General features: G+C 61.5%; 66 protein-coding genes and 1 pseudogene. 56 read left to right on the forward strand and 11 right to left on the reverse strand.

Features of this window, described 5'->3' with window-relative positions; translation table 11 throughout:
* The 28 genes from NKI39_RS18670 to rplQ all read left to right on the forward strand — a co-directional run.
* On the forward strand, positions 1-86 hold an 86-nt coding region (locus tag NKI39_RS18670; protein ID WP_502898581.1), incomplete at its 5' end, for an EF-Tu C-terminal domain-related protein.
* A 63-nt stretch (positions 87-149) separates the two neighbouring features.
* On the forward strand, positions 150-458 hold the full coding sequence (gene rpsJ / locus NKI39_RS18675) for a 30S ribosomal protein S10 (protein ID WP_006205468.1): 309 nt from the start codon (positions 150-152) through the stop codon (positions 456-458).
* A gap of 96 nt (positions 459-554) precedes the next feature.
* Positions 555-1,283 (forward strand): 50S ribosomal protein L3, encoded by a 729-nt coding sequence (gene rplC, locus NKI39_RS18680; RefSeq protein WP_352833506.1) that lies wholly within the window; start codon positions 555-557, stop codon positions 1,281-1,283.
* The gene (rplD, locus tag NKI39_RS18685; protein ID WP_023675140.1) at positions 1,283-1,903 is read left to right on the forward strand and encodes a 50S ribosomal protein L4; all 621 of its coding nucleotides are present in this window, start codon (positions 1,283-1,285) and stop codon (positions 1,901-1,903) included. Before rplC ends, rplD begins: the two co-directional genes overlap by 1 nt.
* On the forward strand, positions 1,900-2,193 hold the full coding sequence (locus NKI39_RS18690) for a 50S ribosomal protein L23 (RefSeq protein WP_023675139.1): 294 nt from the start codon (positions 1,900-1,902) through the stop codon (positions 2,191-2,193). Before rplD ends, NKI39_RS18690 begins: the two co-directional genes overlap by 4 nt.
* Positions 2,194-2,215: 22 nt before the next feature.
* Positions 2,216-3,049, forward strand: coding sequence for a 50S ribosomal protein L2 (rplB, locus tag NKI39_RS18695; protein WP_023675138.1), 834 nt, complete (start codon positions 2,216-2,218; stop codon positions 3,047-3,049).
* Between the two features lie 16 nt (positions 3,050-3,065).
* A complete protein-coding gene (gene rpsS, locus NKI39_RS18700; RefSeq protein ID WP_006205463.1) occupies positions 3,066-3,344 on the forward strand; it encodes a 30S ribosomal protein S19 in 279 nt (92 codons plus the stop codon).
* A gap of 2 nt (positions 3,345-3,346) precedes the next feature.
* On the forward strand, positions 3,347-3,736 hold the full coding sequence (gene rplV, locus NKI39_RS18705) for a 50S ribosomal protein L22 (protein WP_006205462.1): 390 nt from the start codon (positions 3,347-3,349) through the stop codon (positions 3,734-3,736).
* Complete coding sequence (gene rpsC / locus NKI39_RS18710; protein WP_023675137.1) at positions 3,736-4,461, forward strand: 30S ribosomal protein S3; 726 nt, start codon at positions 3,736-3,738, stop codon at positions 4,459-4,461. The genes rplV and rpsC overlap by 1 nt, the downstream gene beginning before the upstream one ends.
* Before the next feature lie 27 nt (positions 4,462-4,488).
* A complete protein-coding gene (gene rplP / locus NKI39_RS18715; protein WP_006205460.1) occupies positions 4,489-4,902 on the forward strand; it encodes a 50S ribosomal protein L16 in 414 nt (137 codons plus the stop codon).
* A 13-nt stretch (positions 4,903-4,915) separates the two neighbouring features.
* Positions 4,916-5,116 carry a 50S ribosomal protein L29 gene (gene rpmC / locus NKI39_RS18720; RefSeq protein ID WP_006205459.1) on the forward strand — a complete coding sequence of 67 codons (201 nt, stop codon included), beginning with the start codon at positions 4,916-4,918 and terminating at the stop codon, positions 5,114-5,116.
* Positions 5,117-5,127: 11 nt separating this feature from the next.
* Positions 5,128-5,367 (forward strand): 30S ribosomal protein S17, encoded by a 240-nt coding sequence (gene rpsQ / locus NKI39_RS18725; RefSeq protein ID WP_023675136.1) that lies wholly within the window; start codon positions 5,128-5,130, stop codon positions 5,365-5,367.
* Between the two features lie 82 nt (positions 5,368-5,449).
* Positions 5,450-5,818 carry a 50S ribosomal protein L14 gene (rplN, locus tag NKI39_RS18730; RefSeq protein WP_006205457.1) on the forward strand — a complete coding sequence of 123 codons (369 nt, stop codon included), beginning with the start codon at positions 5,450-5,452 and terminating at the stop codon, positions 5,816-5,818.
* A gap of 12 nt (positions 5,819-5,830) precedes the next feature.
* Positions 5,831-6,145 (forward strand): 50S ribosomal protein L24, encoded by a 315-nt coding sequence (rplX, locus tag NKI39_RS18735; RefSeq protein ID WP_254817150.1) that lies wholly within the window; start codon positions 5,831-5,833, stop codon positions 6,143-6,145.
* On the forward strand, positions 6,138-6,716 hold the full coding sequence (gene rplE, locus NKI39_RS18740) for a 50S ribosomal protein L5 (protein WP_008875670.1): 579 nt from the start codon (positions 6,138-6,140) through the stop codon (positions 6,714-6,716). The genes rplX and rplE overlap by 8 nt, the downstream gene beginning before the upstream one ends.
* 27 nt (positions 6,717-6,743) lie before the next feature.
* On the forward strand, positions 6,744-7,049 hold the full coding sequence (gene rpsN / locus NKI39_RS18745; protein WP_352451046.1) for a 30S ribosomal protein S14: 306 nt from the start codon (positions 6,744-6,746) through the stop codon (positions 7,047-7,049).
* 12 nt (positions 7,050-7,061) lie between these two features.
* The gene (gene rpsH / locus NKI39_RS18750) at positions 7,062-7,460 is read left to right on the forward strand and encodes a 30S ribosomal protein S8 (protein WP_006205453.1); all 399 of its coding nucleotides are present in this window, start codon (positions 7,062-7,064) and stop codon (positions 7,458-7,460) included.
* 89 nt (positions 7,461-7,549) lie between these two features.
* Positions 7,550-8,083: a 50S ribosomal protein L6 gene (gene rplF / locus NKI39_RS18755; RefSeq protein WP_023675133.1), complete on the forward strand. Its 534-nt coding sequence runs from the start codon at positions 7,550-7,552 to the stop codon at positions 8,081-8,083.
* A gap of 85 nt (positions 8,084-8,168) precedes the next feature.
* Entirely contained in the window at positions 8,169-8,528 is a 360-nt protein-coding gene (gene rplR / locus NKI39_RS18760) for a 50S ribosomal protein L18 (protein WP_023675132.1), read from the forward strand.
* Positions 8,529-8,611: 83 nt separating this feature from the next.
* Positions 8,612-9,175, forward strand: coding sequence for a 30S ribosomal protein S5 (rpsE, locus tag NKI39_RS18765; protein ID WP_006333394.1), 564 nt, complete (start codon positions 8,612-8,614; stop codon positions 9,173-9,175).
* A 24-nt stretch (positions 9,176-9,199) separates the two neighbouring features.
* Entirely contained in the window at positions 9,200-9,397 is a 198-nt protein-coding gene (rpmD, locus tag NKI39_RS18770) for a 50S ribosomal protein L30 (protein ID WP_006205449.1), read from the forward strand.
* 22 nt (positions 9,398-9,419) lie between these two features.
* Positions 9,420-9,893 (forward strand): 50S ribosomal protein L15, encoded by a 474-nt coding sequence (gene rplO, locus NKI39_RS18775; RefSeq protein ID WP_292660428.1) that lies wholly within the window; start codon positions 9,420-9,422, stop codon positions 9,891-9,893.
* Positions 9,894-10,084: 191 nt separating this feature from the next.
* Positions 10,085-11,425 carry a preprotein translocase subunit SecY gene (gene secY / locus NKI39_RS18780; RefSeq protein ID WP_352471807.1) on the forward strand — a complete coding sequence of 447 codons (1,341 nt, stop codon included), beginning with the start codon at positions 10,085-10,087 and terminating at the stop codon, positions 11,423-11,425.
* On the forward strand, positions 11,422-12,033 hold the full coding sequence (locus tag NKI39_RS18785; protein WP_352833509.1) for an adenylate kinase: 612 nt from the start codon (positions 11,422-11,424) through the stop codon (positions 12,031-12,033). The genes secY and NKI39_RS18785 overlap by 4 nt, the downstream gene beginning before the upstream one ends.
* 198 nt (positions 12,034-12,231) lie before the next feature.
* Positions 12,232-12,600, forward strand: coding sequence for a 30S ribosomal protein S13 (gene rpsM, locus NKI39_RS18790; RefSeq protein WP_006205445.1), 369 nt, complete (start codon positions 12,232-12,234; stop codon positions 12,598-12,600).
* A 139-nt stretch (positions 12,601-12,739) separates the two neighbouring features.
* On the forward strand, positions 12,740-13,129 hold the full coding sequence (rpsK, locus tag NKI39_RS18795; protein ID WP_006205444.1) for a 30S ribosomal protein S11: 390 nt from the start codon (positions 12,740-12,742) through the stop codon (positions 13,127-13,129).
* A 104-nt stretch (positions 13,130-13,233) separates the two neighbouring features.
* The gene (locus NKI39_RS18800; RefSeq protein WP_352833512.1) at positions 13,234-14,244 is read left to right on the forward strand and encodes a DNA-directed RNA polymerase subunit alpha; all 1,011 of its coding nucleotides are present in this window, start codon (positions 13,234-13,236) and stop codon (positions 14,242-14,244) included.
* A gap of 116 nt (positions 14,245-14,360) precedes the next feature.
* Positions 14,361-14,792, forward strand: a complete 432-nt coding sequence (gene rplQ / locus NKI39_RS18805) for a 50S ribosomal protein L17 (RefSeq protein WP_023675127.1) — start codon at positions 14,361-14,363, stop codon at positions 14,790-14,792.
* A gap of 66 nt (positions 14,793-14,858) precedes the next feature.
* On the opposite strand, the gene NKI39_RS18810 is transcribed toward rplQ, so the two are convergent.
* Entirely contained in the window at positions 14,859-15,497 is a 639-nt protein-coding gene (locus NKI39_RS18810; RefSeq protein WP_352833515.1) for a hypothetical protein, read from the reverse strand.
* A 122-nt stretch (positions 15,498-15,619) separates the two neighbouring features.
* On the opposite strand from NKI39_RS18810, the gene NKI39_RS18815 reads away from it, so the two are divergent.
* From NKI39_RS18815 to NKI39_RS18860, 10 genes are all read left to right on the forward strand, one after another.
* On the forward strand, positions 15,620-17,107 hold the full coding sequence (locus tag NKI39_RS18815) for a DegQ family serine endoprotease (RefSeq protein WP_352833517.1): 1,488 nt from the start codon (positions 15,620-15,622) through the stop codon (positions 17,105-17,107).
* A 43-nt stretch (positions 17,108-17,150) separates the two neighbouring features.
* Positions 17,151-18,461: a replication-associated recombination protein A gene (locus NKI39_RS18820; protein WP_352502953.1), complete on the forward strand. Its 1,311-nt coding sequence runs from the start codon at positions 17,151-17,153 to the stop codon at positions 18,459-18,461.
* A 136-nt stretch (positions 18,462-18,597) separates the two neighbouring features.
* Positions 18,598-19,428 carry an aspartyl/asparaginyl beta-hydroxylase domain-containing protein gene (locus NKI39_RS18825; RefSeq protein ID WP_352702295.1) on the forward strand — a complete coding sequence of 277 codons (831 nt, stop codon included), beginning with the start codon at positions 18,598-18,600 and terminating at the stop codon, positions 19,426-19,428.
* Between the two features lie 31 nt (positions 19,429-19,459).
* Positions 19,460-19,846, forward strand: coding sequence for a fluoride efflux transporter CrcB (gene crcB / locus NKI39_RS18830; protein ID WP_352833520.1), 387 nt, complete (start codon positions 19,460-19,462; stop codon positions 19,844-19,846).
* A complete protein-coding gene (gene crcB / locus NKI39_RS18835; RefSeq protein ID WP_502898580.1) occupies positions 19,843-20,343 on the forward strand; it encodes a fluoride efflux transporter CrcB in 501 nt (166 codons plus the stop codon). Before crcB (NKI39_RS18830) ends, crcB (NKI39_RS18835) begins: the two co-directional genes overlap by 4 nt.
* Complete coding sequence (locus NKI39_RS18840; RefSeq protein WP_352451038.1) at positions 20,340-20,678, forward strand: DUF190 domain-containing protein; 339 nt, start codon at positions 20,340-20,342, stop codon at positions 20,676-20,678. Before crcB (NKI39_RS18835) ends, NKI39_RS18840 begins: the two co-directional genes overlap by 4 nt.
* A 62-nt stretch (positions 20,679-20,740) precedes the next feature.
* A complete protein-coding gene (locus tag NKI39_RS18845) occupies positions 20,741-21,721 on the forward strand; it encodes an RluA family pseudouridine synthase (RefSeq protein ID WP_352833522.1) in 981 nt (326 codons plus the stop codon).
* Between the two features lie 68 nt (positions 21,722-21,789).
* Positions 21,790-22,647, forward strand: a complete 858-nt coding sequence (locus NKI39_RS18850; RefSeq protein ID WP_502898582.1) for a DMT family transporter — start codon at positions 21,790-21,792, stop codon at positions 22,645-22,647.
* A 2-nt stretch (positions 22,648-22,649) separates the two neighbouring features.
* Positions 22,650-23,441 carry an ATP12 family chaperone protein gene (locus NKI39_RS18855; protein ID WP_352833525.1) on the forward strand — a complete coding sequence of 264 codons (792 nt, stop codon included), beginning with the start codon at positions 22,650-22,652 and terminating at the stop codon, positions 23,439-23,441.
* A gap of 187 nt (positions 23,442-23,628) precedes the next feature.
* A complete protein-coding gene (locus tag NKI39_RS18860) occupies positions 23,629-25,515 on the forward strand; it encodes an MFS transporter (protein WP_352833527.1) in 1,887 nt (628 codons plus the stop codon).
* A gap of 85 nt (positions 25,516-25,600) precedes the next feature.
* Here NKI39_RS18860 and NKI39_RS18865 read toward each other — a convergent pair whose 3' ends face one another.
* Positions 25,601-25,795, reverse strand: coding sequence for a DUF2735 domain-containing protein (locus NKI39_RS18865; RefSeq protein ID WP_352451032.1), 195 nt, complete (start codon positions 25,793-25,795; stop codon positions 25,601-25,603).
* Between the two features lie 319 nt (positions 25,796-26,114).
* Between NKI39_RS18865 and NKI39_RS18870 the strand changes: the two genes are divergently transcribed.
* A complete protein-coding gene (locus tag NKI39_RS18870; protein WP_023717535.1) occupies positions 26,115-27,155 on the forward strand; it encodes a glutamine synthetase beta-grasp domain-containing protein in 1,041 nt (346 codons plus the stop codon).
* Positions 27,156-27,271: 116 nt separating this feature from the next.
* On the opposite strand, the gene glnA is transcribed toward NKI39_RS18870, so the two are convergent.
* Both glnA and NKI39_RS18880 read right to left on the reverse strand, forming a co-directional pair.
* Positions 27,272-28,681: a type I glutamate--ammonia ligase gene (gene glnA / locus NKI39_RS18875; RefSeq protein ID WP_023675115.1), complete on the reverse strand. Its 1,410-nt coding sequence runs from the start codon at positions 28,679-28,681 to the stop codon at positions 27,272-27,274.
* Positions 28,682-28,735: 54 nt separating this feature from the next.
* The gene (locus NKI39_RS18880; protein ID WP_019857988.1) at positions 28,736-29,074 is read right to left on the reverse strand and encodes a P-II family nitrogen regulator; all 339 of its coding nucleotides are present in this window, start codon (positions 29,072-29,074) and stop codon (positions 28,736-28,738) included.
* A gap of 357 nt (positions 29,075-29,431) precedes the next feature.
* Between NKI39_RS18880 and NKI39_RS18885 the strand changes: the two genes are divergently transcribed.
* Both NKI39_RS18885 and NKI39_RS18890 read left to right on the forward strand, forming a co-directional pair.
* On the forward strand, positions 29,432-30,961 hold the full coding sequence (locus NKI39_RS18885; protein ID WP_352833529.1) for an NAD(P)H-hydrate dehydratase: 1,530 nt from the start codon (positions 29,432-29,434) through the stop codon (positions 30,959-30,961).
* Complete coding sequence (locus NKI39_RS18890) at positions 30,958-32,961, forward strand: hypothetical protein (RefSeq protein WP_352833532.1); 2,004 nt, start codon at positions 30,958-30,960, stop codon at positions 32,959-32,961. Before NKI39_RS18885 ends, NKI39_RS18890 begins: the two co-directional genes overlap by 4 nt.
* A gap of 43 nt (positions 32,962-33,004) precedes the next feature.
* Here the strand turns inward: NKI39_RS18890 and NKI39_RS18895 are convergent, their stop codons facing one another.
* Positions 33,005-34,075 (reverse strand): M48 family metallopeptidase, encoded by a 1,071-nt coding sequence (locus NKI39_RS18895; protein WP_352833534.1) that lies wholly within the window; start codon positions 34,073-34,075, stop codon positions 33,005-33,007.
* Positions 34,076-34,082: 7 nt separating this feature from the next.
* Positions 34,083-35,615 carry an acyl-CoA carboxylase subunit beta gene (locus NKI39_RS18900; protein WP_352833537.1) on the reverse strand — a complete coding sequence of 511 codons (1,533 nt, stop codon included), beginning with the start codon at positions 35,613-35,615 and terminating at the stop codon, positions 34,083-34,085.
* A 387-nt stretch (positions 35,616-36,002) separates the two neighbouring features.
* Here NKI39_RS18900 and NKI39_RS18905 point away from each other — a divergent pair, with 387 nt between their 5' ends.
* Complete coding sequence (locus NKI39_RS18905; RefSeq protein WP_352833540.1) at positions 36,003-37,421, forward strand: DEAD/DEAH box helicase; 1,419 nt, start codon at positions 36,003-36,005, stop codon at positions 37,419-37,421.
* A gap of 101 nt (positions 37,422-37,522) precedes the next feature.
* Here NKI39_RS18905 and NKI39_RS18910 read toward each other — a convergent pair.
* Positions 37,523-37,675 (reverse strand): annotated as a pseudogene (locus NKI39_RS18910) (alpha/beta hydrolase); the annotation flags it as partial.
* Between the two features lie 28 nt (positions 37,676-37,703).
* Positions 37,704-38,525: an SDR family oxidoreductase gene (locus NKI39_RS18915; protein WP_352502944.1), complete on the reverse strand. Its 822-nt coding sequence runs from the start codon at positions 38,523-38,525 to the stop codon at positions 37,704-37,706.
* Positions 38,526-38,740: 215 nt separating this feature from the next.
* Between NKI39_RS18915 and NKI39_RS18920 the strand changes: the two genes are divergently transcribed.
* The 6 genes from NKI39_RS18920 (at position 38,741) to NKI39_RS18945 (ending at position 43,476) form a co-directional block, all read left to right on the forward strand.
* On the forward strand, positions 38,741-39,775 hold the full coding sequence (locus tag NKI39_RS18920) for a cysteine synthase A (protein WP_352457507.1): 1,035 nt from the start codon (positions 38,741-38,743) through the stop codon (positions 39,773-39,775).
* Positions 39,775-40,518 (forward strand): alanyl-tRNA editing protein, encoded by a 744-nt coding sequence (locus NKI39_RS18925; protein WP_352613571.1) that lies wholly within the window; start codon positions 39,775-39,777, stop codon positions 40,516-40,518. Before NKI39_RS18920 ends, NKI39_RS18925 begins: the two co-directional genes overlap by 1 nt.
* Positions 40,519-40,553: 35 nt before the next feature.
* Positions 40,554-41,405: a 3-mercaptopyruvate sulfurtransferase gene (gene sseA / locus NKI39_RS18930; RefSeq protein WP_352833542.1), complete on the forward strand. Its 852-nt coding sequence runs from the start codon at positions 40,554-40,556 to the stop codon at positions 41,403-41,405.
* Positions 41,406-41,410: 5 nt separating this feature from the next.
* Complete coding sequence (locus tag NKI39_RS18935; RefSeq protein ID WP_352448953.1) at positions 41,411-41,974, forward strand: GNAT family N-acetyltransferase; 564 nt, start codon at positions 41,411-41,413, stop codon at positions 41,972-41,974.
* 150 nt (positions 41,975-42,124) lie between these two features.
* Entirely contained in the window at positions 42,125-42,931 is an 807-nt protein-coding gene (gene dapB, locus NKI39_RS18940; protein ID WP_352448952.1) for a 4-hydroxy-tetrahydrodipicolinate reductase, read from the forward strand.
* A gap of 77 nt (positions 42,932-43,008) precedes the next feature.
* Entirely contained in the window at positions 43,009-43,476 is a 468-nt protein-coding gene (locus tag NKI39_RS18945) for a DUF1203 domain-containing protein (RefSeq protein ID WP_352471826.1), read from the forward strand.
* 244 nt (positions 43,477-43,720) lie between these two features.
* Here the strand turns inward: NKI39_RS18945 and ald are convergent, their stop codons facing one another.
* Positions 43,721-44,836, reverse strand: a complete 1,116-nt coding sequence (gene ald / locus NKI39_RS18950; RefSeq protein WP_352833545.1) for an alanine dehydrogenase — start codon at positions 44,834-44,836, stop codon at positions 43,721-43,723.
* 157 nt (positions 44,837-44,993) lie between these two features.
* On the opposite strand from ald, the gene NKI39_RS18955 reads away from it, so the two are divergent.
* Positions 44,994-45,467 (forward strand): Lrp/AsnC family transcriptional regulator, encoded by a 474-nt coding sequence (locus tag NKI39_RS18955; RefSeq protein ID WP_023675099.1) that lies wholly within the window; start codon positions 44,994-44,996, stop codon positions 45,465-45,467.
* 13 nt (positions 45,468-45,480) lie between these two features.
* On the opposite strand, the gene NKI39_RS18960 is transcribed toward NKI39_RS18955, so the two are convergent.
* Positions 45,481-46,137, reverse strand: coding sequence for a 5-formyltetrahydrofolate cyclo-ligase (locus NKI39_RS18960; protein WP_352471829.1), 657 nt, complete (start codon positions 46,135-46,137; stop codon positions 45,481-45,483).
* A 180-nt stretch (positions 46,138-46,317) separates the two neighbouring features.
* Between NKI39_RS18960 and NKI39_RS18965 the strand changes: the two genes are divergently transcribed.
* The 7 genes from NKI39_RS18965 (at position 46,318) to NKI39_RS18995 (ending at position 53,120) form a co-directional block, all read left to right on the forward strand.
* Complete coding sequence (locus NKI39_RS18965) at positions 46,318-47,583, forward strand: NAD(P)/FAD-dependent oxidoreductase (protein ID WP_352833548.1); 1,266 nt, start codon at positions 46,318-46,320, stop codon at positions 47,581-47,583.
* Between the two features lie 131 nt (positions 47,584-47,714).
* Positions 47,715-49,694 carry a bifunctional 2',3'-cyclic-nucleotide 2'-phosphodiesterase/3'-nucleotidase gene (locus NKI39_RS18970; RefSeq protein ID WP_352833551.1) on the forward strand — a complete coding sequence of 660 codons (1,980 nt, stop codon included), beginning with the start codon at positions 47,715-47,717 and terminating at the stop codon, positions 49,692-49,694.
* Positions 49,695-50,065: 371 nt separating this feature from the next.
* Entirely contained in the window at positions 50,066-50,200 is a 135-nt protein-coding gene (locus tag NKI39_RS18975; protein WP_292655342.1) for a hypothetical protein, read from the forward strand.
* A gap of 103 nt (positions 50,201-50,303) precedes the next feature.
* Positions 50,304-50,591: a Dabb family protein gene (locus tag NKI39_RS18980; protein ID WP_254817185.1), complete on the forward strand. Its 288-nt coding sequence runs from the start codon at positions 50,304-50,306 to the stop codon at positions 50,589-50,591.
* A gap of 306 nt (positions 50,592-50,897) precedes the next feature.
* The gene (locus NKI39_RS18985; RefSeq protein WP_352833554.1) at positions 50,898-51,785 is read left to right on the forward strand and encodes a VOC family protein; all 888 of its coding nucleotides are present in this window, start codon (positions 50,898-50,900) and stop codon (positions 51,783-51,785) included.
* Positions 51,782-52,633, forward strand: coding sequence for a 3-deoxy-8-phosphooctulonate synthase (gene kdsA / locus NKI39_RS18990; protein ID WP_352833556.1), 852 nt, complete (start codon positions 51,782-51,784; stop codon positions 52,631-52,633). Before NKI39_RS18985 ends, kdsA begins: the two co-directional genes overlap by 4 nt.
* Positions 52,634-52,754: 121 nt before the next feature.
* Positions 52,755-53,120 carry a PRC-barrel domain-containing protein gene (locus NKI39_RS18995; protein WP_352833559.1) on the forward strand — a complete coding sequence of 122 codons (366 nt, stop codon included), beginning with the start codon at positions 52,755-52,757 and terminating at the stop codon, positions 53,118-53,120.
* A gap of 77 nt (positions 53,121-53,197) precedes the next feature.
* Here the strand turns inward: NKI39_RS18995 and NKI39_RS19000 are convergent, their stop codons facing one another.
* Positions 53,198-53,320 carry a hypothetical protein gene (locus NKI39_RS19000; RefSeq protein WP_084642452.1) on the reverse strand — a complete coding sequence of 41 codons (123 nt, stop codon included), beginning with the start codon at positions 53,318-53,320 and terminating at the stop codon, positions 53,198-53,200.
* Positions 53,321-53,355 lie beyond the last annotated feature (35 nt).

Raw genomic sequence — 53,355 nt, forward strand, 5'->3', positions numbered from 1 at the left:
TCGCCATGGAAGAGAAGCTGCGCTTCGCCATCCGTGAAGGCGGCCGCACCGTCGGTGCCGGCATCGTCGTCACCATCACAGAGTAATTTGGACTTAAACCGATCTGTCGCGGGCGCTGCCCGCGCCGCGCCAGAACAAGGAAGTGACGCATGAACGGACAGAATATCCGCATCCGCCTGAAGGCGTTTGATCACCGGGTGCTCGACGCCTCGACACGGGAAATCGTGTCGACCGCCAAGCGCACCGGCGCCAACGTCCGCGGCCCCATTCCGCTGCCGACGCGGATCGAAAAGTTCACGGTCAACCGGTCGCCTCACGTCGACAAGAAGAGCCGCGAGCAGTTCGAGATGCGCACGCACAAGCGTCTGCTCGACATCGTCGACCCGACCCCGCAGACGGTCGATGCTTTGATGAAGCTCGACCTGGCCGCCGGTGTCGACGTCGAGATCAAGCTCTAAGGAACCAGAGGTCAGCGGGGCGACCCGGAACTCTGAAGGAACAAGAGGCGTGGAGGGGCGACAGCCCCGACAGGGAACTCTAAAGGAATTGAACCGATGCGTTCAGGTGTGATTGCAAAGAAGGTGGGAATGACCCGCATCTACAACGATGCCGGGGAACATGTTCCCGTCACTGTTCTCCAGATGGAGAACTGCCAGGTCGTGGCGCAGCGCACGCAGGAGAAGAACGGCTATACCGCCGTCCAGCTCGGCGTTGGCCTTGCCAAGGTGAAGAACACGTCGAAGGCGATGCGCGGCCATTTCGCGACCGCTTCCGTCGAGCCCAAGGCCAAGGTTGCCGAGTTTCGCGTCTCTGCCGACAACATGATCGATGTTGGCGCCGAGATCACCGTCGAGCACTTCGTCGTCGGCCAGAAGGTCGATGTGACGGGCACCACGATCGGCAAGGGCTTCCAGGGCGTCATCAAGCGGCACCACATGGGTGGCGGCCGCGCAACGCACGGCAACTCGGTGTCGCACCGTACACACGGCTCGACCGGCCAGCGCCAGGATCCGGGCAAGGTGTTCAAGGGCAAGCATATGGCCGGCCACATGGGCGACACCCGCGTCACCACGCAGAATGTCGAGGTCGTCTCGACCGACGCCGATCGCGGCCTGATCCTGATCCGCGGTGCGGTCCCGGGTTCGAAGGGTGCATGGATCCTGGTCCGCGACGCGGCCAAGGTAGCGCTTCCGGCCAATGCGCCGAAGCCCGCCGCGATCCGCGCCCTTGCGACTGACGGTGCCACCACGAACGAGGCCCCGGCCACAGAGGGAGCGGAATAATGGACCTCAAGATTACAACGCTTGGCGGCAAGGACGCCGGCAAGCTGAAGCTCTCCGAAGAGATTTTCGGCCTCGATCCGCGTGAGGACATCCTGCAGCGCGTCGTGCGCTGGCAGCTTGCCAAGAAGCAGCAGGGCACGCACAAGGCCAAGGGTCGCGCGGAAATCGCCCGCACCGGCGCCAAGATGTACAAGCAGAAGGGTACGGGCCGCGCCCGTCACCATTCGGCTCGCGCTCCGCAGTTCCGCGGCGGCGGCAAGGCCCACGGCCCGGTCGTGCGCAGCCACGAGCACGATCTGCCTAAGAAGGTGCGTGCGCTCGGCCTGAAGCATGCCCTTTCGGCCAAGGCCAAGAGCGCGTCGATCATCATCATCGACGAGCTGAAGCTGACCGAGGCCAAGACCAAGGCACTGATCGCGAATTTCGCGACGCTGGGCCTGAGCAACGCCCTGGTGATCGGCGGCGCCGAGCTTGACAAGAACTTCAAGCTGGCGGCGACCAACATCCCGAACATCGACGTGCTGCCCATCCAGGGCATCAACGTCTACGACATTCTGCGCCGCGGCACGCTGGTCCTTTCCAAGGCCGCCGTCGAGGCTCTCGAGGAGCGCTTCAAATGACCGACCTTCGTCATTACGACGTGATCGTCTCGCCGGCGATCACTGAAAAGTCGACCATGGCTTCCGAGCAGAACCAGGTCGTCTTCAATGTCGCCAAGAAGGCGTCGAAGCCGGAAATCAAGGCCGCCGTCGAAGCGCTGTTCGGCGTCAAGGTGATGGCCGTGAACACGCTTGTCCGCAAGGGCAAGATCAAGCGCTTCCGCGGCACGATCGGCCGCCAGAGCGACGTCAAGAAGGCGGTTGTGACGCTGGCCGAAGGCCAGTCGATCGACGTCGCGACGGGTCTCTGAGCAAGGTCGCGAGGACAGAACAATGGCACTGAAAAAATTCAACCCGGTAACGCCGAGCACCCGTCAGCTGGTCATCGTCGATCGCTCGGGCCTCTACAAGGGCAAGCCCGTCAAGGGTCTGACCGAAGGCCTGACCAAGTCGGGCGGCCGCAACAATTACGGCCGCATCACAGCCCGCTTCATCGGCGGCGGTCACAAGCGCACCTACCGCATCATCGACTTCAAGCGCCGCAAGTTCGACGTCGTCGGCACGGTCGAGCGTATCGAGTACGATCCGAACCGCACCGCCTTCATCGCGCTGATCAAGTATGACGATGGCGAGCTGTCCTACATCATCGCCCCGCAGCGTCTGGCTCCCGGCGACAAGATCGTGGCCGGTGAATCGGTCGACGTGAAGCCGGGCAACGCGATGCCGCTGGCCTCGATGCCGGTCGGCACGATCGTCCACAATATCGAGCTGAAGCCCGGCAAGGGCGCTCAGGTCGCCCGTTCGGCCGGCGGTTATGGCCAGCTCGTCGGCCGCGACCAGGGCATGGCGATCCTGCGCCTCAATTCGGGCGAGCAGCGTGTCGTCCACGGCTCCTGCATGGCCACTGTCGGCGCCGTGTCCAACCCGGACCACGGCAACATCAATGACGGCAAGGCAGGCCGCACCGTGTGGCGCGGCAAACGTCCGCACAATCGCGGCGTGACCATGAACCCGGTCGACCATCCGCATGGCGGCGGCGAAGGCCGCACCTCGGGTGGCCGCCATCCGGTTTCGCCCTGGGGCAAGCCGACCAAGGGCAAGAAGACGCGGTCCAACAAGGCGACCGACAAGTTCATCCTGCGCTCGCGCCATCAGCGCAAGAGCTAAGAAGAGGTAACGCCAAGTGACTCGTTCGATTTGGAAAGGCCCCTTCATCGACGGCTACCTTCTGAAGAAGGTGGACAAGGTTCGTGAAGGTGGTCGCAATGAGGTGATCAAGATGTGGAGCCGCCGCTCCACCATCCTGCCGCAGTTCGTCGGCTTCACCTTCGGTGTCTACAACGGCCAGAAGCACGTTCCCGTCTCGGTGAACGAGGACATGGTCGGTCACAAGTTCGGTGAATTCGCTCCGACCCGGACCTATTACGGTCACGGCGCGGATAAGAAGGCGAAGAGGAAATAATCATGGGCAAGGCCAAAGCTCCGCGCAGGCTTGCTGACAACGAAGCGCGCGCCGTGTTGCGCACGATCCGTATCAGCCCGCAGAAGCTGAACCTGGTTGCCGCGCTGATCCGCGGCAAGAAGGTCGCGACAGCGCTTTCCGACCTCGAATTCTCGGCCAAGCGGATTTCCGGCACGGTCAAGAAGACGCTGGAATCGGCGATCGCCAACGCGGAAAACAACCACGACCTCGACGTCGATGCGCTGATCGTGGCGGAAGCCTATGTCGGCAAGTCGATCGTCATGAAGCGGTTCCATGCCCGTGGCCGTGGGCGCGCCAGCCGTATCGAGAAGCCGTTCTCGCACCTCACGATCGTCGTTCGTGAAGTCGAAGAAAAAGGGGAGGCCGCATAATGGGCCAGAAAGTCAATCCGATCGGTCTGCGTCTCGGCATCAACCGCACCTGGGATTCGCGCTGGTTCGCGAACACCGGCGAGTACGGCAAGCTGCTGCACGAGGACATCAAGATCCGCAAATATCTTGAGAAGGAACTCAAGCAGGCTGCGATCTCGAAAGTCGTGATCGAGCGTCCGCACAAGAAGTGCCGCGTCACCATCCATGCGGCGCGTCCGGGCCTGATCATCGGCAAGAAGGGCGCCGACATCGAGAAGCTTCGCAAGAAGCTCATGGAGATGACCAAGTCCGAGACGCATCTGAACATCGTCGAAGTGCGCAAGCCGGAGATCGACGCGACCTTGGTCGCCCAGTCGATCGCCCAGCAGCTCGAGCGCCGCATCGCGTTCCGCCGCGCCATGAAGCGTGCCGTGCAGTCGGCGATGCGCCTCGGTGCCGAAGGCATCCGCATCAACTGCGCCGGCCGTCTCGGCGGCGCCGAGATCGCGCGCATGGAATGGTATCGCGAAGGCCGCGTGCCGCTGCATACGCTGCGTGCCGACGTCGACTACGGCACGGCCGAGGCGAATACGGCCTACGGCATCTGCGGCGTCAAGGTCTGGGTGTTCAAGGGCGAAATCCTCGAGCACGACCCGATGGCTTCGGAGCGCCGCGCCACCGAGGGCGATCATGCGCATGGCGGTGGTGGTGAGCGCGAACGCGGTCGCCGTCGCGAAAACGCGTAAGACATTTAGGAATTTGGAGTTAGAACGATGCTGCAGCCAAAGCGCACAAAGTTCCGCAAGCAGTTCAAGGGCCGCATCCACGGTACCGCCAAGGGCGGCACCAACCTGGATTTCGGTGGTTTCGGACTGAAGGCGCTTGAGCCGAACCGCGTCACCGCGCGTGAGATCGAGGCGGCCCGCCGCGCGATCACCCGCGAGATGAAGCGTGCCGGCCGCGTGTGGATCCGTATCTTCCCGGACGTGCCGGTGACGTCGAAGCCGACCGAAGTCCGTATGGGTAAGGGCAAGGGCGCGGTCGACTACTGGGCGGCACGCGTCAAGCCGGGCCGCATCATGTTCGAGATCGACGGCGTCAACGAGGAAACCGCCCGTGAGGCGCTGCGTCTCGGCGCGGCCAAGCTCTCGGTCAGGACGCGCTTCGTACAGCGCATCGCAGAATAAGGACGGGCTGATCATGAAAGCCGAAGACATCCGGACCAAGACCCAGGACCAGCTGACCGACGACCTGGCCAGCCTGAAGAAGGAGCAGTTCAACCTGCGCTTTCAGAAGGCCACCGGCCAGCTTGAGAAGACCGCGCGCGTGAGGCAGGTCCGCAAGGACATTGCGCGTATCAAGACCATCGCTGCGGAAAAGTCCGCGGCCAAGAAGGCTTAAGGACGAAAACCATGCCAAAGCGCATTCTGCAGGGCACCGTCGTCAGCGACAAGAACGAGAAGACGGTTGTCGTCAAGGTCGAACGGCGCTTCACGCATCCCGTGATGAAGAAGACCGTGCGCATGACCAAGAAGTACAAGGCGCACGACGAGAACAACGCCCACAAGGTCGGCGATCAGGTGTTCATCCAGGAATCGAAGCCGATTTCCAAGGACAAGCGCTGGGTCGTGGTGTCTTCGGACCAGGCCTGATCAGGGCCAACGAAACGAATTTTGGACAGACCGGGGAGGGGTGAGAAACCCGTCCCGTTAGAAAAGAAGAAGGCGGCCAGTCATGATTCAGATGCAAACAAACCTCGACGTCGCGGATAATTCCGGCGCCCGTCGTGTCATGTGCATCAAGGTGCTGGGCGGCTCGAAGCGGAAATACGCTTCCGTGGGCGACATCATCGTGGTGTCGATCAAGGAAGCCATCCCGCGCGGCCGCGTCAAGAAGGGCGATGTGATGAAGGCGGTCGTGGTTCGCACGGCCAAGGACATCCGCCGCCCGGACGGCAGCGTGATCCGTTTCGACAAGAACGCAGCCGTTCTCGTCGACAACAAGAAAGAGCCGATCGGCACGCGTATCTTCGGACCGGTTCCGCGCGAACTCCGCGCCAAGAACCACATGAAGATCATCTCGCTCGCGCCTGAAGTGCTGTAAGGAGCCGGACCAATGCAGAAGATTAGAAAAGGCGACAAGGTCGTCGTGCTGGCCGGCAAGGACAAGGGCCGTTCGGGCGAAGTCCTCTCGGTACAGCCGAAGGACGACACCGCGCTGGTGCGCGGCGTCAACCTGATCCGTCGTCACCAGAAGCAGTCCCAGTCCCAAGAGGGCGGGATCATCACCAAGGAAGCGCCGATCCAGCTGTCGAACATCGCGCTGGCCGACCCCAAGGATGGCAAGCCGACCCGCGTCGGCTTCATCTTCCAGAAGGACGGCAAGAAGGTGCGCGTCGCCAAGCGCTCGGGAGAAGTCATCAATGGCTAAGGCTCAAACCAAGCAGGCAACTGCCCAGAACACGCCGCGCCTCAAGCAGGTCTACAACGAGACCATCCGCAAGGCGCTGCAGGAGCAGTTCGGCTACGAGAACGAGATGCAGGTTCCGCGCATCGACAAGATCGTGCTGAACATGGGCGTCGGCGAGGCGACCGGCGATTCGAAGAAGCCTTCGATCGCGGCGGAAGACCTTGCGATGATCGCCGGCCAGAAGGCCGTCGTCACCCGCGCCCGCAACTCGATCGCCGGCTTCAAGGTCCGCGAGAAGATGCCGATCGGCGCCAAGGTCACGCTGCGCAAGGAACGCATGTACGAGTTCCTCGACCGCCTCGTGAACATCGCACTCCCGCGCGTCCGCGACTTCCGCGGACTTAATCCGAAGAGCTTCGATGGCCGTGGCAACTATGCCATGGGCATCAAGGAACACATCGTGTTTCCGGAGATCAACTACGACAAGGTTGATCAGATCTGGGGCATGGACGTCATCGTTTGTACGACTGCGAAGACGGACGACGAAGCCAGGGCATTGCTCAAGGCCTTCAACTTCCCCTTCCGCCAGTAACGGCAGCGAGAAAAGGAAAAATCTGAAATGGCAAAGACCAGCTCAGTCGAGAAGAACAACAGGCGCCGCAAGCTTGCGGACCAGTTCGCTGCCAAGCGCGAGGTGCTCAAGGCGATCATCATGGATCAGTCCAAGCCGATGGAAGAGCGCTTCCGCGCCCAGCTGAAGCTTTCGGCGCTGCCGCGCAACTCGGCCAAGACCCGCATCCGCAACCGCTGCGAAGTCACCGGACGTCCGCGTGCCTATTATCGCAAGCTCAAAGTATCGCGTATCGCGCTTCGTGATCTCGGCAATAACGGCCAGATCCCGGGCCTGGTCAAGTCGAGCTGGTAAGGAGGACATAACATGTCATTGAGCGATCCTCTCGGCGATATGCTGACCCGCATCCGCAACGCGTATGGCCGCAAGAAGTCGAGCGTTTCGACGCCGGCCTCGCGCCTGCGTACCCGCGTCCTCGACGTGCTGAAGGCGGAAGGCTATATCCGCGACTACAGCCAGACCGACTTCGACAACGGCAAGTCCGAAATCGAGATCGAGCTGAAGTATTTCGATGGTGCGCCGGTGGTGCGCGAAATCGCTCGGGTCTCGAAGCCCGGCCGCCGCGTCTACGTTTCGGCCAAGTCGATACCGCACGTCGCCAACGGCCTCGGCATCGCCATCCTTTCGACGCCGAAGGGCGTGATGGCCGACCACGAAGCGCGTGAACAGAATGTCGGCGGGGAAATCCTCTGCCAGATCTTCTGATCTGGTATGTGACCCGGTTGGAAACAGGTTTTCGAGATCTAGTCCCGAAAGCCGAGACCTGAAACAAGAGAAGTGACGAGGACAACAAAATGTCTCGTATTGGAAAGAAACCCGTTTCGCTGCCGCAGGGCGTGACCGCGACCGTCAACGGCCAGACCGTGACGGCGAAGGGTCCGAAGGGCGAGCTGAAGTTCGTGGTGAACGACGAAGTGCTGGTCAAGATGGAAGGCAGCGAGATCGCTGTCCAGCCGCGCGACCAGACCAAGACTGCCCGTTCCAAGTGGGGCATGTCGCGCACGCAGATCGTCAACATCCTGCAGGGCGTCAAGGACGGCTTCGAAAAGAAGCTCGAGATCACCGGCGTCGGCTATCGTGCCGCCATGCAGGGCAAGAACCTGCAGCTGGCGCTCGGCTTCAGCCATGACGTCGTCTACGAGACGCCGCAGGGCGTGACGATTTCGGTGCCGAAGCCGACGGAAATCACGGTGACCGGCATCGACAAGCAGCAGGTCGGCCAGGTTGCCGCCGAGATCCGCGAGTATCGCAGCCCCGAGCCCTACAAGGGCAAGGGTGTCCGCTATGCCGGCGAGAAGATCGTCCGCAAGGAAGGCAAGAAGAAGTAATTTTAACGCCGCGGGGAGCGGTCGCGGGAGGCTTGTCCTACCGCATATGGTTGCCCCCGTTTTTTGAAGGCAAGGAACTGATATCATGGGCTCGAAAGAATCCACCCAACGCCGCGCCCAGCGCGTCCGCCGCCAGATCAAGAAGGTTGCCGGCGATCGTCCGCGCTTGTCGGTCCATCGCACATCGAAGAACATCTACGTCCAGGTGATCGATGACGCCAAGGGCCACACGATCGCGGCTGCTTCGACGCTCGAGAAGGAGCTCAAGGGTTCGCTCAAGACCGGCGCCGACACGGCGGCGGCCGCTGCCATCGGCAAGCTGATCGCCGAGCGTGCCTCGAAGGCCGGCGTCAAGGAAGTCGTCTTCGACCGCGGCGCCTACATCTACCACGGCCGTGTCAAGGCGCTTGCCGAGGCTGCCCGTGAAGGTGGTCTGAGCTTCTAAAAACGAAATTCGCCCCCGGCGACCCACAGAGGCGCCGGATATCATCATCAACCGTGCTTCCGGAAAAAAACAAGGAACAGGATATGGCACAGGAACGTAGGGATGGCGGCCGCGGCCGTGATCGCGAAGAGCGCGACGACGGCATGGTCGACAAGCTCGTCCACATCAACCGTGTCGCCAAAGTCGTCAAGGGCGGCCGGCGCTTCGGCTTTGCGGCACTTGTCGTCGTCGGCGACCAGAAGGGCCGCGTCGGCTTCGGCCACGGCAAGGCGCGCGAAGTGCCGGAGGCGATCCGCAAGGCGACCGAATCGGCCAAGCGCGACATGATCTTCGTGCCGCTGCGCTCAGGCCGCACGCTGCACCACGACGTCGAGGGACGCTGGGGTGCGGGACGCGTTCTGCTGCGCGCCGCCAAGCAAGGTACCGGCATCATCGCCGGCGGCCCGATGCGCGCCGTTTTCGAGACGCTCGGCATGCATGACGTGGTCGCCAAGTCGATGGGTTCTTCGAACCCCTACAACATGGTTCGTGCCACTTTCGACGCGCTGAAGAGCCAGATGCATCCGAAGGATGTGGCTGCAGCGCGCGGCATCAAGTATTCGACCCTTCAGGCCCGCCGCGGCACCGCCGTTGCGGCTGAAGAATAGTCGACGCTGACCAGGGATTTGACCATGGCCAAGAAAGCAACCAAGACCATCACCGTCGAGCAGATCGGTTCGCCGATCCGCCGGCCGAAGGAGCAGCGCGCAACGCTGGTCGGCCTCGGCCTCAACAAGATGCACAAGCAGCGCACGCTGGAGGATACGCCCTCGGTGCGCGGCATGATCGCTGCCGTCCAGCATCTCGTCCGCGTCGTGGACGAGGGCTGAACCAGAGCGCAGGAGAACCCAGATGAAACTCAATGATCTGCGTGACAAGGACGGCGCGACGCACTCCAAGAAGCGTCTCGGCCGTGGCATCGGCTCCGGTTCGGGCAAGACCGCCGGTCGCGGCGTCAAGGGCCAGAAGGCGCGCTCCGGCGTCGCCGTCAACGGCTTCGAGGGTGGCCAGATGCCGCTCTACCGCCGCCTGCCGAAGCGCGGCTTCAACAATATCTTCGCCAAGAGCTTCACCGTCGTGTCGCTGGCCCGCATCCAGGCGGCGCTCGATGCCAAGAAGCTCGACGCCAAGACAGTTGTAACGGCCGAGGCGCTGGTTGCGGCTGGCGTCATCCGTCGCGTCAAGGACGGCGTGCGCATCCTTTCAGACGGCGACATCAAGGCCAAGCTTGCCTTCGACGTGGCCGGAGCCTCCAAGGCCGCGATCGAGAAGATCGAAAAGGCCGGCGGCTCGGTGAAGCTGCCTGAGAAGGCAGCCGCCGAGTAACGGCAATTTGAAGCACGGCCGGCAAAGGTGGAATTCGGTTTTGCCTGCGGTCGTGCTTTGATCCGATAGATGTGACGGCCGCATCAACGCGGCCGCTTGCATGTTTGCAGTCCGGAGCTTATCTCGTGAGTTTCGGTGACACGCGCCGCCTGAGCTGCGGGCATCGAGCGTGACCAAGCGGAGAATCAGGCATGGCTTCGGCTGCTGAACAACTAGCCTCGAATCTGAATTTTTCGGCCTTCGCCAAGGCCGAGGATCTGAAGAAGCGCATCTGGTTCACCATCGGCGCGCTGCTCGTCTACCGTCTTGGCACCTATATCCCGCTGCCCGGCATCAATCCGGACGCCTTTGCCCACGCCTTCTCGTCGCAGAGCAAGGGCGTGCTTGGCATGTTCAATATGTTTGCAGGCGGTGCCGTGCAGCGCATGGCGATCTTTGCCCTCGGCATCATGCCCTATATCTCCGCCTCCATCATCATGCAGCTGATGACCTCGGTCATTCCGTCGCTGGAAGCGCTGAAGAAGGAAGGCGAGCAGGGCCGCAAGATTATCAACCAGTATACGCGCTACGGGACCGTGCTTCTGGCGCTGGTCCAGGCCTACGGCATTTCGGTCGGGCTCGAGGGCGGAAACGGCATCGTCAACGATCCCGGCATCTTTTTCCGCATCTCGACCGTCGTCACGCTGGTCGGCGGCACCATGTTCCTGATGTGGCTCGGCGAGCAGATCACCGCCCGCGGCATCGGCAACGGCATTTCGCTGATCATCTTCTCCGGCATTGTCGCCGGCCTGCCGCGCGCCATCTCCGGTACCTTGGAGCTAGGCCGCACCGGAGCGCTGTCGACCGGCCTGATCCTGGCGATCATCGTGCTCGCCATTATCGTTATCGGCCTGATCGTCTTTTTCGAGCGCGCCCAGCGCCGCCTGCTGATTCAGTACCCCAAGCGCCAGGTCGGCAATCGCATGTTCCAGGGCGATACCTCGCATCTGCCGCTGAAGCTCAACACATCCGGCGTCATTCCGCCGATCTTCGCTTCGTCGCTATTGCTGCTGCCGGCGACCGTCGCCGGTTTCTCGCAGACGACGAACATGCCCGCTTGGGCCAGCACCATCCTGGCGTCGCTCGGTCATGGCCAGCCGCTCTACATGGCCTTCTACGCGGCGATGATCGTGTTCTTCGCCTTCTTCTACACGGCGATCGTCTTCAACCCAAAGGACACCGCGGACCAATTGAAGAAGCATTCGGGCTTCATCCCGGGCTATCGCCCGGGCGAGCGCACCGCGGACTATATTGACTATGTGCTCACCCGCATCACCGTCGTCGGCGCCATCTATCTGGTGCTGGTGTGTCTGCTGCCCGAGTTCCTGATTTCAGCGACTGGCGTACCGTTCTACCTTGGTGGCACTTCGCTCCTGATCGTGGTCAGTGTAACGCTCGATACGGTGGCGCAGATTCAGGGTCACCTGATCGCGCACCAGTATGAGGGCCTGATCAAGAAGTCGAAGCTGCGCGGGGGGAAAAAGGCCAGATGAGGTTGATATTGCTTGGACCGCCGGGGGCGGGCAAGGGGACACAAGCACTGAGACTGGTAGAACGACACGGCATCCCACAGCTTTCCACGGGGGACATGCTGCGTGCTGCTGTCCAGGCCGGCACCGAAGTCGGCAAGCGCGCCAAAGCGGTGATGGACGCTGGCGAACTGGTGTCCGACGCTATCGTCAACGCCATTGTGGCCGAGCGCATCGATCAAGCTGATTGCGCAAACGGCTTCATCCTTGACGGGTATCCCCGAACTCTGGTGCAAGCGGACGCCGTTGAGGAAATGCTGTCGGATCGCGGACTAGAGCTAGACGCGGTCATCGAATTTGTCGTCGACGATAAGGCGCTGGTTGGCCGAATCGTCAAGCGCGCCGAAGAAGCCAAGGCCGCAGGCCTGCCGGTGCGCAAGGACGACAGTCCAGCGGTGTTCGAAGAACGCTTGAGGGAATATTACAAGAAAACCTCGCCGCTGATCGGCTACTACTACGCCAAGGGCAAACTCAGGGGCGTCGATGGCATGGCCGACATCGATGCGGTGACGCAGCAGATCGAGGCGGTGCTCAGGGCAACGACCCGGACAGTTGGCCAGCCGGCCGGCTAGAGAATCGAACGATTGCGCTTGACTGGAGCGGTCCGCTGGGGTATGGCGGCCCGTCTTCCTATCAGGCATGAGGCTTGCTTGTCCGCAAGGGCAAGGCAGGCCGCTTTGAACTGGAAACTCCCGCAAGGGCCGGCCTCCACCGGACGCGGGGCAACTTGAAGCGCCGGCTCGCCCGGCCTATATGGAGAAGAGAAGAACATGGCTCGTATAGCCGGCGTCAACATTCCGACCAACAAGCGCGTTGTCATTGCGCTTCAATACATTCACGGCATTGGCAAGAAGTTCGCCCAGGAGATCGTCGACAAGGTCGGCATCCCGGCCGAGCGCCGCGTCAACCAACTGACCGACGCGGAAGTGCTGCAGATCCGCGAGACCATCGACCGCGACTACCAGGTCGAGGGCGACCTGCGCCGCGAAGTGTCGATGAACATCAAGCGGCTCATGGACCTCGGCTGCTACCGCGGCCTGCGTCACCGTCGCTCGCTGCCGGTTCGTGGCCAGCGCACGCACACCAATGCGCGCACCCGTAAGGGCCCGGCCAAGTCGATTGCCGGAAAGAAGAAGTAATTTAGGGCAGTAAGGGGGTAGGGCAGTAAGGCAATAGGGACGGCAGACATACTGCCCTACTGCCATATTCCCCTACTGCCTTCTCCCTGGTGGAGCCGCTGGCATTACGGCGGTGTAGAGATCAACTGAAAGGACTATCATGGCCAAGGAAGCCGCTCGTGTTCGCCGTCGCGAACGCAAGAATATCTCGTCGGGCGTTGCCCACGTCAATTCGACCTTCAACAACACGATGATCACCATCACCGACGCACAGGGCAATTCGATTGCCTGGTCGTCGGCCGGAGCACAAGGCTTCAAGGGATCGCGCAAGTCGACCCCTTTCGCTGCCCAGATGGCTGCCGAAGATGTTGCCAAGAAGGCTCAGGAACACGGCATGCGCATGCTCGAGGTCGAGGTCTGTGGACCCGGCTCCGGTCGTGAATCGGCGTTGCGCGCACTGCAGGCAGCAGGGTTCACCATCACCTCGATCCGTGATGTGACGCCGATCCCGCACAACGGCTGCCGTCCGCGCAAGAAGCGCCGCGTCTAAAGAATTTACCGAACGCCGCGCGAGCGCCTCAAGGGCGCTCCTCCACGGCATTCCAGGTCGCCCGCCACGATTGGATGGTGGCGGGACAACGGAAGGAAAGCACTATGATCCAGAAAAATTGGCAAGAACTGATCAAGCCGAACAAGATCGAGTTCTCGTCGAAGAAGAAGACGCTGACCACGCTGGTCGCCGAGCCGCTCGAGCGCGGCTTCGGCCTCACCCTAGGCAACGCGCTGCGCCGGGTGCTTCTGTCTTCGCTGCGTGGCGCGGCTGTAACCGCCGTGCAGATCGACGGCGTTCTGCATGAATTCTCGTCCATCGCCGGCGTCCGCGAGGACGTGACCGACATCGTTTTGAACATCAAGGAAATCGCCATCCGCATGGAAGCCGACGGCCCCAAGCGCATGGTCGTCCGCAAGCAGGGACCGGGCGCGGTTCTCGCCGGCGACATCCAGACGGTCGGCGACGTCGAGATCCTCAATCCCGACCACGTCATCTGCACGTTGGACGAAGGCGCTGAAATCCGCATGGAATTCACCGTCGATACCGGCAAGGGCTATGTGCCGGCCGACCGTAACCGCGCCGAGGACGCGCCGATCGGGCTGATCCCCGTCGACAGCCTGTATTCGCCGGTCAAGAAGGTCTCCTACAAGGTCGAGAACACCCGCGAGGGCCAGGTTCTCGACTATGACAAGCTGACCATGACCATCGAGACCGACGGTTCGATTTCGGGCGAGGACGCGGTGGCCTTCGCCGCTCGCATCCTGCAGGACCAGCTCGGCCTGTTCGTCAATTTCGACGAGCCGCAGAAGGAAGTCGCTGCCGAACAGGTTACCGAGCTTGCCTTCAACCCGGCGCTGCTCAAGAAGGTCGACGAACTCGAGCTTTCGGTGCGTTCGGCCAACTGCCTGAAGAACGATAACATCGTCTATATCGGCGATCTGATCCAGAAGACCGAAGCCGAGATGCTGCGCACCCCGAACTTCGGCCGCAAATCGCTGAACGAGATCAAGGAAGTCCTGGCGGCGATGGGCCTTCATCTCGGCATGGAAGTGCCGGACTGGCCGCCGGAAAACATCGAAGACCTCGCCAAGCGTTACGAAGATCAATATTAAGCATGATCCCGAACCGAAGGTCAGCGCAGCAAAAAGTTGCAGACTTTTCGGACAAGATCATGCGGCTAACCAACTGAGGCTCAGGCCTCTTGAAACCGCAATGAAGGAGAAGAGCCATGCGCCACGGATTTAAAGGCCGCCGGTTCGCCCGCAGCATAAGCCATCGCAAGTCGATGTTTGCCAACCTTGCCGTGTCGCTTATCGAGCACGAGCAGATCCTCACCACGCTGCCGAAGGCGAAGGATTTGCGTCCGATCGTCGAAAAGCTGGTGACGCTCGGCAAGCGCGGCGACCTGCACGCCCGCCGCCAGGTTATTGCCCAGATCGGCAATGAAGGCGTCGTCAAGCGCCTGTTCGATACCATCGCGCCGCGCTACGCCACCCGCAACGGCGGCTATCTGCGCATCATGAAGGCCGGCTTCCGCCACGGTGACAATGCCGCAATGGCGGTCATCGAATTCGTCGACCGCGACACCTCGGCCAAGGGCGCCGGCGACCGTGCCCGCATCGAGGCCGAAGGCACCGAAGAGGAAGCCGCAGCCGCATAAGGCTTGGTTTTTCCCGAGAGAGTTTAAGGGGCCCGAGGGCCCCTTTTTCGTTGATGTGGCGACCTCTTACCTCGCAACGTTGAGGTAGTCTCTTCCGCCTATTGACTTCCAATCAATCGCATTTGTTATCCTCTTGATTGCCGGAAATGAATAAGAATAAATGCTGTCGACCTCCGTTCGATGATCGATATCGCGTATCAATTGGGACACAGTCACGCCGTTCAGATATTTTTCGGCGTCCCGATCTTTGATGAAGTCAGTATCAACGCGGAAATAAATCTGAATGGGACCCGCGCAGATATTCAGGTCGATATCATTCATCGATGCGACGTAGAACACCATAGCCTCTTCTGGTGTCCACAGGCCCGCGTCCAGGAATTCCGATGGCTTTGTTCTGCTGTCGAACCCATCCATTGAAAGAGCAAATTCGTCTGTTATTCGTTTGCTCTTGCCGCGAATTTCATACACATGTTCGATCTGAAACCAATTCAGCACATGTGGCGGGTCTTTGTCGAACGAGGCCTCAAGCGTTCCGTAAAACCAGTACTCGGGCACCGCCTCCGCATACTCGGTCAGCCAGCCGTCCGGCGCACCGAACGCTTCGGCAATTTCGATCATTTTCATGCCTGGGACAACAGGGCCCAAAGTGCCGGTCTTCAAAAAATCACGGAATGACAGGAGCTGTTTTTTCATGAGGGTCGACAAGGCTTTCCGGTTGCGAGCTCACCTATAGCTGCTTTGGCGCCCAAAATAATCGGATTTCAGCGGCTTAGCCTTTCATTTTGCACAATCGTCAGGACAATGGCGCCCGACTTGGAGGATTCGGAATGCGCATCAAACGGCTGCCCCTTGTTCTGATCTGCGCCTTTACGGCGCTGGCGATCGTGCCGGCGGCCAGGCACGCGCTGGCCGAGGAGACCAAGACCGACCCCGGCCTGTCCGATGTTTTGACCGACCTGCTGCATGGCGTCGAAGGCGAAAACGCCACTTCCGGCCCCGACAAGCGGGTGCCGTTCGGCCGCGAGGAGGTGCAACTGTCCTTCGCGCCGCTGGTCAACCAGACAGCGCCGGCCGTGGTCAATGTCTACGCCTCGCAAACCGCCAAGGTGACGTCGCCCTTCGACGGCGATCCGTTCTTCGAGGAGTTCTTCGGCCGCTCGCAGCCGCGCGCGCAGTCTTCGCTCGGTTCGGGGGTGCTGGTCGATCCCACCGGCGTCGTGGTCACCAATTTCCACGTCGTCAAGAACGCTGACCAGGTCAAGGTAGCGACCGCCGACGGGCGCGAATTCGACAGCAAGGTGCTGCTCAAGGATGAGACGCTCGACCTCGCCGTGCTCAAGATTTCTTCTGACAAGCCGTTCCCGGTGATCGCTATCGGCGATTCCGACGCGCTCGAGGTCGGCGATCTGGTGCTGGCGATCGGCAATCCATTCGGTGTCGGCCAGACCACCACCAGCGGCATCATTTCGGCCGTGGCGCGCAGCCATATCGGCGTCTCCGATTCCAGCTTCTTCATCCAGACCGACGCCGCCATCAACCCCGGCAATTCCGGTGGCGCGCTGGTCAACATGGGAGGGCAGCTGATCGGCATCAACACGGCGATCTATAGCCGTAGCGGCGGCTCGATCGGCATCGGCTTTGCCATCCCTTCGAACATGGTTCGCGCCTTCGCCGACGCGGCCAAGGCCGGGCTCGACTTCTTCGAGCGGCCGTATGCCGGTGCCGAGTTCGAGGCGGTGACGCCGCAGATTGCCGAATCGCTCGGCATGGACAAACCGACCGGTGCGCTGGTTTCTTCGGTCGAAGAGGCGGGACCCGCCGCCAAGGCAGGGCTCAAGCCGGGCGACGTAGTGCTGTCGCTCAACGGCAAGCCGGTCGAGAGCGTCGGGGCGCTGGACTACCGGATGGCGACGCTGTCGATTGGTACGAATGCCAGCTTCGGCGTTCTGAGCAAGGGTCAGCAGGCGACGATGGACATCGCGCTGGAACGGCCGCCTGAGGGCGCCAAAGCTGCGGAACTCACATTGCGCGGCCGCAGCCCGTTCTCCGGTGCCAAGGTTGCTGAACTGTCGCCACGGCTTGCCCAACGGCTCGGTCTGCGCACCGATGTCAAAGGCGTCACCGTGGTCGACATCAACCGCGATTCGCCTGCTGCCGATTTTGGCTTCCAGCCAGGCGACATCGTGCGTGAGGTCAATGGCCTGACGATCGACAAGGCGGCGACCCTGGAACAGGTAGCCCAGCAGGATACGCGCTGGTGGCGCTTTACCGTCGAGCGCGGCGGGCAGATACTGCGCCAGGTGTTGCGTTACTGAGCCCGACCGTCAGCATGATCGGACTCCAGGCAGAAGAAGTTGCATGGCCGATCTGTTCAGTGTCGACGAACCGGAAAAGACGCCGCCCGGCAGGCCGCTGGCGGACCGTCTGCGCCCGAAGAACCTTGGCGAGGTCGTCGGCCAGGAGCATCTGACCGGACCCGACGGCGCGCTGACGCGGCTGATCGGTTCCGGCTCGCTCGGCTCGATGATTTTCTGGGGCCCGCCCGGCACTGGCAAGACCACGGTCGCACGGCTGCTTGCCGGCGAGACAAGCCTCGCCTTCGAACAGATATCGGCGGTGTTTTCCGGCGTTGCCGACCTGAAGAAAGTGTTCGAGGCAGCGAAGCTGCGCCGCTCGAACGGCCGCCAGACGCTGCTGTTCGTCGACGAGATCCATCGCTTCAACCGCGCCCAGCAGGACAGTTTTCTGCCCGTGATGGAAGACGGCACCGTCGTGCTGGTCGGCGCCACCACGGAGAATCCGTCCTTCGAGCTTAACGCCGCGCTTTTGTCGCGCGCGCGTGTGCTGGTCTTTCACTCACTCGGCGAGGACAGTATTGCCAAGCTGCTGGCGCGGGCCGAACAGGCAGAGGGCAGGCCGCTGCCGCTCGATGAAGACGCGCGGGCGATGCTCATCCGCATGAGCGACGGCGACGGCCGCGCGGCATTGACGCTCGCCGAAGAGGTCTGGCGCGCAGCGAAATCAAAGGAGGTGTTCGGTGCCGAAGCTCTGCAGCGCATCGTCCAGCGCCGCGCGCCGATCTACGACAAGGGACAGGACGGCCACTACAATTTGATCTCCGCCTTGCACAAATCGGTGCGCGGCTCCGACCCCGACGCGGCACTCTACTATCTGGCCCGCATGTTCGACGCCGGCGAAGATCCGCTTTATCTCGGGCGCCGGTTGGTGCGCATGGCGATGGAGGATATCGGGCTGGCCGACCCGCAGGCGCTCGTCGTCGCTAACGCCGCCAAGGACGCCTATGACTATCTGGGCTCGCCCGAGGGCGAACTGGCCTTCGCCGAGGCGACCGTCTATCTCGCCACCGCGCCGAAATCCAATGCAGTCTATACCGCGTTCAAGGCCGCCACACAGGCGGCGAAGGAATTCGGTTCGCTGCTGCCGCCCAAGCACATTCTCAATGCTCCGACCAAGCTGATGAAACAGGAAGATTACGGCGCCGGCTATCGCTACGACCACGACGAGCCCGACGCTTTTTCCGGCCAGGACTATTTTCCGGAGAAGATGGGAAGGCAGACATTCTACGACCCGCCCGAGCGCGGCTTCGAGCGCGATATCAGGAAGCGGCTGGATTATTGGGCGAAGCTGCGCAGCGAGCGGGAAAAGTAGCTGCCAGTCGCACACTGGTGTGATCGCCGTTGTCTGGCGGGATAAAAAACCCTATCAAGATGCGCCTTCGGCCGGCGGACAGGCCAGAAACGTACCGACGATATTCAGAACGGAATCGCGCCTGGCGCGTGGAAAAATGACAAAAAAAACTCGCAAGACCCTCCGGAAGTTCGCCATAGCGATCCCGCTGCTGGCGCTCGGCTTCTATTTCATTCCCATCCTGACGACAATTTTCATTGTCCTCGGCCTGATCGACGTGTTGCGAAACGACAACAAGAACTGGGCCCTGTTCAGTGGTTATTTCCTCGGCAACGGCATCTTCACCTGGCTGCTTTCGCCCTTCAATCTGCTGGTCGATCTGCTGTGCTACAGAAACCGCGGTGTCTGGAAACTGGACCAGTTTCCTCCGGACTATCAGCGTGAGGTCAACGAGGTTCTCGACGTCTTCAAAGCGCGCAAGGACGAGATCATCGCCGATATCGACGCCAATTTCGGCAGCGGCCGGCGCGGCATGTATGTCTACCAGTGGTATGGCAAGCACAAAATCGACAACGTTGCCGAATTCAACAAGGATTTCAAATACATCAAGACCATCGCTGTGTCGGTGTTCAGGGGCAGGGAATCGACCTCCTGGCATTTCGGACCGCTGCGGCTCAGCCTGCGCATTCTCTACAATCTTCTCCCGGTGAAGGCCGAGGTTTTCGTCGAGTGCAACAACGCCAGGAACTACTGGCACGACAATCCGCTCTATATTTTCGACGACACGCTGCTGCACCGATCGGTCAACGAATATGATGGGCGCCGCTACTGCGTGTTCATGGACATCATCCGGCCATCGCCATTTCCCGGCCTGATCGCCGCTCTTCTCGCCATCGTTTCGGTCAGCGTCGAGCGCATCAATGCCATGTTCTACAAGAACTGGAAGATGATCGGCTCCAGCAAGCCGAAGAAGGCCGGAGCCGCCTGACACCATGGTGTGACCGGCGCGAGGGAGCACGATGTATCATCTGTTGCTTGTCTGCCTTGGTGGCGCGATCGGTGCAATGGCCCGCTTCTTCCTGTCCGGCTTCGTCGCCCGCCGGGTCGGCGAGACCTTTCCCTGGGGCACTATGGCCGTCAATGTCTCGGGAGCGTTTGCAATCGGTGTCGTTGCGCATGCGGTGGCGCGCGACGGCATGCCCGCCATCTGGGCCTTTACCGTTACCGGCGGTCTCGGCTGCTATACCACGGTTTCTTCCTTCAGCCTGCAGACGCTGGCGCTGGCGCGCGAGGGCGAATGGCGGCGCGCCGGCGGAAATGTGCTGCTTTCGGTTTTTCTGAGCCTCGGCGGCGTGACGCTGGGCTTTGCCGCCGGAAGTCTTCTGATTGGCGGCGGGGCGCGGTGAGCGGCCCGCGGAAGCTCCGCCACGACGGGACGGACACTGCCGCGGCAGGGCATGCGGCGCGCCTCATTGGCCGTCGCAGAACCAACGAAACGGTTCGGCTCTATGCGACCGTGGCCGCAGGCAGCATGATCGGCGGTGTGTTGCGGGCGCTTGCCTCATCGACGAGCACTGCCCTGTGGGGCGCTGGATTTCCCTTCGGCACGCTCCTCGTCAATTTTGTTGGCTCGTTCCTCATCGGCTTCTACGCGACATTGACGGGACCGGATGGTCGCGTCTTCGCCGGTCCGCTGCAACGTCAATTCTTCATGGCCGGCTTCTGCGGCGGCCTGACGACCTTCTCCGCTTTCAGCCTTGAAACACTCATCCTCGCGCAAGCCGGGAGGTTTGTGGCGGCGGGACTCAATATCGCGATCTCCGTGGTGGCCTGGCTTGCCGCCGTCTGGCTTGGCCACATCTTTGCAGTTCGGCTCAACCGGCTGAGAGGGTCCAGGCAATGAAGATACCAACACAGGCCCAATTGCTGCGCATCTTTATCGGCGAAAACGACAGGGCAGATGGCCGTCCGCTGTATGAGGTTATTGTACTGAGGGCCCGCGAAATGCAGATAGCCGGCGCGACCGTCCTGCGCGGCGCGATGGGGTTCGGCCATTCCAGCCGGCTTCACACCACGAAGATCCTCCGCCTATCGGAGGATCTGCCACTCGTCATCGAGATCGTCGATGACGAGGAAAAATTGGCCGCTTTCCTGCCCGTGCTTGAAACAATCATGACAAGTGGTTTGATTACGCTGGAGAAAGTTCAGGTTCTGCAATATGGAACCGACAACGAATAAGCGAGTGAGATTGCGGGTACCGGCGAATGCCGTTGCATGCCTGCAAAACGGCGATTGGAATCATGGCAGGCGTTGAACAGATCACAGTGGACGCCGGCGAGGCGGGCATGCGGCTCGATCGCTGGTTCAAGAGCCATTTCCCCGGTCTCGGTTTCGGTCATCTGCAGAAGCTGCTGCGTTCCGGCCAGATCCGCGTCGACGGCGGCAGGGTGAAGGCCGATACCCGCGTCGAAGCCGGCCAGACGGTGCGTGTGCCGCCGCTCGAAGTGGACAAGAAAGGCGAAAGCCCGCTCACCGGTCATTCGATCCGCAACCAGGGCGACGCCGACGTTTTGGCAAAGATGCTGATCCATGAGGACCCGAAGGTCTTCGTCTTCAACAAGCCGGCCGGCCTGGCAGTGCAGGGCGGCTCGGGCGTCACCCGCAACGTCGACGACATGCTGGAAGCCTGGCGCAACCAGAAGGGCGAGAAGCCGCGCCTGGTGCACCGGCTCGACCGCGATACGTCGGGTGTGCTGGTTGTCGCCCGTACAAGGCTCGCCGCCATGAAGCTCGCCGAAGCGTTCCGGGCGCGTGAGACGAAGAAAACCTACTGGGCGCTGGTCAAGGGCGTGCCGCCGAAGCGCGAGGACAAGATCTCGACCTGGCTGATCAAGGAACCGACGCCCGACGGCGATCGTGTGCGTATCGCCAAGCATGGCGAAAAGGGCGCCGATCACGCCGTCTCCTATTACCGCATAGTCGAGCAGGCGGCGCAGACGCTGTCCTGGCTGGAAATGGAACCCTATACCGGGCGCACCCACCAGCTTCGCGTCCATGCCGCCCATATCGGTTGCCCGATCATCGGCGACCCCAAATATTTCGAGGCCGACACCAATTGGGATTTTCCAGGCGGCATGCAGAACCGGCTGCATCTGCACGCGCGCCGCATCGTTATCCCGCATCCCGACAAGGGCTTTGTCGACGTCACCGCACCGATGCCGCCGCATATGCGCCAGAGCTGGAACCTGCTCGGTTTCGACGAGCAGAGTGCCGGGGACTAGCGCTGGTGGGCGTCGCCACAGAAACCCTCGACCGCCGTGACGCGGTCGATCTGGCAGCAGCCGCCATCATGGTTGGGCTGACTTTTTCCTGGGGATTGAACTACGTCGCCGCCAAGATCTCCTATGCCGGCTACGATCCCGTTTTCCTGTCGATCGCACGGTCGGTGATCGGCGGCCTGTGTGTTTTCGGCTGGTGCCGCTGGCGCGGCATTGCGCTGTTCACGCCCGACAAGACCCTCGTCGCCGGCATTCTGGCCGGCGCGCTTTTCGGTTTCGAGTTCCTGTTTCTCTATGTCGGGCTCGAGCACACCACTGTCGTGCGCAACACTTTGCTGGTCAACACCATGCCGTTCTGGATGCTGGTCGGCGGTCATTTCCTGCTGGGCGAAAGCGTCACGGCACGCAAGCTCGTTGGTCTTCTGCTCGCTTTCGCCGGACTGATCGCGGTGTTTTCAGATAAACTGAGCGCCAATGGCGGCGCAACATTGGGCGGCGATTTGCTCAGTCTCGGTGCCGGCATTCTGTGGGCCGTGACCAATATCGTCATCAAGCGGTCGAAGCTGGTGACGGCCAGCGCCGAAAAGCTGCTGCTCTATCAGCTGGCCGGGGCCGCCGTCGTCGGCATTTTGGTGATGCCTTTTGCCGGGCCGCCCGTCCGCAACTTTACCGTCTTGCCAACCTTGGCTCTGCTGTTCCAGGCCGTCTACGTTGTCGCCTTCACCTATGTGCTGTGGTTCTGGCTGCTGCGGCGCTACCCTGCATCTGGACTGTCGAGCTTCACCTTCCTGTCGCCGGTGTTTGGTGTGCTGTGCGGCGCCGTGTTCTTGAACGAGCCGCTGACCGTTCGTATCTTCCTGGCACTCGCCCTGATCGCCGCTGGACTCATCATCGTCAACCGGCCGGCCCGAAAACAAAGTCCCGGATGAGCATGCGCGATATATTGAACGACCTCGAAGCTGGAAAGCAGCTCTCCGATCCGGACCCGGTGCGTCGCGCCCAGATCCAGATGAAGACGCCGCTGCCGAAGCGCTTCTACAAGACCGTCTCGGTAGCACCGGTCGAAGACGGTTTTGCCGTCCATCTCGATGGCAAGCCCGTCCGCACGCCGGCTAAGGCGCTGCTGGCGCTGCCGACCGAAAAGGCGGCTGCTCTCGTCGCCGAGGAATTCGCCGCACAGGAGGAGACCATCAACCCGGTGACGATGCCGGTGATGCGTCTGGTCAATACGGCAATCGATGGCGTCGCCAGTGATCCCCAGGCCGTGCTGGAGGACATCCTGCGCTTTGCCTCGTCCGATCTGCTCTGCTACCGCGCCGATGCGCCCCAAGGACTCGTCGACCGGCAGAACGAGCTTTGGGATCCGGTCATCGACTGGGTGCGCAGCGCTCTCGGCGCCCGGTTCCATCTTGCCGTAGGCGTGATCCATGTCGAACAGCCGCGCGAGAGTATCGCGCTGCTTGGCCAGCATCTTGCCCAACGTGCCGATCCGCTGCGCCTTGCCGCCATCCACGTCATGACGTCGCTGACCGGATCGGCGCTGCTGGCGCTGGCCGTCGACTTCGGCGAGCTCGACGGCGAGGCGGCCTGGGCTGCCGGTCATGTCGACGAGGACTGGCAGGCCGAGCAATGGGGCCATGATGCCGAGGCCGTCGCGCACCGCGCGGCCCGCAAGCGCGATATGATGGCGGCAGTCACGCTGCTCGAAGCTCTCAAAGGCTGACCGCACCGTCGTTTCTATTTCGCACTGCACATTAGACCAAAGTCATAATCCCAAAGACGGTCTGCCTCTGGACGGCGCTTTCTGTCATTTTTTGTACTGGTGGCTGCACTGAGTCTGCGTTCCGAGGAAACGCGGACGATGACGCGCAGCATCGAGGACTGACGGAATCACACGGGAGGATACGCTCATGGCAATGGCATCGACCGCCGGCAAAACAAGCCGCGGCATGACGCGCGAGGAGAAGAAGGTCATCTTCGCCTCCTCGCTCGGCACCATTTTCGAATGGTACGATTTCTATCTCTACGGTGCATTGGCGGCCGCGATCGGCACGGCATTCTTCAACTCTTATCCGGAAACAACGAGAAACATCTTCGTGCTTCTGGCGTTCGCCGCAGGCTTCATCGTTCGCCCGCTCGGTGCCCTGGTGTTTGGCCGCATCGGCGATCTCGTCGGCCGCAAGTACACATTTCTTGTCACCATCATGATCATGGGTCTGTCGACCTTCCTGGTCGGCCTGCTTCCCGGCTCCGCCAGTTGGGGCATTGCCGCGCCGATCATGCTGATTGCACTCCGTCTGCTGCAGGGTCTGGCGCTTGGCGGCGAATATGGCGGCGCCGCGACCTACGTCGCCGAGCACGCTCCAGATGACCGCCGTGGCTTCTACACCTCATGGATCCAGACCACCGCAACGCTCGGCCTGTTCCTGTCGCTGATCGTGATTCTGATTGTGCAGAATTCCCTCAGCAAGGAAGATTTCACAGCTTGGGGCTGGCGCATTCCGTTCCTGGTTTCCGCGGTGCTGCTCGCCATCTCGGTCTGGATTCGCCTGTCACTTGCCGAGTCTCCGACCTTCCAGCGTATGAAGGCCGAGGGCAAAGGCTCCAAGGCACCCCTGTCCGAAGCCTTCGGCCAGTGGAAAAACGCCAAGATCGCATTGCTGGCACTGCTTGGCCTTACCGCTGGCCAAGCCGTGGTCTGGTACAACGGCCAGTTCTACGCGCTGTTCTTCCTGCAGAACGTGCTCAAGGTCGATCCGCAGTCGGTCAACATCATGATCGCGATCGCGCTGGCGCTTGGCACCATCTTCTTTGTCGTATTCGGCTGGCTCTCCGACAAGATCGGCCGCAAACCGATCATCATGGCGGGATTGGCGCTGGCGATCGTCACCACCTTTCCACTGTTCAAGGCACTGACCCGCGCCGCTAATCCCACTCTAGCTACCGCGCAGGAAAATGTTCGAGCAACCGTCACCGCGGCACCGGGCGACTGCAGTTTCCAGTTCAATCTTACCGGAACATGGAAATTCACCAGCTCGTGCGATGTGGCCACGGCATTCCTTGCGAAGAGTTCCGTGCCATACGATGTGGTCACGACAGCCGCGCCCGGAACGGCTGCAACGGTCAAGATTGGCAACGAAACGGCTGAAGCCTATGACGCGGTCGCGGCTGGCGACCAGTTGAAGGCCAAGGAGACAGCCTTCGGCAAGGCAATCAATATCGCCTTACAGGATGGAGGTTATCCTCTAAAGCGTGCGGCATCGAAAGTGGCCGACCAGAAGCTCGACGCTTTTGTGGCTGCCAATCCCGAGCTTAAACTCGATGCCACCGCGATTCGTGCCGGCGAAAAAACAACCGTCCCGACAGACAAGGCAGTCGCGGACAAGATCCTGACCAAGGAAGAAGCGGCTGGCGCAACCGAGGTGACAGTCTACAACATTCCCGCTTCCGGCGCTTTTGCCATGTTCGCGGATCCGGCGCAGATCAACTGGCCGCTGACCATCGGCATCCTGTTCATCCTGGTTCTGTACGTGACCATGGTTTACGGGCCGATTGCTGCGATCCTGGTCGAGATGTTCCCGACGCGCATCCGCTACACCGGCATGTCGCTGCCTTACCACATTGGCAATGGCTGGTTTGGCGGTTTACTGCCGGTGACCGTCTTCGCGCTGAGCGCGGCTAAGGGCAACATCTACTACGGCCTCTGGTATCCGGTCGCCGTTGCAGCGATGTCGCTGATCATCGGCATGATCTTCATCAGGGATACGCTCGGAACGGACCTGCACACCAAACAGTAGCCGGCCTGTCCGGTTCAAAGCAAAGCCCGGCGCGAGCGATCGCGCCGGGCTTTTCCAATCTATCAAGTGCATGGAGGGGAAGGGCTTAGCTCTTCCGATCCTGGTTCGCTTCCTCGATCGCTGCCTCATGATACCAGGCACTTCCGAAATCCGTGCGGTTGCGCAACGAAGCAAGTTCTGCCGCGAACTTAGCCTTTCCGCTTAAATTTGAGGCAGAAGCGCGCGCTGCCACCGGGAACATCAGGATTTTGGCCGACTGACGAGTGGAAGTGATTTCCATTGTCGGTTTCCTTTCTTCGACAGAACCTTGCCGATTCAACCTTTCCCCAACATAGGTTCAGCAATCGAAATAGGCAATATGATTACGAAAAGATCAGTACTTGCATATTATTTGTGCAAAATGTGCTTGTGGATGATCCGAACGCAGCATGACAGCGGACCAGCGATTTTGGGCGGATACAACCTCACTTTTGCCGCATCCATCGCCGGCGAGAATGGCACACGAATTGCATTTTAGTAATCCGGCAGGTCGGCTGCTGGATAGGCCGGCTCGCCCCGGCGCCATCCAGGGTTCGGTGATCAAGCAACGAGAGGCTAGAATGACGAAATACAAGCTCGAGTACATTTGGCTCGATGGATACACCCCGGTTCCCAATCTTCGCGGAAAGACGCAGGTCAAGGACTACGCCGAGTTTCCGACGCTCGACCAGCTTCCGCTGTGGGGCTTCGACGGTTCTTCGACCATGCAGGCCGAGGGCCACAGCTCCGACTGCGTTTTGAAGCCGGTCGCCGTTTATCCGGATCCCGCCCGCACTAATGGCGCGCTCGTCATGTGCGAGGTCATGATGCCGGACGGCGTCACGCCGCATGCGTCCAACAAACGCGCCACCATCCTCGACGACGAGGGCGCCTGGTTCGGCTTCGAGCAGGAGTATTTCTTCTACAAGGACGGCCGCCCGCTCGGCTTCCCCGAGAGCGGCTATCCGGCGCCGCAAGGCCCGTACTATACCGGCGTCGGCTATAGCAATGTCGGCTCCGTCGCCAGGCAGATCGTCGAGGAGCATCTCGACCTTTGCCTTGCCGCCGGCATCAACCATGAAGGCATCAACGCCGAAGTGGCCAAAGGCCAGTGGGAATTCCAGATCTTCGGCAAGGGCTCCAAGAAGGCCGCCGACCAGATGTGGATGGCACGCTATTTGATGCAGCGCCTGACCGAGAAATACGGCATCGACATCGAATATCACTGCAAGCCGCTCGGCGACACCGACTGGAACGGCTCGGGAATGCATGCCAACTTCTCGACAGCCTATATGCGCGAAGTCGGCGGCAAGGCGTATTTCGAAGCGCTGATGGCGGCTTTCGACAAGAACCTGATGGATCACATCGCCGTCTACGGGCCGGACAACGACAAGCGTTTGACCGGCAAGCACGAGACCGCGCCGTGGAACAGGTTCAGCTATGGCATCGCCGATCGCGGTGCCTCGATCCGCGTGCCGCACTCCTTCATCAACAACGGCTACAAGGGCTATCTCGAAGATCGCCGGCCGAATTCGCAGGGCGACCCCTACCAGATCGCCTCGCAGATATTGAAGACGATCGCCTCCGTCCCGACCAGCGCCGAGGTTTCGGCCGCGGCTTGAGCATTCGTCATGGCGTGGACCTCAGGTCTGCGCTGTGACTTTCTCTCCAATCGCATCACAATAAAAAACCCCGGCGTCTCTGCCGGGGTTTTTTCTATTGGCTGCAACGATCCGGATCACACCGAATAATACATATCGTATTCGACCGGATGCGGGGTCATTTCGAAGCGCATTACCTCGGCCATCTTGAGCTCGATATAGCTGTCGATCTGGTCGTCGTCGAATACGCCGCCGGCCTTCAGGAAGCCGCGGTCCTTGTCGAGGCTCTGCAAAGCCTCGCGCAGCGAGCCGCAGACGGTCGGGATTTTCTTCAATTCCTTCGGCGGCAGGTCGTAGAGATCCTTGTCCATCGGCTGTCCCGGGTGGATCTTGTTCTTGATGCCGTCAAGGCCGGCCATCAGCATGGCGGCGAAGGCAAGATAGGGGTTCGCGCCCGGATCGGGGAAGCGGACCTCGACGCGCTTGGCCTTCGGCGACGAGCCGAACGGAATGCGGCACGAGGCCGAGCGGTTGCGTGCCGAATAGGCGAGCAGGACCGGCGCTTCATAACCCGGCACCAGGCGCTTGTAGGAGTTGGTCAGCGGGTTGGTAAAGGCGTTGATCGCCTTGGCATGCTTGATGATACCACCGATGTAGAACAGGCAGCTCTCGGACAGGCCGGCATATTCGTTGCCGGCGAAGGTCGGCTTGCCTTCCTTCCAAATCGACTGGTGGACATGCATGCCCGAGCCATTGTCGCCGAACACCGGCTTCGGCATGAAAGTGGCCGTCTTGCCGTAGGCGTTGGCGACCTGGTGCACGACATATTTATAGATCAGCATCTTGTCGGCGTTGCGGACCAGCGTGTCGAACTTGATGCCGAGCTCGTGCTGGGCGGCGGCCACTTCGTGATGGTGCTTTTCAACGCGCACGCCCATCTCGGCGAGCACGGTGAGCATTTCCGAGCGCATGTCCTGTGCCGAATCGACCGGCGGCACCGGGAAATAGCCGCCCTTGATGCGCGGCCGATGACCGAGGTTGCCGGTCTCGTAGTCGGTGTCGTCATTGGACGGCAGTTCGGTCGAATCCAGCCTGAAGCCGGTGTTGTAGGGATCGGCCTTGTACTTGACGTCGTCGAACACGAAGAACTCGGCTTCAGGACCGACGAAGATCTGGTCGCCGATGCCTTCGGCCTTCATGTAGGCCTCGGCTTTTTTAGCGGTGCCGCGCGGGTCGCGATTGTAGGACTCCCCGGAGATCGGATCGAGGATGTCGCACAGGATGACCATGGTCGACTGCGCGAAGAACGGGTCCATATGCACCGTATCGGAATCCGGCATCAGCACCATGTCGGACTCGTTGATCGCCTTCCAGCCAGCGATCGAGGAACCATCGAACATGACGCCATCGGCAAACATGTCTTCCTCGACCTCGACGACATCCATCGTAACGTGCTGCAGTTTGCCCTTCGGATCGGTGAAGCGCAGATCGACGAACTTAACGTCGTTGTCCTTGATCTGCTTCATGATGTCTTTGGCTGTCGTCATGTCCCTGCTTCCCTATGTGATGACGTTTTGAACATGGCCTTTTAACGGGAAAATTCAGACGGCGTCCATGCCGGTTTCGCCGGTGCGAATGCGCACCACTTCCTCGATATTGGAGACGAAGATCTTACCGTCGCCGATGCGGCCGGTCTGGGCCGCCTTGCGGATGGCTTCGATCGCGGCTTCGACCGCATCGTCGCCGAGCACGACTTCGATTTTCACCTTCGGCAGGAAGTCGACGACATATTCGGCGCCGCGATAAAGCTCGGTATGGCCCTTCTGGCGGCCAAACCCTTTGGCCTCGGTAACGGTGATACCTTGCAGGCCTGCCTCCTGAAGCGCTTCCTTCACTTCGTCTAGCTTGAACGGCTTGATGATCGCTTCGATCTTTTTCATGTAAAAAGTGGCCTCCACTGCCAAAAAAGACGGGTTGTGAGCCCCGCTTGCGCCTCAATCAAGCACGAACTGTGCCAATTGATGGGGCGCCGAACGGCCTCACATGATTTGGATACCATGCCACGCGGGAATGTACATTCGCGTCATTCGCAGCGTTGGATGCGCCATGAATGCCGCGAGCCTACACACCGCCGGTCCTGCCGTCCGCACAAAAATTGGGCAGATCGGGTATTTCATGGGCAGCTGCGCGCCGTCGTCCCGAACGATGTACGCCGCCAAATTGCTTGGGGACCTTCGTTGTTTGCGTCGGATCAAAAACTGGACAATGCTTGGGGAAATGATGTGCATGTCGCCCGCATGAGCAATGAACTTCTGTCTCCGTCCGAAATGGCTGAGGCCGACCGGCTGGCGATTGCCGCTGGTCCATTCGACGGCATCGGCCTGATGCGCAATGCCGGTGCTGCGGTTGCTGCCGTAGTACTCAAGCGCTACCCGAACGCAACGCGCGTCCATGTGCTTTGCGGCCCCGGCAACAATGGCGGCGACGGCTATGTCGTGGCGCGCATCCTTCGGGAGAGCGCCGTCGACGTCTCGGTATGGGCGTCCGGATCGCCTAAAGGCGGCAGCGATGCGGCAGTCGCTGCCTCGGAGTGCCCGGTTGAAGCTCGGCCGCTGTCGGATTTCGTTGCCGAGACGGGCTCGATCGTGGTCGATGCGCTTTACGGGGCGGGGCTGTCCAAGCCGCTGTCCGGCGACCCCGCCAAGGCGATCGATAATGTGGCGGAGTTGAATTCGCCGGTCGTCGCGGTCGACCTGCCGTCGGGCGTCTCCGGTGAGAGCGGCAATGTCCTCGGTCAGGCTTTCCACGCCCGAATCACCGTGACCTTTGCGCGAAAAAAGCCAGGCCATCTTTTGTTACCGGGGCGCGAGCTGTGCGGCGAAATCGTGCTCGCTGATATCGGCATAAGCGACAGTGTTGTTGCGCAGCTTGAACCACGAACATTCGAGAACATTCCGGCGCTCTGGCTTGGCCGCTTTCCGGTTCCGGCCGTCGACGCCCATAAGTATAAACGCGGCCATGTCGGCGTCTTTTCCGGCGGGCCGTCGGCGACGGGTGCTGCGCGGCTGTCGGCGCTTGCCGCGGCCAAGAGCGGGGCAGGGGCCGTCACCTTGCTGTCGCCGGCGAACGCCATCCATGTGAACGCGGCGCATCTGACCTCGATCATGCTGCGCAAGCTAGACACTGTCGCGGATGTGGACGAATTCGTCGGCAGCCGCCGGCCATCGGCCTTCGTGCTCGGCCCGGGATTTGGCATTGGTGAGAAGACGCGCGAATTCGCCCTGGCCGTGCTGAATGGCGCCCATGGGCAGGGCGGCGGGATTGAGGGCTTCGTGCTCGACGCCGACGGCGTCACCTCGTTTCGCGACGCGCCGGATGCCCTGTTCGAAGCCGCCAGCCGGCCGAGCGCGCCGGCTCTGGTGATGACGCCGCATGACGGCGAATTCGTCAGGCTTTTTTCAGATATCGCCGAGGACAAGGACCTGTCCAAACTGGCCAAGGCACGCGCCGCAGCCGAACGGGCCAACGCCACTCTCGTCTACAAGGGTGCCGACACTGTGATTGCGGCCCCCGATGGCCGGGCAGCGATCAACGACAATGGCGCGCCTTGGCTGGCCACCGCCGGTTCGGGCGACGTGCTGTCGGGTATCATCGCCGCGCTGCTGGCGCAGGGCATGCCGGCCTTTGAAGCGGCCTGTGCGGCAGTCTGGATCCATGCCGAGGCCGGCAGCCGTTTCGGACCGGGGCTGATCGCCGAGGACCTGCCGCTGGCGCTGGTGCCGGTCCTGCGCGAGCTCGTTGAAAGCCGCGGGAAGGCTGCCGAATGAACCGCCTGATTGCGCTGCTCGTTGCGATCATTAGTGCCATATCCATGGCGCAGGCCGCGAACGCCGGAACTCCGCTGACCATCGTCGACGACCCGGCCGTTCTCGCCCAGCTTGACGCCAAGGGCTTTGGCCTCGCCGGCATTTTCGGCGTCGATGGCAAGGGCGATTTGAAGACGCTTTACGACAAGGCGCCGGCCTATCACGCGATCGTCGAAACGATTGCAAGCGACGTCGCGGCATTGCGGGCCGAGATGAAGGCCGGCGGGCGCACGCTCTACGAGGTGACCGACGGCAATGTCGGCCGCATCATGGACATGCGCTGGCTGAAGACCGAGGCGGCGCGCTTCCGGCTAGTCGGTATCGTCAACAGGCTCGACCGGCGCGATTTCACCGCGCTGAAAGGTGACGGAAGTTGCGGCGAGGTGCGCCTCATCTATCGCCTAGCTTACAGTTTCCGCAAAAACGGCAAGGTTCTGGCCTCGCGTCTGCCATTCAACTTCAACGCCGTCTACAGCGTGGCGCCCGATGTCGACGGCGGTTGTGTCGGCGTCGCGGGACGCTGGGCACCACAACTCGACGAGAGCGTCGATGCCGGCTGGCTGACCGGTGGGCCGCTGGAAAGGACGGCGCTCACCTTCAAGCAGCTCGAGCTCAATGCGCAAGTGGTGCGCTTCCCCTCCGGCCAGGAGACCGAATTCGGCGGGCAGGCTGCCTATCTCATGCGTATCTTCGGCATCGACGGAGCGGCTGTCAGCGAAAAGCCGCTGGAAAACACGCCCGACACGGCACGTCTCGCCGAAGACGCTGCGCTGAAAGCAAGACTTGCCAACTATGTCCGCCCCAATGTCGCGGCGGTCGATCTCGGCGTCTACCAAATCCCCGATGAATTCTTGGCAAGGAAGGTCATTTCGTGGTCGACCTTCGGCAGTGCAAGGCAGGCCAACCACCCGTTCACGCCACTGTTCCAGCCCGCGGATTTCGCTGGTGTCGATTTCTCCGCGCTGAAGCTGGTGCGCACGCCGGAGGCATTGGTCGAGCGGCTGGACAACGGCGCCTGCCAGGGCTGCCATCAGGCGGGCTCGACCGCCGGCTTCCATTTCATCGGCCTGGACGATAAGACGACCTCGCCGCTCAACCGCATCGAGGTCGGCATCTCCCCGCATCTCCACGCCGACATCCCGCGCCGCGTCGCCTGGCTGCACGCGACTGCCGACGGCAAGGAACCGAACCGCTTTCGCCCGTTATCGTTCGCGCCGCCGGCGACCTGGAACGATGCCGGCGAAATCGCCTATTCGCCGGCCGAGATGGCGATGCCTTGCCTGATGCCACAGGATGCGGCCCGCTTCGGCGCGACATGGCAATGCGGTGCCGGCACCGTCTGCACGCCGTTGACCACCGCGTCCGGCGTGCGCACCAAGCTGGCGCAATGCCTGTTGCCCAAGGACAGCGAAGATATGTTTTCCGGCCACCCTTGTTTAACGGGATCCATCGCCAGCAACCCGGCACAGCCTTTCAATGACCGGTATACCATCACCGGTCAGTTCGCCGCGTTCGCACCAAGCATTTCGCGCGCCGCCTACACCTGCCGACCGCCGAAGATCGGTGTGCCGGCGGGTATCGCCTATCGCGGCTGCGATGACCGGGATCGCAGCTTTGCCGCCTTCAAGACGGGCAAGCCGATGCCGAACGAGATTTGCGGGCTGGTTGGCGGCAAGAAATTCGACACCTGCGTGGCGACCAATAATTTCGACCAGTGCCTGGGCGGCGCCGTCAATCGCGGCAATCGTCCTGCCTGCTCGGCCGACCATTTCTGCCGAGAGGATTACATGTGTCAGTCGCTGCCGCCGGATACACCCGGTATCGGCAAAGTGAAGGGCATCGGCTTCTGCTCGCCGACCTACTTCATCTTCCAGATGCGCATCGACAATCACGCCACGCCGTGGTCGGGCGCCGTCCGCGCGACGATGGGAGCCGGGTTCGGAGCAGCGGAAGCGGAATAGGCCGACGACTCTGACATTGGCCGCAGTAGCTCCAGGCGGACAGCTATCGATCGAGGTCGTCGGCGATGTTCGATGTCCATTCACCGTCGAAATGCCGGACGCGTTCGGCGACCACCTCATCGCTCAGCAGGCTCGACAAGGCGGAAACCAGAACTGGTTCTATCTCTGGAGCCGAGCTAAATCCAAGAGCATTCAAACGTTCGGACCAGGGCGGATGATCCGCGCTTTCGTTATCTGGCGCGTCCCAGGCCTTTTGCGCATATTCTTGCAGGATGGGAAGCCTCGACAGGTGACTGGCGGCCGCCAGAACCCTTTCAAGTGGTGGACGAGGCGGTACCATGGTGCCAAGCAGTTCACGTTTAAGCGGAATATACACTTGGTCATCGAAGAACGCACTGGCGGCACCGACCAGCAGCAGGGCGCGGGCCGCTTCATATGCATCGCCGGACATCGCTGCATGACGATCCGCGTCAATTTCCGCCCGCCGCGACAACCGTATTTCTTCGCGCTCCAGCGTGCGCGACAGCGGGCCAAGCATCCAGTAGAACAGGCTGGCCGAAACTGTTTTTCCCGGTGGGGCGAAGTCGAAGATTAGATCGAAGCTCTTTTCGAGTTCGGCCAGGTTGAGCCCGCCATTTGTATCTTTATTTTTCAGATGGGCGTCCTCATGGGCCAAGATCGCCGCAAACCCCTTTTGGTCGGTCACTGCGAGCAGCGGCAGGCCCACGGTGAGAATTGCCCTGCGACCAAGCAGGCCCAGAAACGGCCGCTCTTCACCGATACTGGCGTTGAGATCGGGGCTCAGCACGATGGTAGTCCGGCTGGCGCGGTGTTTGCCGGCAATACTCTCCCAGATGGCCCATAATTTCGGGGCTGATTCCCGAGTGATCCCGTCCACCTTGCTGGGTCGAAAACCGGCGAACAATGTCCCGATCAACAGAACCATGCCCAGCATCGCAGCTGGGATCGCAACAACGCCAGCCGCGATGACGGCGAGCGGATGCCGGTCGAGAAACCAGAACCATAAGACTGTTGGGCAGAACAGCGGCAGAGCGAAAAGCAGGACGGCAAACCTGCCGAAGCGCGCTCCCATGTAGAAGACCAGGCGCGACATCAACCCTTCACAGCGGAATGTTGTCGTGCTTCTTCCAGGGGTTTTGCATATCCTTGTTGCGCAGCATCCTGAGCGCGCGGGCGATGCGGCGGCGGGTTGAATGCGGCATGATCACCTCGTCGACATAGCCACGCTCGGCGGCGACGAAGGGCGACAGGAAGCGATCTTCGTAAGCCTTTGTGTGTGCTGCAATTTTCTCCGCGTCGCCGATGTCCTTGCGATAGATGATCTCGACCGCGCCCCTGGCCCCCATCACCGCAATCTGCGCCGTTGGCCAGGCATAGTTCATGTCACCGCGCAAATGCTTTGACGCCATGACGTCATAGGCGCCGCCATAGGCCTTTCTGGTGATGACGGTGATCTTTGGCACGGTCGCTTCGGCATAGGCGAACAGAAGCTTGGCGCCGTGCTTGATCAACCCGCCATATTCCTGCGCGGTGCCGGGCAGGAAGCCCGGCACGTCGACGAAGGTGACGATCGGGATCGAGAAGCAGTCGCAGAAGCGCACGAAACGAGCCGCCTTGCGGCTGGCATCCGAATCGAGCACGCCGGCCAGCACCATCGGCTGGTTGGCGACGAAGCCGACGCTGCGGCCCTCGATACGGCCGAAGCCGGTGACGATGTTTTTCGCAAAATTCTGCTGGATCTCGAAGAAGTCACCCTCGTCGGCAACTTTAAGGATCAACTCTTTGATGTCGTAGGGTTTGTTGGCGTTGTCGGGGATCAGCCGGTCGAGCGACAGATCGTGATCGGTGACCGATTGGTAACATTCGATCTCGGGAATTTCCGCCGTGTTGGATGCGGGCAGCAGATCGACCAGTCGGCGCATCTGCAGCAGCGCCTCGACGTCATTGTCGTAGGCTCCGTCGGCGATTGAGGACTTCGTTGTGTGGACGGAAGCGCCGCCGAGGCTTTCGGCGGTGACCGTCTCGTTGGTGACGGTCTTCACTACATCCGGCCCGGTGACGAACATGTAGGAGGTGTCGCGGACCATGAAGATGAAGTCGGTCATCGCCGGCGAATAGACGTCGCCGCCGGCGCAAGGGCCCATGATCAGTGAAATCTGCGGAATGACGCCGGAGGCAAGTACATTGCGTTGGAAGATCTCGGCGTAGCCGCCGAGGGCTGCCACGCCTTCCTGGATGCGGGCGCCGCCGGCGTCATAGAGGCCGATGATCGGCGCGCGATTGCGCAGTGCCATCTCCTGCACCTTCACCACCTTTTCGGCATGCGCCTCGGACAGCGAGCCGCCGAACACGGTGAAATCCTTGGCGAAAAGATAGACCGGGCGACCGTTTACGGTGCCCCAGCCGGTAACGACGCCGTCGCCGGCGATCTTGGTTTTCTCCATGCCGAAGTCGGTCGAGCGGTGCTCGACATACATGTCGAACTCCTCGAACGAGCCCTCGTCTAGAAAGACGTCTATGCGTTCGCGGGCGGTCAGCTTGCCCTTCTTGTGCTGGGCGTCGATGCGGGCCTGGCCGCCGCCCATGCGGGCGATCTCGCGGCGGCGCTCGAGTTCCTTCAGCACGTCCTTCATGACCGGTCCCCGAAACGGAAAGCTGCATTGTGGTAATCATGCCCGCGAGAGAGCGCAAGCGCCGCTTCCTCATGGCTTTTGCTGCGCTGCAACATCAGGCCCCTTGCATTTCGATGCGAACTGGGCCATATGCGGCGGCATAGGCGCTTGGGCCGGGACACTCCGGCCTTCTCGATGAATGAGACTGGTTGCGTCTGTTTTCCCTCTTCCCGACATATCGGCAAGGTGGCGAAAAAGCCCCGTGGCATGAAGCCTGCGGGCACCACAGCGCAGCCGTGCGGACGATGACGTCCGCCCGCCTTGTCGTTTCATGACAATTTTCGACGGCAGGTTGCGCCCTGCCGCCATCGATGTTTGCGGCCAGGAGCCGCATGAAAGAAGAATATTTTGACCAATGAAAACACTTTGACCGGTAAGGACACTGCGGAACCGAACGGTTTCGCCGCACTTGGAATCACCGGCGCACTGCTCAAGGCCACCAATGCCGCCGGCTTTACCGATCCGAAGCCGATCCAGGCCCAGGCGATCCCGCCGCAGCTCGAAGGCCGCGACATTTTCGGCATCGCCCAGACCGGCTCGGGCAAGACGGCGGCGTTCGCGCTGCCGATCCTGTCGAAGATCATCGCACTTGGTACCAAGCGCCGGCCGAAGACGGCCCGAGCGCTGATCCTGGCGCCGACACGTGAACTCGCGGTGCAGATCGAGGAGATGATCAAGCTGCTCGCCAAGGGCGCGCATGTCTCGACCGCGCTCGTGCTGGGCGGCGTCTCGCGCTTCAGCCAGGTGAAGAAGGTTGCGCCCGGCGTCGACATCCTGATCGCAACGCCCGGTCGGCTGACCGACCTTGTGCGTGAAGGCGACCTGATGCTTGCCGACACCAAATGGCTGGTGCTCGACGAAGGCGACCGCATGCTCGACATGGGCTTCATCAACGACGTGAAGCGCATCGCCAAGGCGACGGCGCCGGACCGTCAGACGGTGCTGTTCTCGGCGACCATGCCGGCCGAAATCGCCGAACTGGCGAAAGGCCTGCTGAAGAACCCGATTCGCGTCGAAGTCGCTCCTCACAGCACCGCGGCCGCCGAGATCGTGCAGGGCGTCGTCTTTGCCCGCACCAAGCAGAAGCGCCAGGTGCTGGCCAACATGCTTGCCGATGAGGCGATGAAGTCCGTCATCATCTTCTCGCGCACCAAGCATGGCGCCGACAGGGTGACCAAGGATCTCGAGCGCGACGGCTTCAAGGCCGCCGTCATCCACGGCAACAAGTCGCAGAATGCCCGTCAGAAGGCACTCAACGATTTCCGTGAGGGTTCGGTGCGCATTCTCGTGGCGACCGACATTGCGGCACGCGGCATCGACGTGCCCGGCATCAGCCATGTGGTGAATTTCGACCTGCCGGACGAGGCGGAGAGCTATGTCCACCGCATCGGCCGCACCGGCCGCAACGGCATGGACGGCATCGCTATCACACTCTGCGACCCGTCTGAAAACAGCAAGCTGCGTCAGGTCGAGCGCATCATCCGCACCAAGCTGCCGATCGTTGCCGACCATCTCGGCAGCCCCGATCCGCAGCGCAATCCCGCCGAGAAGCACGAGCGCAGCTTCGAACCGGCCAATGATCGCAACGACCACAATGGCCGTCGCGACGGCAGGCGGCCCGGCGGCGCAAACAACGGCTTCGGCAAGAAGCGGTTCGGCGACAAGCCGGCCTTTGCGGGCGAGCGCAAGCCGGAAGGCGCCAAGCCCTTCAAGGGCAATAACAAGCGCCGCTTCGGCGGTAAGCGGCCAGCAGCGCGGGCCGCATAATCTGACCGTGTTGCGGTCGGCCAAGCCTGGCTTGGTCGAATACGATTGAAGAGGGCGACCGGAGCGATGCTTCGGTCGCCCTCTTGCTTGGGGCCTTTGGTTCACTTTACCACCGCCTCGACCCACACGACGATCCGCTGCGCGAGGAAAGCCGTGGTCGATGGCGACAGCGCGTCGCCGGCAATGACGTGGTTGTCCGGATCGCCGGTATCGTCGACCGGCACCAATTCATGTCCAGCGCCCCAGCGACCCGCAAACACGATCGCTCGCCCATCACCGATCCTACTCGACTGGCGGCTTGCGGTCGAAATTCAGCGGCCGCGCATTCCAGCGGGTGACCGTGCTGATCACCCATCGGCAGAACGGCCTCGGCAGCATCCTGAGCAGCTTCAGCGTCCAACTCAGGCGGCGTGGGAAAGTGACTTCGAAGCCGCCGTATTCGATGCCTTGCGCGATGCGGCGCGAGGCCAGATTGACAGGCATCAAGCCCGGCATCGGCAGGAAGTTCTTTTCGGTCAGCCGCGTGTCGACAAAGCCCGGATTAATCACCTGGATGCGGACGTTCATCTTGTCAAAATCGTATTTCAGCGACTCGGCCAGGATATTGACGGCCGCCTTGGTGCCGCCATAGGCGGCGGTGGTGGGCCAGCCGAAATAGGCGGTGACCGAACCGATCAGCACGACGTGGCCGCGCGAGCGCACGCGCATGCGTTCGATGACCGGCAGCAGGCCGTTGATGATGCCGAAATAATTGACTTCGAAAGACCGACGAAAATTGCGCGCCACAAGATCCTCGCCCGGCGTTGCGATATAGCTTCCCGCGTTGAACACTGCCAACACGATCGGACCGAGATCTTTCTCGATCGCCGCAACCGTCTTTGCCATGCGTTTTTCGTCGGTCACGTCGCAGGGAAAGGCTGCGACACGGCCCGCCATCTGCGCCGTTTCGACGATGAGCGTATCGATCGGATGGTCATCTGGCGCAGTCACCGCGACGACATAGCCCCGAGCGGCAAGATCCTTGGCCAGCGAACGGCCGATACCGCTGCTGCCGCCCGTAATCCAGGCGACGCCATGCTTCGGATTGGCCCGATAGAGTGTCATGTTGCGCCCCGCCGGCTCTTCTTAGCCTGTGCTCTACCGGTGAAGAAATCGAATGAAAAGAGTGCTTTTCGGTACATGGTTGAAATGAATACCGATCGGGCGCTCCTGGCTGCAGCAATTGCAGTGTGCGAAATGCGACTGGACCAGGCAAATTCTTGCCTTGAAACCGAAGCTTCGGGTTTCTAGGGTTTCGCCGCACCCACAAAGGAATCTCCATGCCCCGTTCTGTGATCGACGTGATCGGCAACACGCCCCTGATCCGCCTCAACAAGGCCTCGGAAGCAACCGGCTGCGAGATCCTGGGCAAGGCCGAATTCATGAATCCCGGGCAGTCGGTAAAGGACCGCGCCGGCCTGTTTATCATCCGCGACGCGGAGCAGCGCAGGCTGCTGCGGCCCGGCGGAGTCATCGTCGAGGGGACGGCCGGAAATACCGGCATCGGATTGACACTGGTTGCCAAGGCGCTCGGCTACCGCACGGTGATCGTCATTCCCGACACCCAGAGCCAGGAGAAGAAGGATACGATCAAACTGCTCGGCGCCGAGTTGATCGAAGTGCCCGCCGTGCCTTACAAGAACCCGAACAACTACGTGAAGCTGTCGGGCCGGCTGGCCGAGCAGATGGCCAAGAGCGAGCCGAACGGCGCGATCTGGGCCAACCAGTTCGACAATGTCGCCAACCGTGACGGCCATATCCGCACCACGGCCGAAGAAATCTGGAACCAGACCGACGGCAAGGTGGATGGTTTCGTGTCGGCGGTCGGTTCCGGCGGCACTCTGGCAGGCGTCGGTTTCGGGCTGAAGGCCAAAAACAACCAGGTCAAGATCGCGCTGGCCGATCCGCTGGGGGCAGCGCTCTATTCCTTCTACACCAGCGGCGAGCTGAAATCCGAGGGCAGTTCGATCACCGAAGGCATCGGGCAGGGGCGGATCACCGCCAACCTCCAAGGCTTTACACCCGATTTTGCCTTCCAGATCCCCGACGAGGACGCGCTGCCGATCGTATTCGACCTGATCCAGGAGGAGGGGCTTTGCGTTGGCGGTTCGACGGGCATCAACATTGCCGGCGCCATTCGCCTGGCGCGCGAGCTAGGCCCCGGCCACACTATCGTGACCATGCTTTGCGACTACGGCACGCGCTACCAGTCGAAGCTGTTCAATCCTGAATTCCTGCGCGAAAAGAAGCTGCCGGTGCCGGGGTGGATGGAGCAACAGAGCACGATTTCAGTACCGTTCGAAAGGGTTGCGTGATGGCGCACAAGACCGAAGCGCTGTTTCGTGACGACGCCTATCTGGGGACGGCCGACGCCACCGTCGTCGCAGTCAATGATCGCGGCGGCATCATTCTGGACCGGACGGTGTTTTACGCCACATCGGGCGGGCAGCCGGGCGACACCGGCAGCCTCGAACGCGCCGACGGCACCGGCATAGCGATTGCCGCTACGATCACCGGCGAAACCAAGGACGAGATCATCCATGTACCGGCGCCGGAGCAGGCAGTTCCAAAGGTGGGCGAGCGCATGAGGCTCGCCATCGACTGGCCGCGGCGGCAGTTGCTGATGCGCATGCATTCTGCCTGCCACCTGCTTACCGTCGTCTGTCCGTTCCCGATCACCGGCGCCGCGGTTTCCGAGGACGACAGCCGTATCGATTTCGACATCCCGGATGCCGGCTTTACCAAGGAAGGCGTGACGGCCAGACTGATGGAACTGGTGCGAGCCGACCACCCGATCTTCACCCGGCTCATTTCCGACGAGGAACTGGCATCCAATCCGGGCCTGGTGAAATCCAAGAATGTGCGGCCTCCGGCCGGCACGGGAAGGATCCGATTGGTCTGCATCGGCGAGAACGCTTCGATCGACAGCCAGCCTTGCGGCGGCACCCATGTAAAGAGCACCAGCGAAATCGGCGAGATCCATATCGGCAAGATCGAGAAGAAGGGCCGCGAGAACCGGCGCTTCCGCATTCGCTTTGGTCCTATGCCGCCAGCCTGATATAGGACTGCGACGGGCGGGACAGGAGAGAAAAGATGGCCGACGACAGCCCTTTCACCATCGATGCCGATTGGTTACAGAAGCGGCTCGGCGAACCCGGCCTGACGATTGTCGACGCGTCCTGGTATCTGCCGGCGCAAAAGCGTGACGCGCGCGCCGAGTACGACGCAGCGCATATTCCAGGCGCCCGCTTCCTCGACCAGGATGCGGTTTCGGACCCCGAAGCGGCTCTGCCGCACACGCTGCCGTCGCCGCAGCATTTCGCGCAATATGTCGGCGCGATGGGTATTTCGGCCGATGACACGATTGTTGTCTATGACGGGCCAGGGTTCTTTTCTGCACCGCGCGCCTGGTGGTTGTTTCGCGTCATGGGCGTGTTCCAGGTCTATATACTCGACGGCGGCTTCGATCGTTGGAAAGCCGCCGGACGGCCGGTGACGGCGGAGCCGACGAAGATCGCGCCTTGCGTGTTTTATGCCAACTTCGATGCCGCCCGCGTCGCCAGCCTTGCCGACATGCGCCGGATCGTCGAGACGGGGGAGAGCCAGATCGCCGACGCGCGCTCGCCTGGCCGTTTTGCCGGCACCGAGCCGGAGCCGCGCCCCGGCATCCGCTCCGGCCATATGCCGGGCGCGCACAACGTGCCGTTTTCGGCGCTTTCGGAAAACGGCGAATTGTTGCCGAAGGACAGGCTGCGCAAAGCGATCGAAGGAGCCGGCATCGACCTGTCGAAGCCGGTCGTCACCTCCTGCGGGTCGGGCGTCACCGCGGCAGCCGTCACGCTAGCTTTGGAGACGCTTGGCCATGTCGACAACAGGCTTTATGACGGTTCATGGACCGAATGGGGCGGGCTTTCCGACACGCCCGTCGTGACGGGCAAGGACTGACGGTGATGGAAGACGGATCGCTGGAAGACATCGATGTCACCGTGACGTTTCTCGAAATGCATGTGCCGCCTGCCTATTCGCCGCCGCTGCCGTACAACCGCCAGATCGCGCTGCTCAAGACCAAAGACATTCCGCTGCATTTCTACCGCTATTTGATGGATCGGGTGGGCCGCAAATGGCACTGGGTCAATGTGCTGAGGCTGAGCGACGAGGAGCTTGCGGCGGGCATCCACCGCGAGGACCGCGACATCAGGGTGCTTTATCTGGATGGTGCGCCGGCCGGCTTCTTCGACCTCAAGCCGCATTTGCCGGAGGAAGTGGAACTCGCTTATTTCGGAATGATGGAGCACGCGACCGGGCAAGGCATCGGCCGCTGGTTCCTCGGTGCGGCAATCGCCGCGGCATGGTCGCACGGGCCAAAGCGGGTGACGGTGCAGACCTGCACCCTCGATCACCCAGCAGCACTGCCGCTCTATCAAAAACTCGGCTTTACGCCAGTGGCGCAAAAAAAGGAGGTCGTACATCCGATGTCTTTTGCCGAGCGCGCGGCCAGCGTCATGCGGCCCTGATTTTCAGGCCCGTTCATCCGCGCTTCAGCTTGTCTTTGCAATGTCCCAGAGTCTCTGGATCAACACTCAAAGGCGAGCCCGACTTGAATGAGCTTGGCTCTTTCCATATCGCTATCGTCTAAAAACCGATGGGTGATGGAGGATCGCACGATGGCAATACGCGTGGTAATGGCCGGCGCGACCGGCTGGGTCGGCAAAGCGCTGGTTCCGGCGATCGGGGCGCAAGGCGACATGGCGCTGGCCGGGGCTGTATCACGCAGCGGAGCGGGGCAGGATTCCGGTCTGCTGGTTGGTATGCCGGCTAATGGTATTGCCGTTTCGGCCTCGCTGGCCGAGGCGCTGGAGGCGCCGTCGGACGTGCTGGTCGACTTCACCAAGCCGCATGTCGTGAAAGACCATGTGCTGCTCGCCATCGACAACGGACGGCACACGGTGATCGGCACGTCGGGACTGGGAGCTGCCGACTATGCCGAGATCGACGCCGCGGCGCGCGCCAATGGCGTCGGCGTTGTTGCCGCTGGCAACTTTTCCATCACCGCCACGCTGATGAAGCGGTTTGCACTTATGGCGGCAAAATACGTGCCGGATGTCGAGGTCATCGATTATGCTAGTGCAAAGAAGCCCGACGCGCCCTCCGGAACCGCACGAGAGCTTGCTGAAGCGCTGGCCGACATCCGCAAGGCCTCAACGGCAAAGCCGGTCTCCGAGGTCTCCGGCGTGCCGGCCACACGCGGTGGTGCGGTCGGCGCAGGCGAGGGGGTGCAAGTGCACGCGCTTCGCCTGCCGTCCTACATCCTGTCCTGCGAGGCGCTGTTCGGTCTGCCAGACGAGCGGCTGACCATACGCCACGACGCCGGCTCGTCCGCGGCGCCTTACGTGGCGGGCACGCTGCTCGCCATCAGACGGGTACAGCAGATCAAAGGTCTGGTTCGTGGTCTCGACGCGCTGATGGATTGATCCATTTCGGCAGGAATCCGGTGGGAAACGCTGTCTTGCGAGCATAATTTCCGGTCGACGACACCGGAGATTTTGCCATGACGCTAAAATTCAAAGCCTTGCCAACCAATGCTGTCCGGGCACTTCAGCGCGGCGGGCCGGATGCTTATGGCTTGAAGCCAGAGCGGCAAATTTCGGATGGCGACGGCGTGCCTTGCCGTCATTGCTTGAAAAATATTGCTTTGGGAGAGGCCTATCTTGTTTTGGCCTATCGACCTTTTCCGGAGCTGCAGCCTTATGCCGAAACGGGGCCGATCTTTCTGCATGCGAAAGAATGCGAACGCGCCGCCGAGGGGAAAATGCTTCCCGAAATGCTCGAAAGCAGCGATTACATTGTGCGCGGTTATGGCAAGGACGACCGCATCGTTTACGGCAGCGGCGGCGTCATTCCGACCGACGCCATTGCCGCACGGGCAGAGACGTTGTTCGAACGCGACGACATCGCTTACGTCCACATCCGCTCGGCGCGCAACAATTGCTATCAGTGCCGGATCGACCGCGCGTAACCGGACAGGCTGCACCGGCTTGGCTGTCGTACTCCCGTCGCATACCAGCGGTAGAAAGAGACTGTCGATCGATTTGCCGACCGCGGATGAACCGGCGGGAATTTTCGACAACCGAGGAAGCGGGGCTTTGGCTCCGCTTTTTTGTTGTCCGGTTATTTTGCGCGCCCGACACTTTTCAGTTTTTCGACATAAGAAAAACCCGTCGGACGAATCCGACGGGCACTGGAGAGGCAGATTCGGAAGCTCAGGCGGCGAGAACGGCCTTCGGCTCGACCAGCTCGTAACCGAGCGCTTCGGCCACCGCGCGATTCGTGATCTTGCCCTTGTGGACGTTCAGCCCGTTGCGCAGATGGTGGTCGTCTACCAGCGCCTTGAGGCCCTTGTCGGCGAGCTGCAGGCCATAATGCAGCGTCGCATTATTGAGCGCGTGGGCCGAGGTGACCGGCACCGCACCCGGCATGTTGGCGACGCAATAGTGGATGACGCCGTCGACCTCATAGGTCGGCTCGGCATGGGTGGTGGCGTGCGAGGTCTCGAAGCAGCCGCCCTGGTCGATGGCGACGTCGACCAGCACGGCGCCTTTCTTCATGCCCGACAGCATCTCGCGCGTCACCAGCTTGGGCGCTGCTGCCCCCGGGATCAGCACGGCGCCGACGACGATGTCAGCCGAAAAACATTCTTCTTCCAGCGCCTCGACGGTCGAGTAGCGGGTGTGGACGCGGCCGCCAAAGATGTCGTCGAGCTGACGCAGGCGCGGGATCGAGCGGTCAATGATGGTGACGTCGGCGCCAAGGCCGGCGGCCATCCGTGCAGCATGCAGGCCGACGACGCCGCCGCCGAGCACGGTTACCTTGCCGGGGAGCACGCCGGGCACGCCGCCAAGCAGCACGCCGCGGCCGCCATTGGCCTTTTGCAGCGCCGTTGCACCCGCCTGGATCGACAGGCGGCCGGCAACTTCCGACATCGGCGCCAAGAGCGGCAGACCGCCGCGCTCGTCGGTGACGGTCTCGTAGGCTATCGCGGTCACGCCGGAGGCCAGCAGGCCCTTGGTCTGCTCCGGATCCGGGGCAAGATGCAGATAGGTATAGAGGATCTGGCCGTCGCGGAGCTGAACCCATTCGTTGGGCCGCGGCTCCTTGACCTTCACGATCATGTCGGACTTGGCAAAAACGTCGGCTGCCGTCTTGGCGATCGTGGCGCCGGCGGCACGATACGCGTTGTCGTCGGCGCCCATTCCGGCGCCCGCGCCCGTCTCCATCAACACTTCATGGCCATGCGCGACATATTCGCGGACCGAACCCGGCGTCAGGCCGACGCGATATTCGTGATTCTTGATTTCCCGGGGGCAGCCGATGCGCATCGTTCTTCTCCTGATCCGGCCCTTTGGGGCTCGTTCCCTGTCTAGAGATAGTGAACCACGAATCGTTCGGTAAGTGTTTGCGAATGCGCTTGCCTGAGAAGCCACTGTTCGATAATCGTTGCGCGAAACATTAGAATTGTCGCAGGAACCCGCAAAAATGCCGCTCGACAGGATTGATATCGCCATTCTCGAGACGTTGCAGAAGGATGGGCGGATACCCAACGCAGCGCTCGCCGAGAAGGTCGGCCTGTCCCAGTCGGCCTGCTCGCGGCGGCTGGACAATCTGGAGAAATCCGGAACCATCCGCGGCTATCACGCCCGGCTGTCCAACGCTGCACTTGGGCACCAGATGACGGCGATCGTGCATATATCGCTGTCCGGGCAATTCGAGAAGACGTTGTCGGATTTCGAGGCAGCGATAAAGCGCTGCCCGAACGTCTTGTCCTGCCATTTGATGTCGGGCGAATATGACTACATCCTGCGCATAGCGGCAAAGGATCTCGTCGACTACGAACGTATCCACAAGGAGTGGCTGTCGGCAATGCCGCATGTGACGAAGATCAATTCGTCCTTTGCCTTGCGCGAAATCGTCGATCGCACAGCCGTGGGAATGAAGCCTGAACTCGCCTAGGCCCCGAACTCGCCTAGGCCTTGGATGCCTCAGTCACCACACGGTCCATCGGAATATCGTGCGGCTGCGGGTAGATGGTGGTGATGCGCTGCAACTCGTAGCCGACGCCGATGACCAGCGGCTTGAACGGCATCGCGGCAAGCGTGCGATCGAAGAAGCCGCCGCCATAACCCAAGCGGAACTGCCCGGGATCGATGCCGACGATCGGCGAAATGACGACGTCGGGCAACACCGGATCACCGTCAGCCGGTATCGGGATATTCCAGACGCCCTTCTCCAGCCGGTCTCCGTGGGCATAGGCGCGAAAGACAAGCGGCCGGTCTTTCTCGACGACGACGGGCAACGCCGTGCGCCCGCCTCGCGCGTTAACGGTTTCCATCCAAGGGCGCAGGTCCGGCTCGCCGCGAAACGGCCAGTAGAGGCTGACCAAACGGCCGGCGATGTCGCCGATCACCGCGTCGAGCCCTTCGGCAATACGCTGCGACATAGCTGCGCGCGTGTCGGCTGAAACGGCAAGGCGGGATGCGATCAACCGCTCGCGCTCGGCCTTGCGCCAGCGCCTTACGTCGGTCCAGTCGGATAGCGGCGCTTGGAACTCCGGATCGAGCTCGTGCATAAAACAAGGCGGCGAGGCGTACTGCGCTGAGCCTTCGTCTTCATCGCTAGCCATGCTTCACCTGCAATATACAGTTCCAACCAAGTAGTATCCTGGACGCAGGCTATATCCGGGAACGAGTCCGCAGCATGCGTATTCACGACATCAAGCGACGACTCCCAGGTAGTTGCAGCGCAGGCATTGCTGCACTGCACAACGATACTTACATCAGCCTTGGCGAGAGGGATGAGCGAGATGAACACAGCCAACCATCACGTCGTCGTCGTAGGTGCCGGTTTCGGCGGCCTCGAGTTCACCCGCGCACTAGCCGGCTCGCCGGTGCGCATCACGATGATCGACAGGCGCAATCATCACCTTTTTCAGCCGCTGCTCTACCAGGTGGCGACGACGGCGCTGGCCACCTCCGAAGTCGCCTGGCCGATCCGCCATCTTCTGCGCAGGCGCAAGGACGTGACGACGCTGCTCGCCACCGTTACCGGCATCGACCGCACCGGCAAGCGCGTGCTGCTGCAGGACGGCGGCACGGTCGCTTACGACACGCTGGTGCTGGCCACCGGCGCGCGGCACGCCTATTTCGGCCATGACGAATGGGAACCGTTCGCCCCTGGCCTGAAGACGCTGGAGGACGCCACCACCATTCGACGGCGTATTCTTTTGGCTTTCGAGCAGGCCGAGCGGGAAACCGATCCCGCCCAGCGCCAGGCATTGCTGACCCTGGCGATCGTCGGCGGCGGGCCGACCGGCGTGGAACTGGCCGGCACCATTGCCGAGCTGGCGCACGACACGCTGCGCGGCGAGTTCCGCAACATCGACACGCGGCAGACGCGTGTGGTGCTGATTGAGGCCGGTGACCGCATCCTCACCAATTTCGCTCCCGAACTCTCCGATTATGCAACGAAGGCGCTCGAACGGCTCGGCGTGACCGTCGAACTCGGCCGGGCGGTTACGCGCTGCGATGCCGAGGGTGTCGTCTTCGGCGACACACATTTGCCGGCCAGGACAATCCTGTGGGCGGCGGGCGTCGCCGCTTCGCCGGCCGCCGAATGGCTCGGCGCGGCAGCGGACCGCGCGGGCAGGGTGCTTGTCGAGCCCGACTTGAGTGTGCCGGGAAACCCGGAGATTTTCGTCATCGGTGACGCAGCGCACGTCCTGCGGCCGGATGGCCGGCTGGTGCCGGGCGTCGCGCCCGTCGCCAAGCAGCAGGGACGGCATGTCGCCGCGACGATCAAGGCAAGGCTTACCGGTGACACGACACCGCGTCCTTTCAGCTACAGGCATGACGGCGACCTGGCGACGATCGGCAAGCGCGCCGCGGCCATCGATTTCGGCTGGATCAAGCTTACCGGCCGGCTTGCCTGGTGGCTATGGGGCTTGGCGCATATCTACTTCCTGATCGGCTTTCGTAACCGGCTTGCGGTTTCCCTGAGTTGGCTATGGATCTACTTCACCGGTCAGCGCAGCGCGCGGCTGATCACGCAGGGCGACGACGACAAGGGCTGATTGTTCGCTGCCGGACATTTATCGGCGCGTCACCTCCTCTTGATGGAATCGGCTTCTGGACTCGACTGGATTTCGGCGCGAAGCTTTGCTTCGGGCAGGACTTGTCACGTCGTGGAAGAAAGAGAAAACGAATGTCCCAATTGCGCCACCTCGTCTCACGCCGCGATTTCCTCGCCGGCGTCGCCGCCAGCGGAGCGCTGATCATGCTGCACCCGTTCTCCGCCCGGGCTCAAGCCAATCAGGCGCATCTGAGGATTATGGAGACGACCGACATCCACGTGAATGTGCTGCCTTACGACTACTACGCCGACAAAGCTAACGACACGATGGGGCTGTCGCGAACGGCATCGTTGATTGAAGCCGTGCGCAAGGAAGCAACCAACGCGATGCTGATCGATAATGGCGACCTTCTGCAAGGCAACCCGATGGGCGACTACATCGCCTACGAGAGGGGGATGAAGGATGGCGATCTGCATCCGGTCATGAAGGGCATGAACCTGCTCGGCTACGAATGCTCGACCCTCGGCAACCACGAGTTCAACTACGGCCTGTCGTTCATGGACAAGGTGCTGGCCGGTGCCAACTTCCCGTTTGTCTGCGCGAATTTGATCCGCGGCACGGAGCTCGCCGCGAACCCGCGCGACGACAGGCTTTATCTCAAGCCTTACGTCATCCTCGACAGGAAGATCAAAGACGGGTCGGGCGCCGAGCAACCGATCAGGATCGGCATCATCGGCTTCGTGCCGCCGCAGATCATGGTCTGGGACCTGAAAAATCTCGAGGGCAGCGTCAAAACACGCGACATCGTCGAGGCGGCCAAGGCGTGGGTGCCGCAAATGAAGGAAGAAGGCGCCGACATCGTCATTGCGCTCTCCCATTCCGGCATCGACGTGAAGCAAAGTGACATGATGGAGAACGCCTCCTTCTTCGTTGCCGGTGTCGAAGGTATCGATGCGGTGTTCACCGGTCACCAGCATCTGGTCTTCCCCGGCAAGAAGGACTTTCAGTCGCTGGAAGCCGTCGATACGGCGAAAGGCACGTTGCAAGGCAAGCCCGCCGTCATGGCCGGCTTCTGGGGCTCGCACATGGGGCTGATCGATCTGTTGCTGGAGCGCGACGGATCGACGTGGAAAATCGTCTCGGCGACCTCTGAGGCCAGGCCGATCTTTGAGCGGGTCGACAAAACGAACAAGCCGACCGTCGCGGACGACCAGCGCATCATCGACGCGCTCAAACAGGACCACGAGGCGACGCTTGCCTATGTGCGCCGGCCGGTCGGCAAAACCTCGGCGCCGCTCTATTCCTATTTTGCGCTGGTCGCCGATGATCCATCGGTGCAGATCGTCAGCCAGGCGCAGACCTGGTATTTGAAGGACATCCTGAAGAACACAGAGTGGAAGGATATGCCGCTGTTGTCGGCGGCGGCACCGTTCAAGGCCGGCGGGCGCAACGGCGCCGACTATTACACCGACGTGGCGGTGGGCGATATCGCCATCAAGAACGTCGCCGATCTCTACCTCTATCCAAACACGGTGCGCGCCGTTGAAATCACCGGGGCAGAGGTGAAGGAATGGCTGGAAATGTCGGCCGGCATCTTCAACCGGATCGAACCGGGCAAAGCCGACCAGGCGCTCATCAACACTGACTTCCCATCCTATAATTTCGACGTGATCGACGGCGTCACATACAAGATCGATCTGTCGCAGCCACCGAAATATGATTCGAAGGGCGGGCTGGTGAATGCTGGCTCGACCCGCATCATTGACTTGATGTTCGACGGCAAACCGATTGACCCCAAGCGGAAATTCGTCGTCGCCACCAACAACTACCGAGCCGGCGGCGGGGGCAATTTCCCGGAGATCAATGCCTCGAAGATCATCTACGAAGCGCCCGACACCAACCGCGATGTGATCGTGCGCTATATCGTCAGCAAAGGCACCATCAACCCGTCGGCGGACGCCAACTGGTCGTTTGCGCCACTGCCGGGAACCAGCGTCGTATTCGAGACCGGCGCCAAGGCGAAGGAGTTTATTGCGCAAGTGAAGTCGCTGAAGATCGAGCCGGCGGGCGAGGGCGAAGCGGGCTTTGCAAAATACCGCATCACTCTTTGAGGCGAGGATTTGAACGTCGGCTCGAAACTGTCTCAGCGTTAAGATACTGCCCCGATACGGCCAATCCGTTTGAGACAGGGGGCCTCTTCAAGCAGGTGGTGCGAAACGCCGCTTGACGGCGGCATGACCAGATCCAGCGCGTCCGTCGAAATCCCGCCGGAATAATGGTGTGGCAGTCGGTCGATCGAGGCGGGAAGCGGTCGTCGAAGCCGAGCGGGGTTATCTTTCCAAGGCGCCCTGTGGCGGTGGCGCCATTCTGGCCAGCAAGCATCGCAGCAGACAGACCACAAAGGCCATTAAAATTCGGGGAGGGTCCCCAGCAGCGTTGGAATCGCTATGGTTGCAACCGTCCATATGCGCTAGTTTTAGTCATGCGTTATGTCATCGTCATCACGACCGTCACCTTTTTCCTGATCTGGGACGGCATTTACAACCAAGGCCGCTACCTCGACAGGACGGTCAGGGAGGTGACCCGCATCGTGCACTATGTAACCAGCATGGTGTAGTTTCTCTTCGCAGCTATGGTTCGCAGACGCGACAAACCTGCCGATTGACGGCACGCTGCCGCTGACACAAAAGAACGCCGGTCCAACGGTCGAGGAGGCTGGGTTGATCCGGCATATCGTTTTCTTCAGCGCACGGCATAAAGCGGATGTCGAGGCAGTGCGCACGGGCCTCCTGGCGCTTGGCAAGATACCTCATTCGCGTCATTTCGAGGTAACGCTCAACACCAAGGTCGACCCGCTCTCGGATGAGATCGATGTGGTCGTCTACGCCGAGTTCGAGGACGAAGCGGCGCTCGCCGCCTACAAGGCGCATCCGCTCTATGCAGAGACGACCAGCCGGGTCAAACCTCTGCGCGAATTACGCTATTCGGCCGACATCGTTGCAAGTTGACCGCCTCCCAAGGCAGATTTGACGTCGCGGAGGGGCTCCGCGCCGTAGCCCGCTTCACTCCGTCTGAGCCGCGGAGGTTTCGGTCGGATCGACGCCCGGCCGCTTTGGCGCGTTCCAGATCAGCACGGCGATAACTGCTATCGCAATAACGGCTAGGGCGATGAAAAGGTCTCTTCCCATGGCAATGAGCTAGGATGATTTTTGCGGGCGGCAAGTCGGCTCCTCGCGGCCGAGGCCTGCGATCGCCGCTGAGGCACCGGCTAAGCCCTTGAACCATTTTCAGGAATGAGGCACATCGCGCGGGACATGACCGAAAACACCCCCGCAAGGCCTCATCCGCTCGATCACCTGGTGCTGCCGACAGCAAGCCTCGATGTTGCGCGGGCGCGCTTGACCCTGCTCGGCTTTACCGTTGCGCCGACAGGTATCCACCCTTTCGGAACGCAAAACTGCTGTGTCTTTCTCACCGACGGCACCTATCTCGAGCCGCTCGCGGTCGCTGACCGGCAGGCCGTGGCAACGGCGATCGCGAACCGCAATGTCTTTGTCGTGCGTGATCGCACGTATCGCGAAGAAAACGGCGATGAAGGATTTTCTGCCGTGGCGCTGGGCACCGAAAGCGCCGCCGCGGACCACGCGCGCTACATGGAAGCCGGTCTGTCGGCGGGAGACGCGCTAAGCTTTTCGCGCGCCTTCACCGATGCGGCGGGAAAGAGCGATACCGCATCGTTCAAACTGGCCTTCGCGGCTACAGGCAAGACAGCGGACGCTTTTCTCTTCGCCTGCGAGCGGATCAATGCGCCGAACGTTGACCGCACTGCGTTGCAGGCCCACGCTAATGGCGCAACCGGCATTGTCGAAGTCGTGGCGGTCACTGGCGAACCTTTCGAACAAGGCCGTTTGATTTCGATCGCAGCCGGAATGGAGGCGCAGGGCGGCGGCACTGTCTATGAGCTGCCGAATGCCGTCGTGACCGTTCTGGATCCTGCAGCCTATTCGGCACGCTTCGGCATTCCTGCCGGCGCACCATCTGAACTCCGCTTTGCTGGGATCGTCTTTTCGATTAGGCACGGCGATGCCGTCGCCAAGCTGCTTGCAGCCAATTCTGTCGAACACCACATGCGCGGCGGTGATACCATCGTGCCGCCGGCGCCAGGGCAGGGCGCAGCCTTCATTTTCCGGGAGATCGCATGAACAAGCTCAATCCACTGATGCCGAACTCTTCCGTTGCGGTCGGCAAAGTCATTTTCGGCAACAGCGCGCCCCTATCGCTGATCGCCGGTCCATGCCAGCTGGAATCGCGGCAGCACGCTTTCGACATGGCCGGTGCGCTAAAGGAAATGACCGACAGGCTCGGCATCGGGCTCGTCTACAAGACCAGCTACGACAAGGCCAATCGCACCTCGCTTGGCGGCACGCGCGGCGCGGGACTTGAAGCGGCAATGCCGATCTTCGACGACTTGCGCAAGAATTTTGCCCTGCCGATCCTGACCGACGTCCACACTGAGGAACAATGCGCGATCGTCGCTCCGCATGCCGATATCCTGCAGATTCCTGCCTTCCTCAGCCGCCAGACCGATCTGCTGATTGCTGCGGCAAGAACTGGCAAGGTGGTCAATGTGAAGAAGGGGCAATTCCTCGCGCCGTGGGACATGAAGAACGTCGTCGCCAAAATCATCGGCTCCGGCAACGCCAATGTCTTGGTCACCGAGCGCGGCGCATCCTTTGGTTACAACACCCTGGTGTCCGACATGCGGGCGCTGCCGATCATGGCCGAGATCGGCGCGCCGGTGATTTTCGATGCCACCCATTCCGTGCAGCAGCCGGGTGGGCAGGGCGGTTCGTCTGGAGGCGACCGGCGCTTTGTCGAGACGCTGGCGCGCGCGGCCGTCGCGGTTGGCGTCGCCGGCGTCTTCATCGAGACGCACCAGGACCCCGACAACGCGCCTTCCGACGGTCCCAACATGGTGCCGCTAAAGGATCTTCCCGCATTGCTTGAACGGCTGATGGCGTTCGATCGCGTTGCCAAAAGCGTGGGTTGAACCAGCAGTTGCGCCACAGCAGCGCCGCCAGGAAACTTTGAAGAATTTCGAACCCGCCTGGAACCTTAGCCCGCGGCCCTCATTGTCAAAATCTAATGTCAACGACGACGAGGAGCACACCATGACGACCCAGACGGGACACACCGAAGCCATCGCCGCTTCGCGGGTTATCGGCACATCGGTCTACAATACGGAAGGCACTCATATCGGCGACATCGAGGACGTCATGCTCGACAAACTGTCGAACGGAATCATGTTTGCCGTGATCGGTTTTGGTGGATTTCTCGGCATCGGCGAGAAATACCACGCCATTCCGTGGGCGAGCCTTGACTATGACGAGAACAAGGGCGGCTATGTCGTGCCGTTCACCAAAGACCAGCTGAAGGCCGCTCCTTCCTATTCGATCAACGAGTTGACCGGCGCCGACGGCGAGGCCGCGCGTGATGCCTCATACAACTACTACAAGGTCGAGCCTTACTGGCACTGACCTTACTGGCACTGACTAAGTCTCCTGGAATCAAAAAGGCCCCCGGGAAATCGGGGGCCTTTCGATGTGGCGGGATGCTACTGCGCAATCTGCAGGGCCGGCAAAGGCGACGATCCCTGCGGGGGTTGCTGATTGTCGCACGACGTCAGGAACGCAGCCGCGATCAGGAACAAACTCACAATACCGCTCAACTGGGACATGGCGAAACTCCTCCTGTTTCGCCCCGCGCGACAAC

The sequence above is a fragment of the Mesorhizobium sp. M0664 genome (assembly GCF_040320565.1).
In the GTDB taxonomy this organism is placed as follows: Bacteria; Pseudomonadota; Alphaproteobacteria; order Rhizobiales; family Rhizobiaceae; genus Mesorhizobium.

What these genes read in the sequence shown, in the direction of transcription:
- NKI39_RS18900 (WP_352833537.1), bottom strand. Translation starts at nt 35,615, where the DNA reads ATGAAGGACGTGCTGAAGGAACTCGAGCGCCGCCGCGAGATCGCCCGC.
- rplV (WP_006205462.1), top strand. Translation starts at nt 3,347, where the DNA reads ATGGGCAAGGCCAAAGCTCCGCGCAGGCTTGCTGACAACGAAGCGCGC.
- kdsA (WP_352833556.1), top strand. Translation starts at nt 51,782, where the DNA reads ATGAACAAGCTCAATCCACTGATGCCGAACTCTTCCGTTGCGGTCGGC.
- rpsM (WP_006205445.1), top strand. Translation starts at nt 12,232, where the DNA reads ATGGCTCGTATAGCCGGCGTCAACATTCCGACCAACAAGCGCGTTGTC.
- rpmD (WP_006205449.1), top strand. Translation starts at nt 9,200, where the DNA reads ATGGCCAAGAAAGCAACCAAGACCATCACCGTCGAGCAGATCGGTTCG.
- NKI39_RS18820 (WP_352502953.1), top strand. Translation starts at nt 17,151, where the DNA reads ATGGCCGATCTGTTCAGTGTCGACGAACCGGAAAAGACGCCGCCCGGC.
- NKI39_RS18915 (WP_352502944.1), bottom strand. Translation starts at nt 38,525, where the DNA reads ATGACACTCTATCGGGCCAATCCGAAGCATGGCGTCGCCTGGATTACG.
- rpmC (WP_006205459.1), top strand. Translation starts at nt 4,916, where the DNA reads ATGAAAGCCGAAGACATCCGGACCAAGACCCAGGACCAGCTGACCGAC.
- NKI39_RS18855 (WP_352833525.1), top strand. Translation starts at nt 22,650, where the DNA reads ATGCGCGATATATTGAACGACCTCGAAGCTGGAAAGCAGCTCTCCGAT.
- NKI39_RS18970 (WP_352833551.1), top strand. Translation starts at nt 47,715, where the DNA reads ATGTCCCAATTGCGCCACCTCGTCTCACGCCGCGATTTCCTCGCCGGC.
- NKI39_RS18945 (WP_352471826.1), top strand. Translation starts at nt 43,009, where the DNA reads ATGACGCTAAAATTCAAAGCCTTGCCAACCAATGCTGTCCGGGCACTT.
- NKI39_RS18840 (WP_352451038.1), top strand. Translation starts at nt 20,340, where the DNA reads ATGAAGATACCAACACAGGCCCAATTGCTGCGCATCTTTATCGGCGAA.
- NKI39_RS18960 (WP_352471829.1), bottom strand. Translation starts at nt 46,137, where the DNA reads ATGGCTAGCGATGAAGACGAAGGCTCAGCGCAGTACGCCTCGCCGCCT.
- NKI39_RS18860 (WP_352833527.1), top strand. Translation starts at nt 23,629, where the DNA reads ATGGCAATGGCATCGACCGCCGGCAAAACAAGCCGCGGCATGACGCGC.
- NKI39_RS18815 (WP_352833517.1), top strand. Translation starts at nt 15,620, where the DNA reads ATGCGCATCAAACGGCTGCCCCTTGTTCTGATCTGCGCCTTTACGGCG.
- NKI39_RS18975 (WP_292655342.1), top strand. Translation starts at nt 50,066, where the DNA reads ATGCGTTATGTCATCGTCATCACGACCGTCACCTTTTTCCTGATCTGG.
- ald (WP_352833545.1), bottom strand. Translation starts at nt 44,836, where the DNA reads ATGCGCATCGGCTGCCCCCGGGAAATCAAGAATCACGAATATCGCGTC.
- rplR (WP_023675132.1), top strand. Translation starts at nt 8,169, where the DNA reads ATGGGCTCGAAAGAATCCACCCAACGCCGCGCCCAGCGCGTCCGCCGC.
- rplB (WP_023675138.1), top strand. Translation starts at nt 2,216, where the DNA reads ATGGCACTGAAAAAATTCAACCCGGTAACGCCGAGCACCCGTCAGCTG.
- glnA (WP_023675115.1), bottom strand. Translation starts at nt 28,681, where the DNA reads ATGACGACAGCCAAAGACATCATGAAGCAGATCAAGGACAACGACGTT.
- NKI39_RS18890 (WP_352833532.1), top strand. Translation starts at nt 30,958, where the DNA reads ATGAACCGCCTGATTGCGCTGCTCGTTGCGATCATTAGTGCCATATCC.
- NKI39_RS18995 (WP_352833559.1), top strand. Translation starts at nt 52,755, where the DNA reads ATGACGACCCAGACGGGACACACCGAAGCCATCGCCGCTTCGCGGGTT.
- rplC (WP_352833506.1), top strand. Translation starts at nt 555, where the DNA reads ATGCGTTCAGGTGTGATTGCAAAGAAGGTGGGAATGACCCGCATCTAC.
- secY (WP_352471807.1), top strand. Translation starts at nt 10,085, where the DNA reads ATGGCTTCGGCTGCTGAACAACTAGCCTCGAATCTGAATTTTTCGGCC.
- crcB (WP_352833520.1), top strand. Translation starts at nt 19,460, where the DNA reads ATGTATCATCTGTTGCTTGTCTGCCTTGGTGGCGCGATCGGTGCAATG.
- NKI39_RS18870 (WP_023717535.1), top strand. Translation starts at nt 26,115, where the DNA reads ATGACGAAATACAAGCTCGAGTACATTTGGCTCGATGGATACACCCCG.
- rplO (WP_292660428.1), top strand. Translation starts at nt 9,420, where the DNA reads ATGAAACTCAATGATCTGCGTGACAAGGACGGCGCGACGCACTCCAAG.
- NKI39_RS18865 (WP_352451032.1), bottom strand. Translation starts at nt 25,795, where the DNA reads ATGGAAATCACTTCCACTCGTCAGTCGGCCAAAATCCTGATGTTCCCG.
- rplX (WP_254817150.1), top strand. Translation starts at nt 5,831, where the DNA reads ATGCAGAAGATTAGAAAAGGCGACAAGGTCGTCGTGCTGGCCGGCAAG.
- NKI39_RS18935 (WP_352448953.1), top strand. Translation starts at nt 41,411, where the DNA reads ATGGAAGACGGATCGCTGGAAGACATCGATGTCACCGTGACGTTTCTC.
- NKI39_RS18965 (WP_352833548.1), top strand. Translation starts at nt 46,318, where the DNA reads ATGAACACAGCCAACCATCACGTCGTCGTCGTAGGTGCCGGTTTCGGC.
- rpsQ (WP_023675136.1), top strand. Translation starts at nt 5,128, where the DNA reads ATGCCAAAGCGCATTCTGCAGGGCACCGTCGTCAGCGACAAGAACGAG.
- rplF (WP_023675133.1), top strand. Translation starts at nt 7,550, where the DNA reads ATGTCTCGTATTGGAAAGAAACCCGTTTCGCTGCCGCAGGGCGTGACC.
- NKI39_RS18690 (WP_023675139.1), top strand. Translation starts at nt 1,900, where the DNA reads ATGACCGACCTTCGTCATTACGACGTGATCGTCTCGCCGGCGATCACT.
- rplN (WP_006205457.1), top strand. Translation starts at nt 5,450, where the DNA reads ATGATTCAGATGCAAACAAACCTCGACGTCGCGGATAATTCCGGCGCC.
- rpsJ (WP_006205468.1), top strand. Translation starts at nt 150, where the DNA reads ATGAACGGACAGAATATCCGCATCCGCCTGAAGGCGTTTGATCACCGG.
- rplQ (WP_023675127.1), top strand. Translation starts at nt 14,361, where the DNA reads ATGCGCCACGGATTTAAAGGCCGCCGGTTCGCCCGCAGCATAAGCCAT.
- rpsK (WP_006205444.1), top strand. Translation starts at nt 12,740, where the DNA reads ATGGCCAAGGAAGCCGCTCGTGTTCGCCGTCGCGAACGCAAGAATATC.
- NKI39_RS18885 (WP_352833529.1), top strand. Translation starts at nt 29,432, where the DNA reads ATGAGCAATGAACTTCTGTCTCCGTCCGAAATGGCTGAGGCCGACCGG.
- NKI39_RS18850 (WP_502898582.1), top strand. Translation starts at nt 21,790, where the DNA reads ATGGTTGGGCTGACTTTTTCCTGGGGATTGAACTACGTCGCCGCCAAG.
- rplD (WP_023675140.1), top strand. Translation starts at nt 1,283, where the DNA reads ATGGACCTCAAGATTACAACGCTTGGCGGCAAGGACGCCGGCAAGCTG.
- NKI39_RS18785 (WP_352833509.1), top strand. Translation starts at nt 11,422, where the DNA reads ATGAGGTTGATATTGCTTGGACCGCCGGGGGCGGGCAAGGGGACACAA.
- rplP (WP_006205460.1), top strand. Translation starts at nt 4,489, where the DNA reads ATGCTGCAGCCAAAGCGCACAAAGTTCCGCAAGCAGTTCAAGGGCCGC.
- rpsE (WP_006333394.1), top strand. Translation starts at nt 8,612, where the DNA reads ATGGCACAGGAACGTAGGGATGGCGGCCGCGGCCGTGATCGCGAAGAG.
- NKI39_RS18920 (WP_352457507.1), top strand. Translation starts at nt 38,741, where the DNA reads ATGCCCCGTTCTGTGATCGACGTGATCGGCAACACGCCCCTGATCCGC.
- NKI39_RS18985 (WP_352833554.1), top strand. Translation starts at nt 50,898, where the DNA reads ATGACCGAAAACACCCCCGCAAGGCCTCATCCGCTCGATCACCTGGTG.
- NKI39_RS18955 (WP_023675099.1), top strand. Translation starts at nt 44,994, where the DNA reads ATGCCGCTCGACAGGATTGATATCGCCATTCTCGAGACGTTGCAGAAG.
- rplE (WP_008875670.1), top strand. Translation starts at nt 6,138, where the DNA reads ATGGCTAAGGCTCAAACCAAGCAGGCAACTGCCCAGAACACGCCGCGC.
- NKI39_RS18895 (WP_352833534.1), bottom strand. Translation starts at nt 34,075, where the DNA reads ATGTCGCGCCTGGTCTTCTACATGGGAGCGCGCTTCGGCAGGTTTGCC.
- NKI39_RS18800 (WP_352833512.1), top strand. Translation starts at nt 13,234, where the DNA reads ATGATCCAGAAAAATTGGCAAGAACTGATCAAGCCGAACAAGATCGAG.
- dapB (WP_352448952.1), top strand. Translation starts at nt 42,125, where the DNA reads ATGGCAATACGCGTGGTAATGGCCGGCGCGACCGGCTGGGTCGGCAAA.
- NKI39_RS18880 (WP_019857988.1), bottom strand. Translation starts at nt 29,074, where the DNA reads ATGAAAAAGATCGAAGCGATCATCAAGCCGTTCAAGCTAGACGAAGTG.
- rpsN (WP_352451046.1), top strand. Translation starts at nt 6,744, where the DNA reads ATGGCAAAGACCAGCTCAGTCGAGAAGAACAACAGGCGCCGCAAGCTT.
- NKI39_RS18845 (WP_352833522.1), top strand. Translation starts at nt 20,741, where the DNA reads ATGGCAGGCGTTGAACAGATCACAGTGGACGCCGGCGAGGCGGGCATG.
- NKI39_RS18825 (WP_352702295.1), top strand. Translation starts at nt 18,598, where the DNA reads ATGACAAAAAAAACTCGCAAGACCCTCCGGAAGTTCGCCATAGCGATC.
- rpsC (WP_023675137.1), top strand. Translation starts at nt 3,736, where the DNA reads ATGGGCCAGAAAGTCAATCCGATCGGTCTGCGTCTCGGCATCAACCGC.
- sseA (WP_352833542.1), top strand. Translation starts at nt 40,554, where the DNA reads ATGGCCGACGACAGCCCTTTCACCATCGATGCCGATTGGTTACAGAAG.
- NKI39_RS19000 (WP_084642452.1), bottom strand. Translation starts at nt 53,320, where the DNA reads ATGTCCCAGTTGAGCGGTATTGTGAGTTTGTTCCTGATCGCGGCTGCG.
- rpsH (WP_006205453.1), top strand. Translation starts at nt 7,062, where the DNA reads ATGTCATTGAGCGATCCTCTCGGCGATATGCTGACCCGCATCCGCAAC.
- NKI39_RS18925 (WP_352613571.1), top strand. Translation starts at nt 39,775, where the DNA reads ATGGCGCACAAGACCGAAGCGCTGTTTCGTGACGACGCCTATCTGGGG.